Raw genomic sequence first — 57,671 nt, forward strand, 5'->3', positions numbered from 1 at the left:
CCCCCCCCCCCCCCCCCCCCCCCCCCCCCCCCCCCCCCCCCCCCCCCCCCCCTCTTTTAGATGTGTATAAGAGACAGAACCTCGCCATAACCGTTAATCAAACCCGCACTAGGTTGACCAATTAGGGTAATGTTCAGGTTTCTTTTGAGGTCGACAGCGTTCATCACGGCCGATGAGAAAGTCGTTTTGCCAATCAGTACAAAAAACTTGTTCTTTTGGTTAAGATAGCTCTGCTTGATTTGCTCGGTAAACGGCTCTAGAATGCCCGAATTGCCGCCACTGTTATAGCGTAGATCGAGTACAATTTTCTCGGGCTTGTGCTCATTGATGCTGGCAAACAGCTCGTCGTTGAACTTGGCAAAAGGATAGTTCGGCATTTCCCTGCACTGGCTGTAGTTGAAATACAGGATTTTTTTATCGGCGCTATACTCAAACCAGTAGTTGCCGGCTTTCTTTTTGGAAAGCAGGCTTTGGCCAGACCTTACCAAAGGCAGTTTTGCAGCATTGTTGCCGGCTACCGAAGCAAGGCTTATCTTTGTTGTTTGCTCTTTGTTTGTGCTAAAAACGAAGATGGCTTTAGAAACGTCGTCAATAAGGCCCAAGCCTTTCAACAATACGGGGTTATTAAGGTGATGTACCAAATGATCATTGAAATAAGAAGGATTTTCGTGGAGGATGATTTCCTTAAAGCGGGTAACCACTTCGCTTACCGGATGACCGTTTATGCTCTCCAACTTGCTGTTTAACAAGGAGGAATGGGCCGAATCGATGCCGGTTACAAAAAGGCCTTCCTTAAAAACTTCGAATTGGATAGGCAGGGTCTTGGTAAAATCAACCTCTATAAAAGTATGTTCATCGCCTATGGATACGGTCAGTTTAAAAAGCTCGGCTATAAAGCGGTCCCAGTCAAGCGAGTTAGACCTCATTAAAATCTGGTCGACTTTGTTTTCGAACTGGGCGCGGTCTATTTTGGCAAATAGGTTGGTATGCTTTTCTGGAAGTGTTTTTTTTAGGAATTCGAGGTCTTGTACAAAATCTTCTTTGCTAAGCGATTGCGCCCAGCTGCCAAAGCTGCACAAGGCGAAAAATAGGATAGGGAGTATTGTTCTTTTCATGTTTAGGTTTTCCAAAAGACAAGGCTTTTGTGGAAACGTTGCACCCAATCGCAGCAAATTAGAATTTATACTTGCCCATTTTTCCGTCTATCGTTAAATATGCCGGCAATGCAGCCGAGCCATACCAGTTGAACAGTTCGGCATCCAGTAGCTTGGCTTTTACTGCCGGGTCTGTAGCCAGCATTTCCTTGGCTTCGTCGAGCGATTTGGTGTTGAGGATAAAAATGCCCCTATAGCTCTTGTCGTTCTTGCCCAAAGGTCCGGCAACAATGAGCTTGTTCTGTTGCACCAGCTTGCCCATATTGGCCATGTGTCCGGCAAAGAGGCTATCGGTTTTGGCTTTGGTTTCGGTAGTATTGCTCCCTGTTTTAAGGATCACCAATACGTACATCTTCATGCCATAATCGTCGGCACCATATTCTTTGGCAAGTTTTTCATCGTATTTCGGATTGGCCTTTTTTTCCTGGGCACCCACGTAGATGCAAGCGCAAAGCAGCAGGGTAGACAACAGTAATTTTTTCATGATAATTTAAATTTTAAGCTGAAATGATTAATGGAGCTAGTCTAGATCCTTTTCCCGCATCCACTTGACCAGCTCGGCTTTTAGTGCTTCGCCCATTTTTTTCTGATTGGCCGGATCCTGCAAAAAAGCCTTGCTCACCCCATTGTCGCCAATTTCCAGTAAAACCCGGTATTTGGCGGTATTGATGTTTTCGTCGAGACTATAAAATGCTTTTTTGCCTGTAGCTTTGCAGGTGTAATCGTTTCTTCCGGTCGAGCTATCGAAAAGAACGCCTCGGTTTTCCAGGTCGGTGGCCTTGCTGATGGCGGCGATCAATCGTGCAGCCAATTCCTTGTTTTCAGCTTCCTGGGCATCGCCTTCATGTATATAGCCCCAAATAGCATGGCGCTTGGTGCCACCGTTATTGTGTACAGCGATAAATACGGTGGGCTTCAATTTATTCGATTCCTGCAATTCGTAGGCATAGCCCGATATTTTGCCATCGATAATAGCCGAAGTATGTTCAATTACGGTATTGCTGCCTACATCGGGATGGTGCAGGCCTTCCTGGTGCAGGCTCCAAACCTTGTGTTCGTTTAAGGTTGGCTTGCTGGCCATGGCGCCCTCTATGATGCCGTTACAGGTGGCGGCTTCGCTAAAATCGGTTCCGGTGTCGGTTTGGTGCGAGGGTTGCCACACCACAACCGTTTTGGGCTTAAGCGGTACGTGGCCAACACTGGTGCAAAGGGCTAAGCCCAAAGTGGCTAGCAATAACTTGTTCATAAAAGGGCGATTTGGTGAAAACTAAAGATAGCAAATCTTCAGATAGGCTGGCAAAGAAAAAGCCCAATCGTTTTGACTGGGCTTTTTTATGGTTTTCTTTAGTGGTTAGCAGTTTACAATCACGCAATCGAACAGCTAACCTCGGTTAGTTTTTCATCATCTTCAAGAAAGTAGCCAGTTTGGCTTTCATTTGCCTTCTGTCTACAATAAAATCCAAAAATCCGTGCTCTAATACAAATTCGGAGGTTTGGAAACCTTTAGGCAGGTCTTTTTTAATGGTTTCTTTGATAACGCGCGGTCCGGCAAAGCCGATCAAAGCGCCAGGTTCGGCAATGTTAATGTCGCCCAGCATGGCATAAGACGCCGTCACACCACCGGTAGTCGGATCGGTAAGCAAAGAAATGTATGGAATTTTAGCTTGGCTCAACAAAGCCAGTTTAGCCGAAGTTTTAGCCATCTGCATCAAAGAAAAGGCGGCTTCCATCATTCGTGCACCGCCCGACTTCGAAATCATCAGGAAAGGCACCTTGTGTTTAAGGCTGTAGTCGATAGAGCGCGCAATTTTTTCACCTACTACCGATCCCATCGAACCGCCGATAAAAGCGAAGTCCATACAGGCAATCATGATTTCTTCGCCATCAATTTTGCCGTGTGCAGCCCTGATGGCATCTTTTAAGCCTGTTTTGGCCGTAGTTTCGACAATTCTTTCTGTATACGGCTTGCTATCGACAAAGTGAAGCGGATCGCCCGAAGTTAAGTTGCCGAAAAGTTCGGTAAACTCGTTATTGTCAAAAAGAACCTGGAAATATTCTTTAGAACCTATTCTGAGGTGGTAGTCGCAGTAGTGGCAAACGTACTTGTTTTCTATCAAGTCTGCGCTGTGGAGTGCTTTTTTACAGTTCGGACACTTGTTCCACAAGCCGTCTGGCGCTTCTTTTTTTTCTTCTGTTGAGGTACTGATCCCCTTTTTTTCTCTCTTAAACCAAGCCATGTTACTTTTAAAAAATGCGAGTACAAAGAAACAAAAAAATATTTTAAGCGGTAGTTTTAATTTCGCCTAAATATAATTTGCGCAGACAGCCCCAAACGCTTAAGGCTAAATCGATTTTAAAAAGGCGGAGCCAAGATTTTTGTTTTCAAATTAAAATAGTGCTTTCAAATATAATTGTATATTAGCCGATGATATTGTAAAAAGTACACTAAGTTGATTGTTGAATACAGTTCAGCTTTAAGCGGTATTTTTTAAAATTTTTGCTAAATTCGAAAATCAACAAAACAAATATAAAATGAGTTTAAAAGGCTATAAAGGCGTAATTTACGGAGCAGCCGTTCAGGAGTTGTTTGAACAGGCTAAAAAACATCAATTTGCATTGCCAGCGGTAAACGTTACGGGTACCAATACCATCAATGCGGTAATGGAAACGGCAAAAGCGGTAAATTCGCCGGTAATGATCCAGCTTTCTAATGGTGGCGCGCAATTTTATGCGGGCAAAACCCTAAACAACGATAACTTGAATGCTTGCGTGCTGGGTGCGGTTTCTGCGGCCAAACACGTGCATTTATTGGCCGAGCACTATGGCGTAGCGGTTATTTTGCATACCGACCATGCGGCTAAAAAATTGTTGCCTTGGATTGACGGCCTTTTAGACCATGGAGAGAAATTCTTTGCCGAAACCGGCAAGCCTTTGTTCTCGTCGCACATGTTGGACCTTTCTGAAGAGCCGATTGAAGAAAACATGGAAATCTGCACCAAGTACCTGGAGCGCATGAGCAAAATGGGCATGACCATCGAAATCGAGCTGGGCGTTACCGGTGGCGAGGAAGATGGCGTAGACAACAGTGATGTAGACAGTTCTAAACTATATACCCAGCCGTCTGAAGTGGCTTATGCCTACGAAGAACTGAGCAAAGTAAGCGACAGGTTTACCATTGCGGCCGCTTTTGGAAACGTACACGGCGTTTATAAACCAGGAAACGTAAAGCTGCAACCGATTATCCTGAAGAATTCGCAGGATTATGTAAGAGAAAAATTCGGTTTGACTGCCGAAAAACCTGTTAACTTCGTATTCCATGGTGGTTCTGGTTCTTCTCAGGAAGAAATCAGGGAAGCTATTTCGTACGGTGCCATCAAAATGAACATCGATACCGATATGCAATGGGCATTTTGGGAGGGCATTTTAGCTTATTACAAAAAGAACGAAGCCTATCTGCAAGGCCAGATCGGCAACCCAGAGGGCGAAGATAAGCCGAATAAAAAATACTACGATCCACGCGTTTGGTTGCGCAAAGGCGAAGAAGAGTTTGTAAAACGACTCACCGTTGCCTTCGAAGATTTGAACTGTATCAACGTACACGAAAAGTTGTAAGCGGCAAACATTTCGCAAGCTAAAAATGTTTAAAGAAAGCGTAACAGTAGAATTACTCGTTGCGCTTTTTTTATGCCCGTATTTATTCGCAAATTAGTATAATAAAACACCCGTTATGAAAAGTAGAAAAAAGAAAGGTAATCTGTTCGAAGATTTTGCCAATGCCGCTACCCGTTTTACCGGCAGCTCTTATGCTTTTTTGGCCGCCACGGCCATTGTGGTTTTATGGGCGGTATCGGGACCAATTTTCGATTATTCCGAAACCTGGCAACTCGTCATCAATACCGGAACCACGATCATTACTTTCTTGATGGTATTCCTGATCCAGAAATCGCAGAACAAAGACAGCAAGGCCATCCAGCTGAAGCTGAACGAGCTGATTGCGGCACACGAGCAGGCCAGTAACCGCATGGTTGATATCGAAGACCTGACCGAAAAGGAACTCGACCAGTTGCATAAGTTCTATGTAACCTTGTCTAAACTGGCCAAAAAGGAAAGCGATATCCATTGTTCGCACTCCATAGATCGGGCTGAAGAGATCAACGAGCAAAAAGCAAAGCACATTTTAAAAACCGCAAAGAAACAATAAAATGGACACACTTCAAGTACACAAGGCTACCACCAAAGAAGAACTGGAAAAAGTTTTCGCCATCCGTAAGATCGTTTTTGTACACGAACAGGGCTGTCCGCCAGAACTGGAATGGGAAAACGAAGATGTATCGACCCATTTTTTGGCTTTATCAGACCATCGGCCTTGTGGAGCTTGTCGCTGGCGCAAAACCGATAAAGGCTATAAGCTGGAGCGTTTTGCGGTGCTGAAAGAGTTTAGGGGCCAAGGCGTTGGCCGGGCCCTGATTGCCACTGCGCTCGACGATTTGCCACCCGATGCCAATTACATTTACCTCAACTCGCAACTGGATGCCATGAGCCTTTATGCCAAGTTTGGCTTTGTAGCTGAAGGCGAACAGTTTGAGGAAGCTGGGATACAGCATTTCAGGATGGTGAAGAAGGTTTAGTTTGAAGCATCACGTGTTTCATCATTTTTTACCTTGTTAAGGTAGGTTAATGCCCACTTTCTTTTGGTTTTGTCGGCCAACGAAGCCTTTAATGTCTTGTAATAGGCGTTGATATAAAGAAGATCGTTGTTGGCAACATAGTAGGATAGGACTTGTGCCTTGCTGATTTTGGATTGATCGTATTGACCTTCTAGCATCCTTGATTTTTCGTTCCAATTATACTGCACCATGGTTGAATCGTCGGTAATTTTTGGACTATAGTCTATTTGCGAAATATCAGCAAACTGGTTGTAATAAGCCATTTTAATGGTCAAAGGCTTTGTTTTTTGGATGGTCGATTCCAGCCATAATACACGGAATCCCCAATAGCCCTGCATATTTCCATTTTCAAGTTCGTTTAAAACCGGAATGAGCTTTCCATCGTCATATTTGTAAAAGAAAAAATTATTCCACCATATACCCGAGCCCGATACAAAACCTTTTACATAATATACCACCGTCTTTCCATCGGTATCTTTGTAGTGCTTCAGTTCAAGCCCGTATCGATTATAGCCGTTGTGTTTGGAAATGACCTTGTTTCCTTCAAAAAAATATAAATAAGCATGCTCGCAATGCCCCGGATCGCCAATACAAATCGCGAACTCATCCACTCCTTTTTTATTTTTTCCGAAGGGGAAGTACAAAATTGGCGTATTGCCTTTCTTATAGGTAAGCATTACGCTTGCCGTTCGGCAAGAGGTATCGATTTGAGGGTCTTTAAAGATGGCCTTTGCTTGGTCGACGTTAATGAAGCCTTTTTTAAGGGTATGTCGAAGTGTTTTTAAGTCCTGTGCAGTAATAACAAGATCTAGCTGTGGCTGATTTCTAAAAACCGAATCGGCACCAAAAGCGATTTTATCGGCAAGCGGTTGCGTAGCCAAATGGCCTATGCTGTCTAAATAGGCTTCAAGTTGCTGTCCGCTGTATTGGATATCTTTTTGAGTTGATTTACTAGGTTTTGAGTTTTTAACAGGATGTGGCCCGTTTTGATTACTTGTGGTTTTCTGGCCGTTATTGCAACTCAATAGAACCAAAAAAGAGGCGAGGTAAATCAGTGTTTTCAATGGGTTAAGCTATGCATAAATATAATTAAATGCATCAGGAAAATAACAAGCAATTAATGGAATATTTTGCCCGAATAAGCCATAGCTTCTACCCATTTTTCTAGATCGAGAGCCAGATATTCGCCTTTCGATTGCAGATAAGCAATCAAGTCTTCGGTGGCCATGTTGCCCGTCAGATCGTCGGTAGCCATGGGGCAGCCTCCAAAGCCTTTTAGGGCACTGTCAAAACGCTTGCAGCCAACTTCGTAAGCCGCTTCGATCTTTTCTAATCGGGTTTGTGGCGTACTGTGCAAATGGATGCCGATTTCGGTTTGCGGAAAACTGTTTATCAATGCCGGCAAAAGGGCTCTGATCTTTTCAGGTGAAGAAACCCCGGTGGTGTCTGCCAGTGCCAGGATTTTTACGCCCCGGTTCACCAGCTCATAGGCCCAATGCTGTACAATTTCGGTATTCCACTCGTCGCCATAAGGATTGCCAAATCCCATAGAAAGGTAAACCACTGCCGTTTTGTTGTGTTGGTCGCATAAATTGAGCATTTCTTCAACCGTATGCAACGACTGGGCAATGCTCGAGTTCGTATTGCGCTGCTGGAAGGTCTCAGACACCGAAAAGGGAAAACCGAGGTAGGTAATGGCCTGATGTTGAACGGCCTCTGCTACGCCCCTTAAATTGGCTACAATGGCCAGCAGTTTAGATTTGGTACGAGCCATATCCAGCAAACCGAGCACTTCTTGGGTATCGCGCAATTGTGGAATGGCCTTTGGCGAAACAAAGCTGCCAAAATCGATGGTATCAAAGCCTACCTGCAACAAAAGATTGATGTATTGGGCTTTAATTGCGGTGGGAATAAAATCGTGCAGGCCTTGCATGGCATCGCGTGGACATTCTACGAGTTTCATGGGTTAAGGGTTATCAAGTTGAAAGGTTATCAAGTTGGGATTCGGGTTGCAATTAATGCTGCTTTTTCAGTTGACGGTTAAGCAATAAGCTAATTTTTCTTGTCTTCTGCTTCAAGTTTGTCGGCTTTTACAAATGGCCTGATAATTAATCGCGTGCCTCTGTCGTAGCTAAAGTAGCTCCAAACCCAGTTTACAAAAACCACCAGTTTGTTTCTGAAGCCAACGAGGGTCATCAGGTGGACAAACATCCAGGTAAACCAGGCAAAAACGCCCTGAAAACGAATTTTGTTGATGTCGACCACGGCACGGTTACGGCCCACGGTAGCCATCGCACCTTTGTCAAAGTACTTAAAGTCTTCGGTAGGTTCGTTGTTGATGAGGTGGATCAGGTTTTTGGCCAATTGTTTGCCTTGCTGAATGGCTGCAGGCGCAACTCCTGGGTGTCCGTTAGGGGTTTCATCGGTAATCATGGCCGCTACATCGCCAATGGCATAAATGTTCTGGTAGCCCTCTACGCGGTTAATCTTGTCGACTTTTAACCGATTGCCACGTACAATTTTCTCGGTATTGAGGCCATCGAGCACCACACCCTTTACACCGGCGCTCCAAATTACGGTAGAGGAGGCAATGGTGCGGCCATCAACAAAAGAAAGCACCTTGCCATCGTAGGCCTGTACGCGGGTTTCGGTGTATACGGTTACACCCAGCTCTTCGAGAAAAGCCTTGGCTTTTTGCTGGGCCTGTACAGACATGGCGCCTAAAAGTTCTGGCGAGCCTTCGACCAGGTAAATGTTCACCTTGTGGATATCCAGCTCGGGATAATCGTTTTTTAAGACATGCTTTTTAAGCTCGGCAATGGCACCAGCGGTTTCAACACCGGTTGGGCCGCCGCCAACCACCACAAAGTTTAAAAGCTCGGCTTCTTGTTCGGGCGTTTTGGCAATGAGCGAAGCCTCGAGGTTCTGCAAAATCAGGCTGCGCAGGTTTAAGGCTTCGGGAATAGACTTCATTGGCATGGCATTGTGCTCTATTTCGGCCTGGCCAAAGAAATTGCTGGTAGAACCTGTGGCAATTACCAAATGGTCGTATTTGATTTCGCCAATCGTAGTTAAGAGGGTATTGCTTTCGGGAATGACCTTTTCTACTTCGGTTACCCTAAAAGTGAGGTTTTTTTGTCCCTTGAATATTTTTCGGATCGGGAAGGCAATCGAATCGGCCTCCAGGCCACCGGTAGCAACCTGATAGAGCAGGGGCTGAAAAGTGTGGTAGTTGTGCCTATCGAGTATAGTCACTTCTACGTTTTTTTTACGGAGTTTCTTGGCCAGCTCTATGCCGCCAAAACCGCCGCCAACAATAACTATTTTCTGCTTTTCGTTGTTCATATCTGATAAACCCATGAGCTTCGCATTTAGTTTAGCAAATATAGAAGATACTTTAGCATTGTTGCTTAAACCAGTTTAAGAACAGGGCGTTTATGGTAATTTGATTGTAACAAAAAAGGCCCCGAAATTTTCGGGGCCTCTTGAATATATTTTTCAACCTATTTTTTCTTTTCGTCTTTCGACAAGTCGATTACGATAGGGGTTGAGATACACAATGAAGAGTAAGTACCGATGATACGTCCGATTAACAAGGCAAAGATAAAGCCACGGATGCTATCGCCACCAAAGATGAAGATCACCATCAATACGAAGAATACCGTTAATGAGGTTAGGATGGTACGGCTCAAGGTGCTGTTCAATGCAAAGTTGATCAAGTTATTGCGTTCTTCGCCATATACATCGGCTTTGCCGGTTTCGCCCAATTTCTCGCGGATACGGTCGAATACGACCACGGTTTCTGTCATGGTATAACCCATTACCGTTAAAATGGCGGCAATGAAATCCTGTCCAATTTCTAATGGGAAAGGCAACACGCCATCTAAAATGGTGTAGAACGAAAGTACCAACAATACGTCGTGGAACAAGGCGATAACCGCACCCAAACCATATTGCCATTTTTTGAAACGTACCAAGATGTAGATAAACATCACGATACAAGAGAACAAGATTGCACCGTATGCACCATAAATGATGTCGCTGGCAATAGTAGGGGTTACTTTTTGCGAGCTTTCGATGCTATATTTCGCGCCTAGTTCGTCTAACCCTTTTCTCAAAGCGGTTTCAACTACTTTATCGGCATTCTGGTCTTGGTCGTTGATATGGAAAGGCGTAGTAATTTTTAACGAGTTATCCGTTCCGGCTGTCTTTACCAAGGCTTCTTCGCCATCGAAATTAGCCGAAAGCTTTTTGGCTACATCTTCGGTGTTCATGGCTTTGTCGAACTTCACCATGTAGGTTCTGCCGCCTTTAAAATCAACACCCAGGTGCAGGCCGCCATTTTTTACATAGAAACCGATACCGGCCAAAATGATAAGCGACGAAATCACATAATAAAGCTTTCTACGGCCAACAAAGTTGAAGGCAATGTTTTTGAATGCGTTTCTGGTTACGCTGTTATCGAAAGAAATTGACGATTTTTTGTTCAGCAAACCTTCAAAAATTACGCGGGAGATTGCTACTGCAGCGAATAATGAAGTTACGATACCCACCATTAAGGTTACGGCAAAACCACGAACCGGTCCAGTACCGAAAATGGCCAGGATAAATCCAAGGATAAACAAGGTAACGTTCGAGTCGATGATAGACGACATGGCGTGCTTAAAGCCTTCTCTAATGGCTACGGCAGTGCTCTTGCCATGCGCCAGCTCTTCACGTACACGCTCGAAGATCAAGATGTTCGCATCTACCGATAAACCGATGGTTAATACGATACCAGCAATACCTGGAAGGGTTAATACCGCATGGAAGGCGGCCAATATACCCATGATAAAGAACAAGTTGATGACCAAGGCCAAGTTGGCTACCCAACCTGCTTTGTTGTAGTACATGGCCATAAAGGCTAAGATTACAATAAAGGCAATGATGAATGAAGCCAGACCACTGTTGATTGCTTGTTGACCCAATGATGGACCTACCACGAAATCTGAAACGATTTTGGCAGGAGCAGGCAATTTACCGGCCTTTAAAATGTTGGCCAAGTCTTTGGTGTCTTCTTGCGTAAAGCTTCCAGAGATAGAAGAAACGCCGTTAGGGATTTCGTTCTGTACGGTAGGCGCTGAATATACGGTATTGTCTAATACAATGGCAATGGCTTTTTTGTTGTTTGGATCGGCTGCGGCATCGGCAGTGATCTTTTTCCATTTGGTAGCACCTTCAGAAGTCATGAACATGGTTACCTCTGGTCTGTTTTGCTGATCGAAATCGGCACGGGCGTTGGCAATCGCATCGCCACCCAAATCAGGTTTTCCGTCTAAAGAAGTTACTTTGATGGCATAAAGTTCGAATAGTTTGGTGCCAGTTCTAGGCTTGGCACTCCACATGAACTTCATATTGCCAGGAATAATCGGCTTTACTTCGGCTTTGGCAAAGAAGGCATTTACTTTGGCCGTGTCTTTTTGCATGGCAATACCTACTACGGCTCCAGGAATCAACGACATCTGACCAGCTTCGTTAGGCGCAATTGCAGGTTGCAATAGGGCAAACAAAGGGTTCTTTTTGGCTTCGTTAAGGACTTTGGTTGCTTTAGAAGTATCAGCAGTGTTGCCTTTAGTGGTTAAACCAGCCAATTTACCGCCTTTTTTGGTGGTATCGCCAGCAACTGCAGGCGTAGTGGCTACGGTATCTTTAACGCCAGCAGCCAAGGTTTTGTTGATGTTGTCCAAAACGCCATAAGTTTCATCGTTTTGGTAAACTTGCCAGAACTGCAATTCGGCCGAGCCTTGCAATAGCTTGCGTACACGCTCTTTGTCTTGGATGCCCGGCATCTCGATGAAGATACGGTTTGAGCCTTCCTGCTTCTGCATGTTCGGACTTACCACGCCAAAACCATCAATACGGCTACGCAAGATAATGAACGAACGGTCGATGGCACTGTTGGCTTCTTTAGACAAGTAGTTTTTTACTTCAGAATTGCTCGAGTTGCTTTTTAAAACGGTCGAATTATCTTGGTTGGCAAAGAAATCGGCCAATTTTCCGTTAGGTACAAGTTTTTCGTATTCGTTAACAAACAAAGAGATGAAATCTTTTCCACCAGTGTTCATTTGTTGCTGTGCATTTTTCAATGCCTCGTTAAAGTTGGCATCGGTAGGATTGCCCGCTAAAGATTTGGTCAGCTCTGCCAACGAAATCTCCATGGTCACGTTCATACCACCTTTCAAGTCGAGGCCAAGGTTGATTTCCTTGCTTTTTACTTGTTGATAGGTTAGGCCTAAACCGGGATAAACCGGAACGGTAGCCATCGAATCTAAATAGGCTTTCTCCTTAACGGCATCGCCTTTGGCATACTCTTTGGCTTTTTTCTCTACATTATAAGTAACTAGATTAAACGAAAGTGAATACAGACAGACAATACCCAATAGTATTGCCATAAATTTAATAAAACCTTTACCTTGCATTTGTTTGACTTTTGTATATAATTTTTTCTATAGTATGCTGTTTTTAAACAAGTCGGCAAATCTAATTATTTTTTTAAATAATAGGACTTCTTATTGTAATTTTATTAAGGAAGCTTGGCTATAGGCGTTGCAACGTTGAAAAAGTATAGCCTAAGGCGTTTTTTTCGTCGGGCGCGTAGCTTTCTTTCTCGGTTTCAACCCATTCGTTGGTATTGATTTCGGGGAAAAAGGCATCGGCCTCAAAAGATTGGTGCACCGTAGTCAGGTAAATTTTTTGTGTCAAAGGCAAAGCCGTTTTATAGATTTCGGCACCGCCAATTAGAAATACTTCGTTTTCGGCTTTGCACAGGGCAATGGCTTCGGTCAGGCTGTTTACCACTTCTACACCCTCCAGCGACAAGCCCTTTTGGCGGGTAATTACAATGTTGCGCCTGTTGGGCAAGGGCTTGCCGATCGAATCGTAGGTTTTGCGGCCCATAATAACGGTATGCCCCGAAGTAATTTGTTTAAAATGTTTGAGGTCGGCCGGCAAATGCCACAGCAACTGGTTGTTTTTGCCGATGGCATGGTTTTCGGCAATGGCTACAACGATTGATATAATCATTAGTTTATTTAGAGGTTGACTGATTGGTATAATTTAGTTATACACACAAAGGTAGGGCTACAAATGAGTTGGCAAAAACTTATTTCCCAACATGCCAATTTAACTTTAATCGATAGTCTGAGATTTACCTTTGTCAAAGGGCCAGTCCTTTCTCCTTAGATGAGAAAGGACCAAAGAATCAAGGCTTCAAATCTTTGTTGCAATAGCTAAACCTACGCCTGATGATGCAAGGCCAAGCCGTGTTTATGGTGGTGCTTATATGTTGGCCATACACCACTTTTGCGCCCTTGCTTGTTATTGCAAGATGAAAGTGAGTGCAATGCTTCGGTTTGCTCTCGCTTCCAAAGTTTTGTAGGCCAAATAACATTAGCCATTCCCCTCCCTTTTGGAGGGGTGCCTGAAAGGCGGGGTGGTTAAAACTTAGAATAACTCTTGCTAAAAGTTACCTAGACCGCCACAACGCCTTTAATATGTGGATGCGGATCGTAGTCTTTTAAGGTAAAGTCTTCGTATTTGAAATCGAAAATGTTTTTAACGGCTGGGTTGATTTCCATGGTTGGCAGTGGTCTAGGATCTCTGCTTAGTTGCAACTTGGCCTGCTCAATATGATTGTTGTATAAGTGGGCATCGCCGAGGGTATGGATAAAATCGCCGTACTGCAGGCCACATACCTGAGCCACCATCATGGTTAATAGGGCATAGGAAGCAATGTTGAAAGGCACGCCCAAGAAAATATCGGCGCTGCGCTGGTACAGTTGGCAACTCAGCTTGCCTTCGGCCACATAAAACTGAAAAAAGGCATGGCAAGGCGGCAAAGCCATGTTTTCTACTTCAGCCACGTTCCACGCCGATACAATGATCCTGCGCGAATCGGGGTTGTTTTTAATCATGTTCACGATCTGGCTGATTTGGTCGGTCTTTTCGCCGTTGGGCTTAGGCCACGAGCGCCATTGCGAGCCATAAACCGGACCCAAATTGCCTGCCTCATCGGCCCATTCGTCCCATATCCTTACACCGTTGTCTTTAAGGTATTTGATGTTGGTATCGCCACTCAAAAACCAGATGAGTTCGTGAATGATAGATTTGAGGTGCAGCTTTTTGGTGGTTACCATCGGAAAGCCCTCTTGAAGGTTAAAGCGCATCTGATAGCCGAAAACGCTAATGGTGCCCGTGCCTGTACGGTCGTGCTTTTGCGTGCCGTGGTCGAGCACGTGCTGCATCAAATCTAAATACTGTTTCATAAGCTACAAAGTTAAGCAATTTAAGAGCCTTTGTGCCTGAGGTTTTTTTAAACATTGGGCCGTTTTTCCAATTCGCGAAAAAATAAATTAGCTTTGGCTGTTAAATAACCATGATTATGCTTAAAAATGTAGTGCTTTCTTTTGTGGGCTTGTTGTTGGCTTCGGGTGTTTTTGCACAATCGCCAAAAGCATTGCAGCTATCTGATGCCGCCTTGGCGCTCACCAAGCAAAAAGTGGTTTACGATCCGGCTTATTTTAAAATTCCTTATCCCAATGGCGATGTGCCTGCCGGAAAAGGCGTATGCACGGATGTGGTTATTAGGGCTTACCGTACTTTGGGCACCGACCTGCAAAAGGAGGTACACGAGGATATGAAGCGCAATTTTAAGCTTTATCCCAAAAATTGGGGCCGTAAGCAACCCGATCCGAATATCGATCATCGCAGGGTATACAACCTGATGGTGTTTTTTGCCAGAAAAGGCACAAAACTGGATTTGAGCAAAAAAACGGAAGACTACAAGCCTGGCGACCTGGTATGCTGGAACCTGAGTGGCAATATTTCGCATATCGGATTGGTGGTCAATAAAAAATCGGCCGATAACAAAAGATACCTCGTTGTACACAATATTGGCAACGGACAGGAGCTCTCCGACTGCTTGTTTTCTTGGAAAATCATTGGTCATTACCGGTATAAAATCTAGGTGGATAAGAATCGTTATTTTTGCCAGGCAACCATTAATCTCAAATCGTCAATTTAAATGCTCGCTTTTGCCAATGCCAAAATCAATTTAGGACTGTTGCTTGCCGAAAAGAGAAGCGATGGCTACCATAACCTGCAAACCGTTTTTTATCCGGTTAAGCTGTATGATTCGGTAGAACTGGTGGATGCCGCAACAACTTTTTGTACGGTTAAGGGAATTGACATACCCGGTGACGCACAAGATAACCTTTGTGTGAAGGCTTTTAAGCAACTACAGGCCGATTTCGGCTTGCCTAACCAACAAATCGTGTTGCTGAAGCACATACCTGTTGGTGCAGGCCTCGGTGGTGGTTCGGCCGATGCGGCTTTCCTGATCAAGCTGGCGAACGAAAAGTTTAAACTGGGCTTAAGTACTGCAAAAATGGAGGGTTATGCGCGCGCCTTGGGCGCCGATTGTGCTTTCTTTATTGCGAATAAGCCGGTTTATGCCACTGAAAAGGGCGATTGCTTCGAGGCGCTCGAAATGGATCTTTCCAAGTATTTTATAGTGCTGGTTAAACCGCCGGTACATGTTTCTACCGCCGAAGCCTACCGCAACGCAAGCGTAAAGCAGCCTGCGGTTTCGCTCAAAGAATTGATAAATTTGCCTATAAGCCAGTGGAAAGAGAAGATATTTAACGGTTTTGAGGCCACTGTTTTTGCGCAGTATCCGCAAATTGACGAAATAAAAACAAAGCTTTACGCCGCAGGTGCTACATTTGCGCTGATGAGCGGCAGCGGTTCATCGGTTTTCGCAATTTTTAAACAACCGGTTTCCCTGCCCGAACTTGAAAAAGAGAATCTGGTGTTTTATGACATTTGATAGAAGTGGAAGGTAGAAAGTTGAAAGTTGAAAGTGAGAGAAGTGATGAAAACTGCCAACTGGTAACTGAAAACTAACACCGGCAACTAAATAAACAATATGGAAATTAATCTCAGCCGCAAAAGCGGGAAATTCAATTTTGAAGCCGTCAACGAAAGCGGATTTACAGTGCAATTAGATGCCAAGCCAGCCATAGGTGGCGAAGGCAAGGGTTTTAGACCCATGGAAACCCTTTTGGTTGGATTGGGTGGTTGCAGCGGTATCGACATCGTCAATGTGCTGACCAAACAAAAAGAGCCTTTAAACGACATTAAAATCAATATCAAGGCCACGCGTAAAGACGAAGAAATGCCCCCGATTTTTGATGTCATCAATATTCATTTCGACCTTTATGGCCATTTAAGCGTGGCCAAGGTAGAAAGAGCCATCCAAATGACTTTTGATAAATACTGTTCGGTTTCCAATATCCTGGGCCGTTCGGCAACCATTAATTTTACCTACGCCATTAAATAAAGCCGCGGCATCGCTATCCGCAATACTCATTACCCAATACTCACTACCCCATGATGAAAAACGAAAATTTTGAAACCATAGCCATCCGTACCCAAACCGAAAGAAGCAGCCACAAAGAGCATTCGGCGCCCATTTACCTCACATCGAGCTATAAATTTGACGACGCCGAAGAAATGCGCGCGCTTTTTGCCAACGAAAAAGAAGGCAACGTTTACAGCCGCTATTCGAACCCGAATACTTCAGAGTTTATCGAAAAGATGTGCCTTTTGGAAGGTGCCGAAGACGGTTTTGCCACCGCCACAGGCATGGCAGCCATTTTTACAACTTTTGGTGCCTTTTTGAAAAATGGCGACCACATTGTTTCGAGCCGCTCGGTTTTTGGGTCGACGCATCAGTTGCTAACCAATGTTTTCTCTAAATGGGGCGTTACCTTCGATTATGCCGATTTGGACAAGCCTGAAGATTGGGAAGCCCTGATCAAGCCCAATACCAAGATGATTTTTGTGGAGACCCCATCCAATCCGGGCATCGACATCATCGACTTGGAGTTTTTGGGTGCACTAGCCAAAAAACACAATGTATTATTGGTGGTTGATAACTGTTTTGCAACACCTTACTTGCAGCAGCCTATCAAATGGGGTGCACATATTTCCATCCATTCGGCTACCAAATACATCGACGGACAGGGTCGCGTGTTGGGTGGCATTATCTTGGGCAGCAAAGCGCTTGTGGCAGAAATTGTTGCCTTTGCCCGTCACAGTGGCCCATCGTTGTCGCCTTTTAACGCCTGGATCTTGTCAAAAAGTTTAGAAACACTTGCGGTTCGTATGGATCGCCATTGCGAAAATGCCTTGAAAGTGGCCGAATATTTAGAAAAGCACCCGCAAATCAAATTGGTAAAATATCCGTTCCTGCCATCGCATCCGCAATACGGAATTGCCAAAAAACAGATGAAACAGGGTGGGGGCATTGTAACCATCGTGGTAAAGGGTGGCGTAGCGGGCGCGCGCAAATTTATGGACGGCTTGAAAATGTTTTCGATTTCGGCCAACTTGGCCGACACCCGGTCTATCGCTACGCATCCGGCTACCAGCACACATAGCAAGCTTACCGAAGAAGAGCGTAACATCGTGGGCATTGAGCAAGGCTCTATCCGCCTTTCGATAGGATTGGAGCATATTGACGATATCCTGGCCGATATTGAACAGGCTTTGGCTTAGTTCGGGTTAACGATTTCGACAAAAACGTTGTGCCGGGTTTCGATCCGGCATTTTTTATTTCATGATTTGCCTTCGGCCATATTTTGGATTGTCGATTACGGTCAACTTTGGTGTTTTGCCTTTAGACTTTTAGCTTTGCTCGTATGAACGACTGCGAATTTATCATTTCAGCACTCCAATCGCTGTCAGAGCCGGCATATCGTCAAAAAATGTTGCGTTTTGGTATCGATAATTCCAAAGCTTTGGGCGTAAGCGTGCCCAAGGTGAGGGCATTGGCCAAGCAAATCGGCAAAAACCAGGCCTTGTCGCTCGAGCTTTGGGGAACCGGAATTCATGAAGCAAGAATTTTAGCGACCATCATTGGCGAACCCAAATTGGTAACTGAGCAACAGATAGACTGCTGGGCAAACGATTTTGCCTCTTGGGATGTATGTGACCAGGCCTGTGGCAATCTGTTCGTTAAAACCCCTTATTTCAAGCCGAAGATTTTCGAGTACAGCAGGGCTGAAAAGGAATTTGTGAAACGCACGGGCTTTGTGCTCATGGCGGCGGCGGCCGTACGCCTCAAAAAAGAACCTGACGAAACTTTTCTGGAGTTTTTTCCAGTCATTGAACGGGAGGCCTGGGACAACCGAAATTTTGTGAAAAAAGCCATCAACTGGGCGCTGAGGCAAATCGGCAAGCGCAATGCTTTGTTGTGTGAGCAGGCCATCGTTACCGCCGAAAATATCCTTGCCCAACAAAACAAAAAAGCTAACTGGGTTGCGCTTGATGCCCTGAGAGAGTTAAGAAGTAAGGGGCCTAAGGGAGGTTTGGAGTTTTAAAGTTTAAAGTTGAAAGTTTAAAGTGGTGAGTTGGGGGTTAAAGGGGGGCATCGCCTTTAAATTTCAAATAGGTAAGCCCATCCTTAAACATCAACCATTGGCCAAAAGAATCAGGAAATATAATCCCTGTCCTCGTCGCTCAGGGTTGATTTGTGCTCCACAGGTTGGTGCTTTTCTATTTCCGTATCGTAGCTGGTGAGGGTTTTCTTCGGCCTTCCGGCAATAAAGCCCAAAATAAAGCCAATCAGGATGCAAACGCCAATCACGATGAGCTTGGAGATGTACACCTCTTTTCCGATGATGAAATCGAATGGAACAGCATCCCTGTTGATGAGCAAAAATGTGGTTAGCAAGGCGGTAACAACGATGATGAAGATGGTTTTTGCTTTCATAAGTTTAAAAACTGTAGTTGAATATTAGTTCTAAGATAGGGTTTTGGTGGTAAACTTTGTTCACAAATACGGCCCTTACCCCCAAATCTATAACAGGCTGGTAGCGCAAAAGGTTTAGGCTGCTGCGCAATTCGAGCCCAAAAGTCTTGGGCTGTGTCAGATTAGTTTCGGTACCGATGTTTTCGTAATGGCTAAAGAAACCGCCCCTCAGATTGCGGATATAGGCAAAAGGCCCAATTTCGGCATCTGGAAAAGCAATCGGAAAACGGTAGCTAAGCAACAAAGTATTTTTCAGTTCGCTCCTGGCACTGATCTGTCCGTAGCCATAAACCGTTGCAATTTCGTTATTGCCCTTCAATATGCCGCTGCTTTGCTGGTAATTGAAGCTGGCTACCAAAGAATGGTTTTTCATAATCCCAGGAAAGTAAAGCGCACTTTCAAAAGCAATCAGGTCGCCGTTAAGGTGCGGGTCGAAAGGTTGGTTGTAGTAACTGATTGTAACCGATTGGGCCCATTTAGGCGCTACGTTGCGCTCGGCAGTCCGTATGCTGTGGACGAATCCGAAGCGGTAGCTCATCGGAAAATCAAGCGTTTTGCTGAAAATGGCAGCTTCCTGTGGCGCAAAATTCCTTTGTGTATAGCTTGTTCCTACCTCTCCCAAAAAACTGTAATTGTGATTGTAGGCGTTTATGCTTAACGGTACACTGGCCTTCAGTTCGAGCCTGTTTTCCCGCCAATTGGCTTCCCGTAGCTGTCCGGCAAGGCGATAATAGGCCAAGCGTGGACGGTTCCTGAAAGTGGCGCTCAGTACCGGGTAAAGGCTTTTGTAGGTCAGCCCGGCGTTGTATTCCAGTTTCCTCAGGTCGCTGTGGTAGCTCACGCCACCAAAAAAATCAACGGTATTGAGCAGGTCGTTCGATTTGAGTGCAATGCCCACCCTGTCGTCATCATCAACCGTTGGACTGATGCTGTGGAATGAAAAAGCATGAGCCAGCGGGCTGTAGCTGGCAGAGGTATAAGCGCTGTCTGGAATTTGCCTGAACACATCGCCAATATTTTCCTGTTTTTCGGCAGCTTCGCCAAAATATACAAAATGGTTGGGCTGCACCTCTTTGGGTTCGATTGGAGCCGTTGCAACCTCGTAACCCGTCAGTTGGTAGTTGTTGAAAAAAATCGATTGGCCATCGTTGCTCGGGCTCGGATTAAAAGCGCCGTATTTTGCTGACGTTAGCGCCACGATTTTTTTGTCGGCAGGCGTAACCTCGTAAATATTGTCAAGTCCGCTTAAATGGGCGTTAAATGCGATTTTATCGCCAATAAATATCGGCCTGCTCAGCTGCTGATTCATTTCTTTAACCAATTGCACGGTTTCGCCCTTTTCGTTGGCCAGCCAAAGCGACTTTCCTTTTTCGCTTACGCCAACCCAGGTCCATTGCGACCCATCGGCATTGAGGGCCGGCGTTTGCAAGATCAGGTTTTCGGGGTTGCTGTAGGTCTTCGTTATTTGGCCATTGATCAGGTCGATGGTCACCAGGTTGAAGTTGTTGCTCAGGTCGGCCTGCACAGCCAGCAATTTTTTTCCATCGCCCGAAAGCGTTGGCGAAAACAGCCTCGTCCTGAAAGTAAGCTGGCGCCTGGTCTTGGTCGAAAAGTCGTAAAGGCAAATCACGCTGTAGTTGCGCTGCTTGTAGCGGGGGTCGTACCTGATCTCATCCCAAACCAGCAGCTGGTTGGCATAGCTGAACCAGGGTTGTTCCTGATAACCAATTTTGAAAAGTTTTTCCTCGCTCTGGTCGGGGTTCAAAACCACAAAACCAGGAACCTCGTCCTTACTTTGTTTGAGGGTTAAAAGTTGTCCATTGGGCAAGGCGGTTGGCATGTAATAATTGGTGGCGATTTTCGCTGGCCGGTTCAGGCTTTTATAATCGCTGTGCAGGGTTTGCTCGTCTTGTCTTTGCCAATCTTTTTTCAGCTGCTCCAAAACATGCGCATAAAATTTTTGGGTGTTATAGCCCGTGTATTTTTTAAGGCTCTGCGAAAAAGGGTAGAGGCGAAGTGGTCGGTGGTGGATGTCGGCAAGCAAGCTGTCTACTATTCCTTTTCCAAATTCTTTGCGCAGCTGCGAAGTGAGCAGGTAGCCCAATTGGTAGTAGCCTGGGGTCTGGTCTTTGTTCGATCCGAAGTAGGCTTTCGAGTAAGAAAAATTTTGCCCGCTGAGCAGCGAAGTTCTGAAAGGCATGACCCATGAAGGCTGCCTGCCGCGACCCGCATGGGTAAGCGAAGTTTCGGTGCTCACCGCGTCGCCTTCGAAGAACCAGGTGGGGATGCTTGCACCCAAATAGGCGAAGTAGATTTCTTCCGGAAAGGGGTGGGCCTGGCCTCCGGTTATTTTGTCGAATTGGGCCACATGCCTAAGCTCGTGAACGGCCAAATTATTAAGCCAATCCTGACTGTCAAATTGCTGAGGTGGAGTGGTGTTGAATTGCGACTTTTTTGGAGCCAGTTGAACAAAGCCATTTGCGATGGTTCCCCGGTTCTGAAGCACGATGGGGATACTCATTTTTTGTCGGTCTAAATCACGACCAACATAAGGGTAGATGTAGGTGATGGTATTGGCCATTCTTTGGGCTTCTTTTTCGAGTTCGCTCGGATAGATGAGCCGGAAACCATTGCTGTTAATTTGGCGCCATTTTACACTAAGTGGATTTTGTTCGCTGTCGAAAATCTGTGAAAAAGCATGAAGTGAAATAAAGCTTAATGTAATTATTGTTAATGTGCTGATTTTAAGTTTGTTTAATTGTTTATTAAGCTTCATTATGATTTTGTGCTAAAATTTTTAGTTTTCTGAGGTTTTGCTGAGGTCTTTTATCTTAAATTTTAATTCAACTTAAATTTCTTAAATTATTGATTTATAAATTTTTATGATAAATATTTAAATCAAGTATTTGTGGTGAATTTTATATTATTTTGTGCTGTTTGGGATGTTTTTTAACAGCCTTAAGGAAATCAGATAACGTTTTTAAACTTGCTATTAAGGTACACTTATTCCTTCGGATTTTAAGCGATTTTTTTTGTTAATTTTTTAAACATGTATACGTTTCTTCACACTCCTACCCTAGGGCTGAGTTGCTGAAACAGATTGAAAATGGCTTAAAAATGAAGCCTATTTTTGTCAGTAAACGCAGAGTTTTTAGGGTGGTTTTTAAGTTGAAAACACCTTGTCCGAACACTTCCGTTCTTAGCTTTTTTTGGATGGTTAAATGGGCTTTTCACTGACAAAAATAGAATGCTTTAAACTTGTTTTTAGGTGTCGAAAATTAAATGCGTTTTGGGTTCTTTAACTCGATTTTTTCAAGTGCGTTTTGAGGAGCAAAGGTCGGGTTGGCTTTGTTAGGCATGTTGGTTTTTCGTGGCAAGTTAGTCGCTTTGCAAAGGCAAAAATGGAACGGAAATTGGGGTTTGCACTTTGACTTGTTAAGGTCAAAAATTAGCATGACCTGATACAGAGTTGTTGTCGTTTGCGCTTCAAAAATTGGTGTCTTGGCTGGGTAAAAGTCGGGCAGAAAATAGTCTTTTAGATGCTCTTTAGGGAGTGGGGTTTAGCGAATAAAACGTCGGTATAACGATTGATTTTTGGGCAAGCAGTGGCTTTGGGCGGACGGAAAATAGGGCAAATATAAGCGCTCTCTGCAACGTTTTTTGATCGAAATAAAGGCTGTTTTACGGGTCAAAAACCGCGAATTTCTATGGAAAAAAGCAGTTGTTTTGATGAGAAAATGATAAAAAATGGCTTGTAAAGTGGTGATTTTGAGTAAAAATTGGCCTTATATCGGCTTTTCCTGCCGATATTCTGACGGAAATAATTCTTTTTTCGAATAAAGCTGGGGCGGAATCGAGGCTTTAAAAGGGCTTTTTAAGCCGGATTAAAGTAGAAATGCCACGAAATCTTATGGCTTTTCTGCCTAGAACTTTGGTTTTTCGGGGAGAAAATGGAGGGAAATCAGGCCTTGTTGCGACGGTTTTTATAGATGGGATAGATAAAAACCGCGGCTAAAATAAGTAACGAACCGAGGTAAAAACCGCCGGTCATCTGCTCTTTCTGACCGAACAAAATAAAGGCTAAAACGATGCCATAAACGGGTTCCAAATTGGTAATCAAAGCCACCCTGAATGCCGATAAAGTTCGCATCACCGAGACCCCTGCAACGTAGGCCAAAGCTGTGCAAACCGTGCCAAGAATTAGCAAATAAAACCAGTCGCTTAAGCTTAGATTGAAGGTCTCTGTAAGCAGGCTTTTGTCGAATAAACGGTAAATACTGATCCAGAAAAAGGCGCCGGCAAGCTCATAAAATCCAATAATGCTGGGGTTGTTTTTCTGTACCAAAGTAGAGTTAATGGTAGAAAAAAAGCTGGCGGCAACTGCCGATAGCAAGCCGAAAATAATGCCTGTGGTGTACTTGGTTTCGAATTTAAAGATGAGATAAATGCCCAAAATAATGAGTAATCCCACCAGAATATCGCCTTTGGAAATGGCATGTTTTTTTATCAGAGGCTCTAAAATGGCGATGAAAAGCGTAACGGATGAGAGGCAAATAAGGCTTACCGAAACGTTGGCTACCTTAATGGAATGGAAGAAGAATATCCAGTGCGTAGCTACAATACTGCCCGTGAAAAAGAATTTGAGAAACTGGGTACGCGTTACCCTGATATTGGTTTTGCTGAATTTAAAATAGGCAAATAGCGTAATTGAGGCAATCAATACCCTGTACCATACCATTTGCACGGCACTGATGGAAATTAATGCGCCCAGAATACCTGTAAAGCCCCAAACAAAAACGGTAAGGTGTAAAATTAAGAGGTTTCGGTTGTCGTGATTAAGTGTTTTAAGGCTGGGTTTCATCTTATTTTGGTGCTTTTCGCAGCAAATATAAGCCTAGTAAGCCAAAAAAGAGCGTAGGCAAAATCGTTGCAGCCAAAGGAGGCAAGCCACCCTTAGTCGAAAACATCTTAGCAAACTGCGTCAAAACGATATAGGCAAAGCTCAGGATAATGCCGATTCCGAGTGGCAACCCCACGCCACCACGTACTTTTCTGGAAGATAAAGCTACGCCGATTAATGTGAGTACAAAGGCCGACAGGGGTTGCAGCCAACGCTTGTACTGTTCAAAGAGCAGGTCGCTCATAATGCCAGAGCCCCTTATTCTTTCTTTTTTGATCTTGTCTGAAAGCTCTTTGTTGCTCATGCTTTCGAATACATTCTGGTAAGCCGAAAAATCGTTAGGCCTCATATCCAGAACCGTATCTTTCTGCTTGTTGAAGGCATAAACCATCGTTTCTTTAAGGCCGTCAATGTTCCTGATGGTGTAGCTGCTCAGTTTCCAGGTTCTTTTTACCGAATCCCAGGTAATCTGCTCAGCCATCAGTTTTTTCTTCAAGACGTCGCCTTTGAATTTATCTAGCGAGAAACGGTAGCCAATATTGGTTTTATTGTCGAAATTATCGATGAAGATATAGGTATTGCTATCCACTTTCATGTGGATATTGGTTTTGATATAGGGGTCGTTTTTGTTTACCACCTCATTTTCGAACTTGTTTTTGATCCTGTTGGTATAGGGCAATACATAGAGATTAGACAACAGGTTGAGCGAGAAAATAATGAAGGCCGAGATAAAGTAAGGTCTTAAAAAACGGTTAAAGCTTACGCCGCCACTTAGAATAGGCACGATTTCGGTCTGGTCGGCCATTTTAGCCGTAAAGAAAATGACTGCAATAAAATTGATCAATGGCGAGAGCATGTTCACATAAAACGGTATAGAACCGGCATAGTATTGCGAAATGGTTTGCCAGATGCTCATGTTGTTCTCCAAAAAATCGTCGAGTTTTTCCGAAAGATCAAAGATGACAATGATCACCACAAAGATAACCAGGGTGTAAACAAAGGTACCCAGGTACTTGCCAATGATATAGCCGTCGATAATTTTAATGCGCTGCCTGATGAAGTTCATTACAATTTATTCCCTAATATACTCACCATTTTATTCTTCCAAGCGTAAAACTCGCCCGAAATGATTTTTTCTCTGGCTTCTTTAACCAGCCAGAGGTAGAAATGCAGGTTATGCAAAGTGGCAATCTGTGCACCCAACATCTCTTTCGAGTGCATCAAGTGCCTTAAATAGGCTTTGGTATAGACTTGGTCGGCCAGTAAATCGCTTTCGGCATCGATTGGAGAAAAATCGCTTTCCCATTTCTTGTTGCCGATGTTGATGATGCCGTTTCGGGTAAACAACATGCCGTTTCGGGCATTTCTGGTGGGCATAACGCAGTCGAACATGTCAACGCCAAGCGCAATGTTTTCCAATATATTAATAGGAGTACCCACGCCCATCAGGTAGCGTGGTTTGTCTGTGGGCAGGATGTCGCAAACCACCTCGGTCATGGCATACATTTCTTCGGCAGGTTCGCCTACCGATAAACCGCCAATGGCATTGCCCTCGCGACCCATTGAGGCAATAAATTCGGCCGATTTCACCCTTAGATCCTTATAAACCGAACCCTGAACGATAGGGAAAAGCGTTTGCTCGTAGCCATATTTGGGTTCGGTAGTGTCTACACGCTCGCAACAGCGTTTAAGCCACCTGTGGGTCATGTTGAGCGAATTGGCCGCGTACTTGTAATCGCAGGGATAAGGGGTGCATTCGTCAAAAGCCATAATGATGTCGGCGCCTATGGTTCTTTGGATGTCCATGGCGTATTCTGGTGTAAACAAGTGCTTAGAGCCGTCAATGTGCGAACGGAAAGTAACGCCTTCCTCCTTGATTTTGCGCACTTTGCTCAGCGAATACACCTGGTAGCCGCCGCTGTCGGTTAAAATAGGCTTGTCCCAGCCAATGAACTTGTGCAGTCCACCGGCAGGTTCTAAAACTTCCAGTCCGGGTCTTAGGTACAAATGATAGGTATTGCCCAAGATGATTTGGGCTTTGATCTCTTCTTTGAGTTCTTTTTGGTGCACTGCTTTTACTGTTCCGGCAGTGCCTACAGGCATAAAAATAGGGGTTTGTATTTCGCCGTGGGCAGTGGTAATTACGCCTGCCCTGGCTTTGGATGACGGGTCTTTGGCCTGTAAATCAAATTTCATGCTGTTCTGTGTTTTGTTGGCCACGATGGTTTTCATGGCATGGTATTCCGCTTCAAAAATCCGACAAAAATAGCAAGAATATTCCTTTTTATGGTCATTGCGCCGTGGTGTTTTGAGGCTGAGCTAGAAACAACGTTCAAAACCTTTAATAATTATGCGTTTTTTGAACATGGCTTTATTTTTTATCAACATCAAGCTGGTTTTACAGATTAAAAATGAGAGATTTGCTAGCTTTCAGAAATACCATCGTGGAATTAGATATATTAGAGATTAGCCTGCTCGGCTCTTTTGTTTTTTGTTTTTTGGTCCAGCTCTATTTTAGCTTGTTTGTGCATGCCAAACTGGCCAGTTATAAAATAGCAGAGATACCTGAGCACGCAGTTAATCCCATCAGCGTTATTATATGTGCCCGTAACGAAATCCAGAACCTGGAAAAATATCTTACCAGCATTCTAAATCAGGACTATCCGCAATTTGAGGTGGTTGTAGTCAACGACCGCTCGTGGGATGGGACCGGCGATTTTTTAGAGCGATTAGCCAAGCAACATAGCCATTTAAAGGTGGTAACCGTGGCCGAAGGCGAGAAATTTATTGCCGGAAAAAAGTTTGCCGTTACCATGGGCATCAAGGCTGCCAGCTATGAGTGGTTGGTATTTACCGATGCCGATTGCGAACCTGCTTCGGCCCATTGGCTAATGGGCATGCAACAACCTGCCGATCATAACATCGATATTTTGCTGGGCTATTCGCCTTATTTTAAGAAACGAAGCCTGTTGAACTGTCTGATCAGGTTTGAAACTTTTTTTACGGCGGTTAACTATCTTGCCTTTGCCCTCAAAGGTATGCCTTATATGGGGGTTGGCCGAAATATGGCCTACAAAAAATCGCTTTTCTTTAAAAACAAAGGCTTTGCAGCGCACATGCACATCCCCTCTGGCGATGATGACCTGTTCGTAAATGCCCATGCCCATGCGCATAATACGGCTATCCAAATTCATAAAGAGACACAGGTTTGGAGCGAACCTAAAACTTCTTTTTTCGATTACCTGCGTCAAAAAAAGAGACATGTAGGTGCTGGCAAGTTTTATAAGCCAAAACATAAGTTCGTTTTATCGCTGCAGATTGCCGTACAGTTTTTGTTCTATATATTAGGTATTGTGTTGCTTTGCCTTCCGGCTACGCTTTATTTGGGCATCGGTATTTTTGCCTTGAGCATCCTGATCAGAAGCTTTGTTTACCCACGCCTGCTAAAACGCCTCAATTATGGCGAATTGAGCTGGTGGTTCCCGCTGCTAGACCTCATCTTGTTTGTTTTTCTGGTGCTTAATGCCTTTCTGTCTATATTTGTGAAAAAAGTAAAGTGGAAATAAATCGCTGATCATGTCTGATATTAAACCAACCATCGTTTTTAAGTATTTTAAGGAGCTTACCGAAAAGCAGCGTGCCCAGTTTGAGCAGCTGTACGATTTATACAGTTTCTGGAATGCGCAAATCAATGTCATTTCGAGGAAAGACATCGACGAGTTGTACGAGCGCCATATCCTGCATTCGCTGGGCATTGCCAAGTTCTGTACCTTTAAAGCAGGCGAGAAAGTATTAGACGTAGGTACGGGAGGTGGTTTTCCAGGTATTCCCTTAGCCATTTTGTTTCCAGAAACACAGTTCCATTTGGTTGATTCGATTGGAAAAAAAATCAAGGTTGTGAGCGAAGTAGCGGCCGCATTGGGGCTCAGCAATGTGAAGGCTAGCCATTTAAGGGCCGAGCAGGTAACTGATCAATATAATTTTGTGGTATCGAGAGCAGTAACGCGTTTGATCGATTTTTACCCCTGGATACGTGGCAAATTTGCCAAAGAAAATATCAATGCCATCCAAAATGGCATTCTTTACCTCAAAGGTGGCGATTTGACCGAAGAAATCAAGGAATCTAAGCTGAAGGCAGAATTGCATCCGCTTTCTGCTTATTTTGAAGAGGATTTTTTTGAAACCAAGTATGTAGTTTATATCCCCCAATAAGGTTCTTGAAACCGAATTTCTGTTGGCGATTGTTCTCCGTTGGCTTTTCTATTTCCTGGATTGCTTTTTGCAGGCTTGCTTTTTGCAGGCTTGCTTAAAAAGCATGGCTCGTAGGCCAACAATCCATCTTGCGCTACGCACAAGATGGAATTGTACTAAAACTATGTTTGTTTGGTTAAGGCTGTTTGTTGGTTGGAAGCAATTCTAAGGCAATGGTTTGCCTTGCTTCTTTTTTGGATTCTTTTATACTAGGCTTCAGCTTAAGTTTCAGCTTTTGTTGTTCTGTTCCCGGATAGAGGTCTTTGTTGTTCTTTAAACTTTCTTGAGGTTTTGTTACCGCGATTGAATAACGGACTTTCGAATCTGATCTCAGGCTGGTTGATGGCTGCTCAGTGCCCACTGCTGCGATTTGGTTTTCTTTTGCCGATTTGATATATAGCTGTTCTTTGGCATTGTTGGGCTCTGCACTGGCAATGCTTACACTTGGTAAGGCAGCCACTTTGGCCTTTAAATCTGCTTCGTCATTGTTTCCTTTTTTATCCTTTCTTATTATGGGCGGCGGAAATTTTACTTGGTCTTTCTTGGTTTTTTTTGCACCCGGTGGTGGCGGTTCAATGGCGGGTGCATTTTTGTCGCGCCTTACTATGGGTGGCGGAAACTTAACCGTTTTTACACCTGGCGGTGGCGGCTCCACAGCAGGAGCATCAAGTCGGGTTTTGTAGGTCTTACCGGAAGGTGGCGGAAATTTGGCCTGACCTTTTTTGGTTTTTTTAATGTTGTCTGGCTTAACTTCCTGTACTTTGATGTTTTCTGCTTTCACAGGCTGTTTTTTGACATTCTCCACTTTGGGTTCCTGTTGTACTAAAGCTTCGATAGTTTTATTTTTCTCCGGAAATAAATCTACGTAGCCATAGTCTTTGGTAAATGCCATCGTCGAGGTGCAAAGCATTGCGCCGCCCAAGGGTAGGGCCAACAACAGCTTGAGCCTGGCCCAATGGGCTGTTCTTTTTTTGTTTAACATGTTAATTCTCCTTTTTAATATTGATTGATTGAAAATTTGGTGTGTAAGTTTTTGGGGCACAATGCCAAAGGAATTCTCGATCAGGAACATCACATAATCGTGTTTCTGCTCACTGGTAGAGGCACTGCGTTCGTCTGCGATATATTCGTGCAGCAGCTTGATGTCTTTTTTGATGAAATAGATAATAGGATTAAACCAGCAAACGACCTGCATGAGTTCAAAAAATAATACATCGATACTGTGTTTTTGCTTAATGTGCACAAGCTCATGTTTTAATACAACCTGTTTTTCGGCCAAGTGGGGGTGGATAAAAAGTAAGTTGAAGAAGGAAAAAGCTTCTGTTTCTTGTTGCAGTTCTACCAAGGTGAAATCTTCGTTCTGGTATTTTTTGGCGCCTTGCCAAAGGCTAATGATTTTTGCAATGGAGAGGAAGAGCTTAATTGCAAATGCCAGCGCAACCACCACGTAGACGAGGTACAGGTAATCGCTAAGACCGGGGGCTTGATGTGCAACAGGCAAACCTGAATAAACAGCCTGTTCAACTATTTCTGGCCTAGGCTTAAGGTAGCCTATTTGCAGAACGGGCAAAGCAAATGCCGCAAGGCTGCTCAGCAACAGGTAATAGCGGTTGCTATTATAAAATGTCTGGTTCTGTAGCAACAAACGATAAAAACCGTAGAAGATGAGCAAGTAGAGGTTTGCCTCTAGCAAATAGTACAACCAATCCATTATTTGTCGTTTTTAAGTTTTTCGGCCAATGCAATCAGCTCGTCTAGTTCGTTCATGTCCATGTTCTTTTCCTTCACCAAAAAAGAAACGAGGCTCTGGTAGTTGTTTTCGAAATAGTTGTTCATCACTTTGTCGAAGGCGAAATGCTTGTATTGCGCCTCGCTGATGAGCGGAAAGTAGATGTGTGTATTGCCTATGGCCTTGTGCGAAATAAAGCCCTTGGTTTCTAAAACCCTGATTACCGTTGATACCGTATTGTAAGCTGGTTTTGGCGGATCCATCTTGTCGATTACATCTTTTACAATGCCTTCTTTCATTTCCCACAAAATCAGCATCACCTGTTCTTCGGCTTTTGTTAACTCTCTCATTCTATTGTTTGCTTATTACTTAATTTAAATTTACCACTATTTTTATAGTTGACAAACTATTTTTATAGTTTAGTTGTAAACAATTGATTTTCAGTTTAATAAAATTAATTCTTAAATCTAAATTTATTGATTATTTTAGTTTTAATGAGTTTAACGCATCAAATTGCACTAAGCCTGATTAAAGGTGTAGGCCCTATGCTGGCCAAAAATCTGCTGTTTCATTTTGGCAGTGCCGAAGCCGTATTTGTTGCCTCGAAGCAGGAAATGAAAAAGGTAGAAGGCATAGGAGAGAAGACGGCTAATGCAATTTTGGCTACCAATGCCTTGGCTGTTGCCGAGAAACAGCTCGGTTTTATCCAAAAGCACGGTATCAAAGTATTGTTTTATGGCGATAAGGCTTATCCTAAACGCTTGCGGCAATGTTATGATGCGCCCTTGTTGCTTTATTATAAAGGCCATGCCGATTTAAATCATCATCGCATCGTAAGCGTGGTGGGTACGCGCAATGCTACTGCCTACGGCAAACAGCTGTGCAAGCAGCTAATTGGCGCTTTATTGCCTTATGATGTAATCGTAGTAAGCGGCTTGGCTTTGGGCATCGACGCAGTGGCGCATCAAGAAAGCCTTGCGCAAGGCCTGCCAACGGTGGGGGTGCTGGCGCATGGCCTCGACCGTATCTATCCGGCTGTTCATAGGGAACTGACCCAAAAAATGGCTCGACAGGGTGGTTTATTGACAGAGTTTTTGCCGGGTACCAATCCCGACCGGGAGAATTTTCCGAAACGGAACCGCATCATTGCCGGGATGAGCGATGTAACCATTGTGGTGGAGGCCTCAATTAAAGGAGGCGCCCTGATTACGGCCGAATTGGCCAATTCGTACAACAGGGATGTTTATGCCTTTCCGGGAAGAACAAGCGACGAATTTTCAGAAGGCTGCAATTTTTTGATCAAAACCAATCGGGCAGGGCTGATCAACCACCCGCGCGACTTGATTTATTACTTGGGCTGGGATGATGAGCCAGTGGCCAAGAAAGAAATCCAAACGCAAATGCCCATCCAACTGAATAAGGAAGAGCAGGTCATTGTAGACTTGTTGCGCGAAGAGCCAATGAGCACCGACGAGCTTGCTATCCAATCGGATACGCCCCAAAGTAAGCTGGCCATGACGCTGCTTACACTCGAAATGCAAGGAATCCTGATTTCGCTACCAGGCAAAATTTACAAGTTGGCCTAATTTTATAGTATAATTGTCTACTAATTTTGTAGATTATGGAATAAAATTTCTTAAAAAGGCTGATTGAAAAATAATGTTCCAAATAAATATTAGTTTATAAAATACTAATCGTCAATGCGTAATTTTGCGACATGTGGTATAACAATATTTTAGAGACCATCGGCAATACGCCTTTGGTTAAATTGAACAGCATTACAAAAGAAATACCGGCAACTGTATTGGCTAAAATCGAGACGACCAATCCTGGCAATTCGATTAAAGACCGTATGGCGGTAAAAATGATAGAAGATGCAGAAAAATCGGGCAAACTGAAACCTGGAGGTACCATTATCGAAGGTACTTCGGGCAATACAGGCATGGGCCTGGCTATGGCAGCCATTATCAAAGGCTATAAATGTATTTTTACTACTACCGACAAGCAATCAAAGGAAAAGGTTGACGCTTTGCGTGCCTTTGGGGCCGAAGTCATTGTTTGTCCAACCAATGTTGATCCCGAAGATCCACGTTCTTACTATTCGGTTTCATCACGCTTAGAACGTGAAGTGCCTAATTCGTGGAAACCCAACCAATACGACAATCTTTCTAATAGCCAAGCGCATTACGAGCAAACCGGTCCTGAAATTTGGGCACAAACCGAAGGCAAGATCACCCATTTGGTGGTTGGTGTGGGTACCGGGGGCACCATTTCGGGTACCGGAAAATACCTGAAAGAGAAAAACCCTAAAATAAAGGTTTGGGGCATAGATACTTATGGTTCGGTGTTCAAAAAATATAAGGAAACCGGCATTTTAGACAAAAACGAAATCTATCCTTACATTACCGAAGGCATTGGCGAAGATTTTTTGCCACAGAATGTAAATTTTGATGTAATTGATGCCTTTGAAAAGGTTACTGACAAAGATGCTGCGCTAATGACCCGCGAAATCGCACGTCGGGAGGGTATTTTTGCAGGCAACTCTGCAGGTGCAGCCATTGCCGGACTGCTGCAGCTTAAAGATTCGCTGAAACCAGAAGATGTGGTCGTGGTTATTTTCCACGATCATGGCAGCCGCTATATGGGCAAAATGTACAACGAAGACTGGTTGCGCGAACGTGGTTTCCTGAAAGACGAAAAACTTACGGCCCGCTCTATTTTGGCTAAGCGCTCTAACCAAGAGGTCGTTACACTAGATTGCGAGAAAACGATTATCGAAGCCATCAACATCATGAAGACTTTGAGTATTTCGCAACTTCCGGTTACGCAGCAAGGCATGGTAATTGGCAAGGTAACGGAGAGTAATGTGCTGGAATCGCTACTGGAAAATCCATCGCTAAGGTCGAGCCCGGTGAAGGAAATCATGACGGCTTCTTTGCCTTTTGTAGACCTGAATACGTCGATAGACAAAATTTCGGCTATGATCAATAAAGACAACAGCGCTGTTTTGGTTGAAGACGAGCAAGGCAAATTCGAAATCATTACCCAATACGATATCATCGAAGCTATTTCAGGTTAATTATCCCGTAAATAGTTTACTTATGAAATAAAAAAGCCCCGGATGTAAATTCGGGGCTTTCTTTTCTTTATGGATTTTTTATGATCAATGGCTTGGGCCCGAGCCCTCAACACGCTTGATTTGTGCGCCAAGGGCACGCAAGCGGATATCAATGTCTTGGTAGCCACGCTCAATTTGCTCGATATTGTAGATGGTCGAAGTTCCTTCGGCAGACAAGGCGGCAATAAGCAGGGAAACGCCGGCCCGGATATCGGGAGAGGTCATGCTGATGCCCCTTAGTTTGTATTTTTTGTCGATACCGTTTACTGTGGCGCGGTGCGGGTCGCAAAGAATGATCTGCGCGCCCATGTCAATTAGTTTATCAACGAAGAACAGCCGGCTTTCGAACATTTTTTGGTGAATCAATACCGAACCGCGTGCCTGGGTAGCCACAACGAGCACAATGCTCAGTAAATCAGGTGTAAAACCTGGCCAAGGTGCATCGGCAATGGTTAAAATCGACCCATCGATAAAAGTATCGATTTCGTAATGTTTCTGCGAAGGGATGTAAATATCGTCGCCATGGCGCTCTAATTTGATGCCCAGTTTTTTGAAAACTTCAGGAATAACGCCCAGTTCGTCGTAGCACACGTTTTTGATGGTGATTTCAGACTCGGTCATGGCCGCTAAACCAATAAAAGAACCGATTTCGATCATATCGGGCAACATGCGGTGTTCGGTGCCACCTAATTTCGTTACCCCTTCAATGGTGAGCAAATTAGAGCCGATGCCCGAAATTTTGGCGCCCATGCGGTTCAGCATTTTGCAGAGCTGCTGCAAATAGGGTTCGCAAGCTGCGTTATAAATGGTAGTAGTGCCTTTAGCCAATACCGCTGCCATTACAATGTTGGCCGTTCCGGTTACCGAAGCCTCGTCTAAGAGGATATAAGCTCCTTTTAAATTGGTGGCATCTACATTGAAGAATGCTTTTTTAGAGTCGTACACAAATTTGGCTCCCAATTTCTCGAAGCCTAAAAAGTGGGTGTCCAATCGGCGACGGCCGATTTTATCGCCGCCTGGCTTAGGGATGGCCGCTTTGCCAAAACGGGCCAAAAGCGGGCCAACAATCATGATTGAGCCACGCAAGCCCCCGCCCTTTGCCTTGAAAACGTCAGACTGGAAGAAATCCAGGTTGATGTTTTTGGCCTCGAAGGTATAAGTATCTTTGTTTAAACGTTCTACAATTACGCCTAGATCGCCCAAAAGTTCAATCAGTTTGTTTACATCCTTGATGTCGGGAATATTACTGATAGTTACCTTTTGGTCGGTTAACAAAACGGCAGATAAAATCTGAAGCGCCTCGTTCTTAGCTCCCTGCGGAGTGATTTCGCCTTTTAATTTCTTACCACCTATAATTTCGAATGCATTCATCTTTCTAGTTTTTCTTATCTGGATTTCAGAAAACAGGTTTGGCATTTGTATTGCCTGCCCAATTCTGCCTTTAACGTTAGTGTCTTTGTTTAGCGTTGTTGTTGCGACCTTTGTTGTTACGGTTTTTGTTGTTGCGGTTGCGGTTATTGTTGTTGTTGTTGTTCGATCGGTTGGCCTGTGGCTTAAATTCTACCTTATTCAGGTTTACGTTTTCTTCTAAAGCCAAAGCCCCGCCCGAAAGGTCTTTCAGGTTTTTCAGGATGGTTTCGTCGGCCACATTGTCTTTATTCCATTGTACATAGGCCATTTTCATGAAATTAGCGATGCCTTGTACCATGGCTGATTTGCGCTCTGGATTTTCCTCTTCCATTGCTTTGGCAATCAGTTTTTCCACTGTTTTACCGTAGTGTTTATAGGCAATTTTTTGTTGCGGATAGCCGATATGTGCGGGCTTAAACTGCGTATCTTCTGGCGTGGGTTTAGGATATGGGCTGTCCACATCGATTTTATAATCAGAAATGATGTGCAAATGATCCCATAGTTTATGCTTAAAGTCGGCCACATCACGCAAGTGCGGATTTAAAAAGCCCATCAGGTCGATGACGGCCTGTGCATATTTATTGCGCTCCTCTTTGGTAGGCAAATCGATAATGTACTTAACCATGTTTTGTACATTACGGCCATATTCTGCTAAAATGAGGTCGCTACGGGTGGTGTTATAATCGAAATTCATTGTTGTTTTTTTAGCGCTGGCTCTTTAGTATGAGCTATTTGGCACTTTATTGATGTAAATGATGGACAAAGATAGTTCTTATTTCACAATTCGCAATTTAGCAAATTTTAGCAATAATTGTTTGTTGCCCAAACCTTGAAAAAATACGGTTGCCTTTACGTCGGGTAAAGTGCCTTCTAGGTTCACGATTTTGCCAAAGCCGAACTTTTCGTGTTCTACGTCCATGCCGTTTTGGAATTCGTTGGCAGCGTTTGGCGTAAAACCTGCCGTTGGCACGTGTGCCTTTGGCAACATAGCCGTGGTTTTTGGCCTGATTACCGTAGTGCTTTGGCTTGGTTTTGGTGTAAATTCGCGTTGTTGGGTCCAGGCTTTGCGTTCGTTGTCGAAACTGTTTTCGCCGAAGCTACTCTTAGCCGGTTTCACAATTTCCAGCTCCAAATATGAAGGATTGATTTCGTTGATGAAACGGCTCGGCTCGCAAGAGGTTAGCGTACCCCAACGGTAACGCGAAGTGGCGTAGGTAATGGTCAGTTTCTTTTCGGCACGCGTAATGGCCACATAAAATAGCCTGCGTTCTTCTTCCAGGTCAGTTCTTGAGGTTAGCGACATTTGCGAAGGGAAGAGGTTTTCTTCCAAGCCCACAATATATACGTTTTTAAACTCTAAACCCTTGGCCGAGTGGATGGTCATTAACGAAACGGTATCCTTGTCTTTGTCGTCTTGGCGGTCGTCGTTGGTTAGTAAGGCGATATCCTGCATAAAAATGGCCAGGCTTCTGTCTTCGATGTCTTCGCGCTCGGCAAACTCCTTGATACCGTTCAGTAATTCCTGGATGTTTTCGTAGCGGCTACGGCCCTCCACGCTGTCGTCGTTATGCAATTCTTTTAAAATGCCCGAATGTTGGGCAATGTAAAGCGCGGTTTCGTAGGCATCGAGTTTTTTCGACTCGGCGGCGAAACTTTGGATCATGGTTGCAAAATCGCTCAGCTGGCCAGGTACGCGACCGTCTAAATACTGATGAGGGTTGCAAATCACCTGCCACATGCTGATGTCGTGCTGACCGGCGGCTGCAGAGATTTTCTCTAAAGTGGTATCGCCCAAGCCACGGCGAGGGTAATTAATGACCCTTTTGATGGCTTCTTCGTCGGCCGGGTTAAAGGTAAGGCGAAAATAGGCAATCAAATCCTTAACCTCTTTGCGTTGGTAGAAAGAAAGGCCACCATATATTTTATAAGGCACATTGAGTTTGCGCAAGGCTTCCTCCATAGCCCTGCTTTGGGCATTGGTACGGTATAAAATGGCGAAGTCCTTATACTCCAATCCTTTAGAAGTGCGGTCTTGCACAATGGATTCGGCTACGAGCTTGCCTTCCTCATTGTCGGTAAAAGCCCTCGATACCTTAATCCTGTCGCCTTTTTCATTGTCGGAGAAAACGTTTTTCTCCAACTGGTTTTTGTTGTTGGCGATGATGCTGTTGGCGGCTTCCACGATATTTTGGGTAGAGCGGTAGTTCTGCTCCAGTTTATAAACCTTTAAATCGGGATAATCGCGCTCAAAATTGAGGATATTCTGGATGTTGGCGCCACGGAAAGCATAGATACTTTGCGCATCGTCGCCCACTACGCAAATATTCTGGTGGGCAGCGGCCAGTTTCCTCACAATGGTATATTGCGAAAAGTTGGTATCCTGATACTCGTCTACCATCAAATATTTGAATTTGTGCTGGTATTTGTTTAAAACATCGGGATGATCTTTGAGCAGAATGTTGGTTTTGAACAACAAATCGTCGAAATCCATGGCACCAGCCTTGTAGCAGCGTTTGGCATAGGTTTCGTAGATCTGACCGAGCAAGGGGCGTTTGTTGCCACTATCTTCAGCCTGGATCTGGCTATTTTCCTGATATTCGGTATACGAAACCAGGTTGTTTTTGGCCGATGAAATGCGGTTGTACACGATATTGGCAGCATAAAGCTTATCATCGAGCTGCATTTCTTTCAAAATGGTTCGGATCAGGCTTTTGCTGTCGTCGGTATCGTAAATGGTAAAATTAGAAGGATAGCCTATTTTTTCGGCTTCCACGCGCAAAATCTTGGCAAATACCGAGTGGAAAGTACCCATCCAAATGTTTTTGGCCTCGCTGCCTACTACCTTGCTGATCCGCTCACGCATGTCCTTGCTGGCTTTGTTGGTAAAGGTAAGCACCAGAATATTGAAGGCATCGGTACCTTGTTGAATAAGATGGGCTACCCTATAGGTAATCACACGGGTTTTGCCCGAGCCTGCGCCCGCCACAATCATCACTGGTCCCTGGGTGTTTTCTACTGCTGCTCTTTGCTGTGGGTTTAATCCTGCTAAGTAATCCAAATCGGCTCCTGTTTTTAAAGCCCAAAAATAGCAAATTATGAGCGCTTATGAAAAGGTGTTGGTAAGTTAAACGTAAACACTTGCTTTTGATAACACTTGCGAAGTTTTTAAAACTTCGCAAGTGTTACTGCGCTAAATTTCACAAGTATATCGACTAAAAATGGGCGTGTATGCCAAAGGTTGGCGTAAAATTTTCTAAAGCCAGGCGGAGGTTGTTGGTTTTGGGGTAATTATAGCTCGAATTGGCATCGTAATAATTTTGATGGAAGAAGCTTACTACCGGAAAAGAAAACTCGATGCCCAGTTTGTTGTTGAAAAAATAGGCTACACCTGGGCTTAGACTTGCGCCAATTCCTTTCAAACGGCCACTGTTCCTGATCAGGTAGCCATCGTCGTCGATTAATTTGGTGCTGATGACCTGAAAAGTGAGGTTGGCCTGTCCGAAAATCTTCCAATGCTCTTTGATATCGAAATACTTTCGGGCAAAGGCGGCGATGCCGAAGTTGAATTCCTGGGGGCCAGATGCATCTTCGTAGTAACCTCCTTCTTCATCCCATCGGGTGTAGTCTACGCCATGCAGCTTAGAGAGACTCAACGGAAATTCGACACCCAGGGCAAAGTTTTTGTAAAGGAAATAGCCGATTCTGGGGGTAACGGTAAAATTGTTCAAGGCGCTGCTTTCGCCTTTTGTTTTTGATGTGCCAAAGCTCAGGCTGCCTCCGGCTAGGCCCTGACCTCTGTCTGTTTGGGCTCGCGTACCACATGCAAGGGTACATAGCAAAGCCATGAAGATCAATTTTGGTTTCATTTGGTTGTGTGTTGTGTGTAACCAATTATAGCAAATTTTAGGCCTAAAAACAAAAAAGGCCGAGCATTTGCCCGGCCTTTAAAAATATGGAAGAAATATTAATAACCTTTGGCACTTTGTGCGGCCTTCAGGTTAGGGTTTTTATCCAATGCGCGTTGTGGATAAGGCATCCATACAAATTTGGCTTGCCAAACACGGGTTTGTACCGGACTATTGGTAATATCGTAAGTGGTTTTCATTACGTTTTGGGCAATGTTCCAGCGTCTGATATCCCAAAAGCGCTGACCTTCGGCGGCCAGTTCGATCCTGCGTTCGTTGCGGATCAATGTTCTGAGCTTATCCTTGTCGTTATACACAGCCTGGTTCACTGCAGGCATGCCGGCACGGTCGCGGATATCGTCTAAGGCCGCATAAATAGTAGCATCTGGTCCGCTTAATTCGTTCTTTGCCTCGGCATAAGAAAGCAGGATTTCGGCATACCTGATGATGGCAAAATCTTGTTCGCCATCCCAATCGTTGGCAATGTAAGCCGGATCTACCAGTTTTTTGAAATTATAGCCGGTTACGCTGTTGTTGCCGCCCCCTTTGCCCCAAGCAAACTTATAGCCATTGTTGAAGCGCCCCCAAGGTGCACCTGGAAACAATACGCTGGCATATAAGCGGGTATCCCTGTTTTTGAATTCGTCGGCATAGGCCGCATTAGGTGTACCATTGTTGTAGTTGGTAGCCCTGGCAGCAGCGCTTGGCGGGGTAAAGGTATTTCCTGTTTTGTCCCAATAGGCATTGATCAGTTCTTGGGTAGGCGTGATAGAGCTCCAGCCACCCAAGTCGCTTGGAGGGAAAAGGGTTCTTAGGCCATTGCCATAGTCGTAGGAAGAATTGGTAATGTTTTGCGAAACCAGGATGACTTCTTTGCTGGTTAGCTCGTTGGCTGCCCAAAACTGCTGTTCGTAACTGGCCAAGCCTTTGTAGAATTTGTCTTTCTCGGCATCGTTGGCAAAAGTTACATAAGGACTGAAATCGTCTTTCAAGTCATCCGTAGTGAGCGTGGTTTTTCTGTACAAGGCATAACCTGCACCCATTACTTTTTGGGCGCTGACTACTGCATCGGCCCATTTTTGATAATGCAATTGGATTCTTGTTAACAGCGCCCAGGCTGCGCCACTGGTAATCCTGCCGGTTTCGGTGGTCGCGCTGCCTGCATAGCTTGCCGGTAGATCAACCAATGCGCTTTGGATTTCGGCAATGGCAAAATTAATAACATCGGCTTCTGGAGTTGGTGCTATTGCAGTTTCCTGTGGATCGGTATACGAAGTCTTTAGCAAGGGTACAGGGCCGAATGTTTTGGCCAATTCAAAATAGGTAAAAGCCCTTAACACCCTGGCTTCGGCAATGAAGCGTTTTTTCAGGGCGTCGCTCATGGGCGCCTTGTTGATGTTGTCTAAAAAGTAGTTGTACCTGCGGATATAGGTGTAACGGCTGTTATAGCCTTGGTCGAGGGTAGCATCGATATTACCTGCTGCAATAGGGGTGGCATTGCTTTCCCAAGGGTATTGGGCATAGGCATTATCTGAAGCGCCGTCGTCATAGGCATAATTGTAGGCATTGCTTAAGTAGCCGTAGCATCCGTTTAGGGCTAATTGTGCATCTTTTTGGGATTTCCAGAAAGAACTGCTCGACAACTGATCTTGTGGCACAAAATCGATGGCCGACTTCTTGCACCCGCTCAACGAGTAGGTGGCAAGCGTAATCATTGATATATAAAATATTTTTTTCATGGCTATTACAGAGTTAGATTGATACCAAACGAATAAGTTTTTAGTGAAGGGTACGACGCGCGAGACGATGGTGCCTCTGGGTCAAAATCCTTCAGCCTTTTATCGCCGCGGATGGTGAACGGATTGTTGCTTGAAGCGTAAACCCTTAAGCCACCGATTTTAAGCTTGCCGGTTATGCTTTTTGGCAGGCTGTAGCCCAGGGTAATGCTCTTGATCCTGAAATAATCGGCATTGAACAGCCAAAAATCAGATTGCTTCAGGTTTTGGGTATTATCGGCAGAGATGAGTACTCTTGGATAAGCTGCGTTAGGATTTGGATTTTCCTTGGTCCAACGGTCTAATACATAAGATTTTACGCCAGCGCTGTTGAAAAACGCCTGCGAAGCTTCGGCTTCTAGGTAAACTTTGACGTCGTTTACGCCTTGGCCAAGCAATGAAAAATCGAAGCCTTTGTAGTTAGCCGATAAGTTGATGCCGTAAATGAAGTAAGGAACATCGTTGCCTACGATTACGCGGTCGTCGCCATCTATCTTGCCATCGCCGTTTTGATCCACATATTTGATGTCGCCAGCCTTGGTGCCGGTCGATTGGAAAGCATGTTGTGCTACTTCGGCGTCGCTGGCAAACAAGCCATCCGATTTCCACATGTAAAACGAACCAATGCCATAACCCACGCGGTTAATGTAGTAGCCACTTGGAGGAGTTTCGTTTACACCACCCAAATCCACAATCTTGTTCCAGATTTTGCTCACATTGCCACCAACAGTATAGCTGAAATCATTGATTTTTCCATTGTAATTAAGCGAGAGTTCGAAGCCTCTGTTTCTAACCTTGCCCAGGTTGATGGAAGGGGCCTGGCCGCTACTTAAACCCGCTTCGTCAGGAATGCTTGGGTTTTGCAACAGGATATCCTTGGTTAGGCGGTCAAATACATCGGCCTGAAGCGATAGCGAGTTGAAAAGCGTTAGGTCTACACCGATGTTGGTGGTATTTACTTTTTCCCAGCTCAACAAAGGATTGTACAATTTGGCCGGAAAGACGCCATCTTGCTTGCTTTCGTCTAAAATTGAGCCCGTTCCGGTCGTTAAGCCGTCGTAAAAATCGTAAGAACCTACGTTGTTTACGTTACCCGACTTGCCCCACGATGCACGCAGCTTCAATTCGGTAATGGATTTGATGTCCTTCATGAAATCTTCCTGCGAGATACGCCAAGCGCCCAGAAATGAAGGATAGGTACCCCAACGATGACCTGGTGCAAACTGCGAAGAAGCATCGGCCCTAATGGTTGATTCGAAGATGTATTTGTTATTGTAGGTATAGTTTAACCTGCCAAAATAAGATTCGAAGGCACGCTGGTCTATGCCGCCAGAAGCTGTCGTGTTCAACGGATCAGACGAACCGCCGTTAATGGCGTTCAAATCGTTGTTTACAAAATTCTTGCGGATGGTTCTGATGGTTCGGTTGTTGGTGTTTTCGTACGAACTACCAGCCAAAATCTTGAAATAATGCTTGTCTATCGTTTTCTCGTAGGTTACCGTAGCCTGTGCCAATAAACGGCCAATGTTTTGCCACGATTCATCGAGCTGGTTGGTGGTAACCGCTGTACTTGCAATCGGAACCCCTGTAAAATAGTTAGGGATAGGGTTCATGGTGCTGGTAAAGCTACTGTTTAACGAATTGTAAAAGTTGTAAGAGAATAGGCCCGAAATGTCGAGGCCTTTGATTGGAGTATAAGTTCCTGTTAAGTTGCCGATAAAGCGATTGGTATAATAAGAACTTCTGCCACCTTCTGCTAATTTACGTACGGTATTTCCGGTAGCCAAGGTAGCGTCGATCAGGCCGCCATTTACGCTGCCCCAATTGCCATTGCTTTGTTTGTTTACCAGTAAAGGCACTTGTCTTGATAGCGACACGAAGTCGATGTTGCCTTTATCGTTATTAAATCCATCCCTGATGTAGGAAATATTGGTTCCTACTTTGAATTTTTCGCTCACCTGTGCATCGATGTTGGTCCTTAGCGAATAACGTTTCAAGTCTTTGCCCGGAATCAACGAATTTTGATCGAAATAGGCGCCCCCCAGGTAATACCTGATTTTGTCGCCCCCCGAAATATTGATGGCATGTTCCATCATCGGGGCGGTTTTTCTTAAGGTTAAGGCATACCAGTCGTTGTCTGGATAGAGGTCGGGGTTAGCATGATTTTGGATCTGCGTTAAGGCCGTTTGCGAGAAAACCGGGGTTTTGCCTGCATTGGCGGCGGCCTCGTTGCGCAAAATGGCATAATCGTAAGAACCTACAAAATCGGGCAAGTAGGTGGCCGATTGGGTGCCATAATAGGCATTGTAGTTGATCCTCATGGCGCCATTGCCTTTTTTGGTGGTTACCAAGATTACGCCATAGGCTGCCCTTGAGCCATAGATAGCGGCGGCGGCATCCTTAAGCAGGGAAATGTTCTCTACGTCATTGGTGTTGATGCGGGCAAAATCGCCAGCCGAAACAATTACGCCATCCACTACATAAAGCGGCTCGGAAGTGCCCAGGTTGCCGCGCCCCCTGATGTTGACAGAGCCCAGGTCGCTGCCTACGTCGCCAGGTGCCGATTTGATGGCTACCCCAGGTACAGCGCCCTGCAAAGCATTGGTTAGGGAAGTAACTGGCCTGTTGATGATGTTTTTGGTGTTTACGGTGGCAACCGATCCTGCCAAACTCACCTTCTTTTGTGCACCGTAGCCCACTACTACCACTTCGTTTAAGTCGTTGGTTGAGCCTTGTAATACAACATTGATTTCGGTTTTGTCGCCTATGGCAATATCTTGGGTAATAAAGCCGATAAACGAGAACGTCAGGGTAGAATTGGTGGGCACGCTGATGAAATACTTGCCGTTTGGATCGGTGCTTACACCGGTCAAGCTTCCTTTGATCTGGACACTTGCGCCGGGTATCGGCAATCCATCCTTGTCTTTTACTGTACCGCTTACCTTAACCTGTGCGTAGGTTAGGAGCGAGAAAATAACGAGCAGGCCCGTTAAAATCATCTTTTTTGATAGATTTTTTTTCATTGGAATAAGTTTAGGTTAGTAAGGCTGCTTGAGCGCAAAAGCCCTTGGAGGATTAAGGTATAACCTAAATTTTGGATTGAAACGAGCCAAGCCTACGCAAACGATTGAGTAAGCCTAAAGCCAATAGTCCTAATTTTTAATTAAGAACAGCTTAGTGAACGAATATTAGCAGAAATAAAATTTTTATTAGCGTGACTATATTTTTAGTTGTTTTTATTGGCTAAATCGTTTTTTTTAATTTTACGCAAACGATTGCAGTTGGTTAAAAGCAAAGCAGGCTTAGCTTTACATCCATTCTTCGCTGCCACTTTCCAACTGGTAAAGCCAGTAATTAACCAGCTGTTTGATTTCGGTGTAGTTGCCGTATTTAAAACGGATCATACCGGCTGCGGTATGCAGGTGCAAGTGGCCAACATCAACGCTTTTATGCCATGGAAACTGAAATGTGGTGATAGACTGTATTTTGTGCGAAAAAATGATTTCATTCGAAATGTCCCAGATCCCCTTTTGTTTGACGATGAAATCTTCGCTAACGCTTAAACGGTGCTTGGTGTAACTGATATAGATCATTAAAATTCCCAGTACAAAATAGGCAATGGCTAGCGGATAAAAAGACCAAAGTTGCCGAATATGCGAAGCCAATAACAGGTAAATGCCCACAGGTATGACGAGGTTAAAGAAAATGGGCAGGTTTAAAAACCTGAAATTTGGAATAAATACCTGTCCTTGAGGCGGCGTTTTTCCAAGGATAAGCTGCAACAATGCATCTTTTTCGGCAACGTTGCAGCCCGGAACTTCCAAGTTGGATTTGTGTAGCTCCTTTTCGCTTTGTTCCTTGCCGGCATGCGCCTGCCTGAGGGTCAGGTTCATGAAATTGAGCTTTTGTTGAAAGTAGTTTTGGCTATAGGCGGTAATCTGCACCTTTTTGGGACTAAGTAAAGTATGGTTGCGCGAAAAAAGGCCAGAAGCCATAAGCAAGGAACCGTTTTGTTTGCTGATCTGAAAATCGAAATACTTTACAAAAGTGCGGATAATGTTGGTGGCCAACAGGATAAAGAGTACCAAAACAATCAGCAAGCTTACCGAAAAAGCTGTAATGCCTTTTTCTAGCACGCTCTCAACCTGCCCGTTGTCGGTATCGAAAGCCTTGAGCAATTCTTTGATATTATGGAAAGCCGCAAAGGCAAAACCAATCAGCAAGGCCAGGCTACGGCCATAATTAGAAGTTAGGCCAACTTTGAATAGCGTGCCGGCACTTATTTTAAGCAGGGGCAATACAGGTGCAGGAGCTACAGGGTTTTCTGTTTCATGAGCTTGGAGATTGGGCTTGTGGTTAAGCAACTTTTCCTTTAAACGATAAGCACTCTGTTCGTCAATAGCCTTCAGGCTTACCTCTTTGCCATCTGTTCCTGCCGTATCAATGTGCAGGCTGTAAATGCCGATTACTTTTTGCAACAAAGACTGGTTAATGTTAACCTGCTGTATTTTGTCAAGCTGTATAGTCAGTTGGATTCGCTTAAAAATACCCTTGTTAATCACGAATTCCTGCTTGGCTTCATCTAAAAAAAAGGTAAATCTTCGATAGTTGAGGTAGCCAAGCAAGAGCGAAACCAGCAATATGGCACCAACTATAATTACAAAAACCATCATTTGCTTGTAATCGGTTTTATAGATCATCAGCAAAATTGGTATGATAAAAGCCCTGATGAGCTCTTGCAGCATATTGCCGGTCATGATGATGATGCCCGTTACCGATTGTCGCTGTGGCTGGCTAAAATCCTGGTTCATTGCGCTTCGATTGCGGGGTTTTCTATTAAATCGAGGCGTTTAACCAACGCTTCTTTAATCACCCTGGCTTTTGCTATGGGTATGCCTGCAATGTGCATGTGGCCACTTTGTCCACCGGCGGTAAACAGCTGCAAGGTGGCCAATCCGTACATTCTCGAAAAAAGGCCTTCTTCCAAAGCCACATGTTGTATGCGGTTTAAGGGGATAATCGTAGTGGTTTCGGCAATGATGCCACTTTTATACATGATGTCTTTTTCGCGCAGGGCAAAGCCTCTCTTTTTAAAGCTGGCGCGGTAAAGCACAAACAGCAAAATCCAAACTAAAAGATAGGCAATACCCATAGGTACAAGGTAGGGGCGTATTTCTTGGTTAAGGAAGAAAAGCATGGCCAAGGCACCGCTTAGCAGCAGCAAACAAATCAGCAGGTTAATCAGGATCACCCGCCAATAGCTGGCATGTGGTGCATTCAACTTGGTTTCTTCGTATTTGGGCAGTTGATCTAAGTCGATCGTTTCGTTTGCGAAATGGAGCATTGCAACAGCTTAATGATGTTTGTTTGGCTAATATAGCAATGAAAATGAAGAATAAAATGCCTAACGCACAACGATCATCTTTTTGGTAGCCGAATACTGGCCCGATGAGGATACGATTTTGTAGATGTAAATGCCGGGAGAAAGATAGTGCAGGTCTAGCTGTACGGTATGCTTGCCCGTGTTGAGATATTCATTCAATACAGTTTGCACTACTTTGCCTTGCAGGTTGTAAATCTTGAATTCTATTTTGTCTGAAGCCGGCATTACAATGTCAACCGAAGTCAGGTCCCTGCCAGGGTTGGGATAGTTTTGCGTAACCACGAACTGCAAAAAGCGTTCGGCAATAATTTTGTTGATGGTGTCAAAAAGTACAAAGCTGATCAGCCTGTTGCCCCTGGCGTTAGGGTGGATGGCATCCTGGTACAAGGTAAAATCGCGGCGTATCACGGCATTGATGTCGGCCAGATAGATGTTATACTCCTTAACCAGCTTTTTGTAAATGTCGTTGATGAGCCTTACCTGTACGTTTGCCCTTCTCAAACGAGCATCTTGGCGATCGTCGAAGTTTTGCAATGTACAAACAATGGGCACCAGGTTCTGGTTCAGCGACTTGACGATAAAAGTACGCATGTTAGCCTCGGTTTCGGCTATTTTTTGTTTGCCTGCCTCAATGTCCAAGGCATCGTTGGCCCCCATTAAAATAACGATAAAGCCTGTTTTGCCAAAAATGGCATTGTCTATTCTCAACAGGCCTTTGCCAGTGGTTTCGCCCGCAACACCGTATTTCTGTACGTTGATGGTTTTGCCGGTATAGCAGTTTAAAAAATTAGTGGTAAGGTACGATTGAAAGTCCAGGCCGTTTACGCCTGCTACCGTGCTTGCGCCAAAGGTCACCACATTTACGCTGTCTTTAGCATAATATTTGGCAGATTCCGGACAGCTGGCTCCAGTAATCTGGGCAGTTGAACGGAAACAAAAACCTAATAAAATTGCAAAGCATAGCGCTAATGCCCGAAATCTCATCCCTTTTAAATTATTATAGCGCAAAAATAAAGCTATTCGGCCACAAATATATAATTATTACAAATGCGATTTATAAGCTTGATTTACTTTTAGTTAAAGTTGGCAATTAAGCCCGATGGCAATTGTTTTTTAGCAGGCTTTGGCAAAAAGCATATATTTGTTTAAAAATATAAATGATATGCAAGAAATCAAGAATTATGTTGAGGCGAATAAGCAACGCTTTTTAGACGAGCTTTTCGAATTATTGCGTTTTCCATCGGTAAGTGCTGATCCAAAATATAAAGGCGATGTTTTAAAAACGGCCGATTTTGTGGCGCAGAAGCTAAGAGATGCCGGTGCCGATAAAGTAGAAATCTGCGAAACTGCCGGCTATCCGATCGTGTATGGCGAAAAAATAATCGACGCCAGCTTGCCAACGGTACTGATTTATGGCCACTACGACGTGCAGCCACCTGATCCGCTCGAGCTGTGGCATACGCCTCCTTTTGAGCCTACGGTTCGCGATGGCAAAATCTATGCCCGCGGTGCCTGCGACGATAAAGGACAATTCTACATGCACGTCAAAGCATTTGAACTGATGATGCAAACCAATACTTTGGCCTGCAACGTTAAATTCATGATTGAAGGCGAAGAAGAAGTAGGGTCGGCCAACCTGGGTATTTTTGTAAAAGCAAATGCAGAGCGCCTAAAGGCCGATGTGGTGCTGATTTCTGATACCTCGATGATCAGCATGGAAAATCCATCGATCGAAACCGGCCTGCGCGGCTTGGCTTACATGGAAGTAGAAGTAATTGGGCCGAACCGCGACCTGCACTCTGGTGTTTATGGTGGCGCAGTGGCCAATCCGGCTACCATTTTATGCAAAATGATTGCTTCGTTGCACGATGAGAACAACCATATCACCATTCCTGCATTTTACGATAAAGTAGTTGAACTGAGCGATGAGGAAAAGAAAGCCCTCAATTCGGCACCATTTGATTTAGACGAATACAAAAAAGACCTGGATATCAAGGCCGACTGGGGCGAAAAAGGCTATTCGGCATTGGAACGTACCGGAACCCGCCCAACCTTAGAAGTAAACGGCATTTGGAGCGGCTATATTGGCGAAGGTGCCAAAACCGTATTGCCAAGCAAGGCCAATGCTAAAATTTCAATGCGCTTGGTGCCTAACCAAAACTCCGACGAAATCAGCGAGATCTTTACCAAGCATTTCGAAAGCATTGCGCCAGATTATGTAAAGGTTAGGGTTACTGCGCACCATGGCGGCGAGCCGGTGGTTACCCCAACCGATAGCGTGGCTTACCGTGCGGCCGAGAAAGCCATTGAAGACAGCTTTGGCAAAAAGCCAATTCCGACCCGTGGCGGTGGCAGTATTCCAATTGTGGCTTTGTTTGAAGATGTTTTGGGCATTAAATCGGTATTGTTCGGCTTTGGCCTGGACAGCGATGCCTTGCACTCGCCAAACGAAAAATACGATATTTTCAACTATTATAAAGGCATAGAAACCCTGCCTTTGTTTCATAAGTACTACGCCGAATTAAGCAAATAATCGGCAAACCGTGATGGGGCTAACAGCTTCTGTAAAACGGTTCAAATTAACCAGAAACCTCATTTAAATGGTATACGATTTAAGTGAGGTTTCGTATTTTTAGTCCATGCCTCCAGTCAAAAGAAAAACCCTAAGGAAACCGCAACGGAAGAAGCAAAAAGGATGGTCGATCTACCTTAAATTTGCCGTTGTGGGCTTATTGCTTATTCTTTTGTCGCCGTTTTATTATGGCTACATCCTCAAATTTGCCAGTGCCACTTGGTATGGATTGCGCCATCCAGGCGAGGACAAAAACTACCGTACCTACGAAAGTTTCAATATCAAAATCCCTAAAAAATATAGGATCCACGGCATTGATGTGTCGTATTACCAAGGACGTATCGATTGGCAAAAGGTAAAAAACATGGAAGAAGACGGCGTAAGGGTTTCCTTTGCCTTTATCAAAGCTACCGAGGGTTTGTTAGGTGTAGACCCCTGTTTTCAGCGCAACTGGCGAGAAGCTCCCAAAGCTGGCCTAAAAGTAGGCGCCTACCATTTTTTCAGGCCCAAAAAATCGGGTTTATGGCAGGCTAATTTCTTTTTGCAGACGGTAAGCATCGAAAAAGGCGATCTGCCCCCGGTTGTCGATATCGAAAGCCTCGATGGCGTATCTCCTGCACAGATGCGCAAGGAACTGAACGCATTTATCATTCAAATAGAAGACCGTACCAAGGTAAAACCCATTATTTATACGGGCTTGAAATTCTATCAAGAGCATTTGCAGGGCTATTATAAAGACTATCCGTTTTGGGTAGCGCATTACCACCAGCCTAAGCTTAAGCTCAATGAAAAGGACTGGAAGTTTTGGCAACACTCAGATCAAGCGCGAATCAACGGGATTAACCATGTAGTTGATTTCAATGCCTTTAACGGTGATAGTTTGGCTTTTGACCGATTGCTGAAAAAATAGCGATAGCTTGTTAGGGATGGGCAATAACAACTAAATCGTCCATTTTTCGCAGGTATCTAGAAATTGCTGGTCGGCATCAGCGCCGATACCTATGCTTTCTGGCACATCGAGCATAAAGCCGTCGTAGGTGAGCCCGCCAGTTACCGGGTCTACCAAATGTCCCAATAGGCAGGTATCGAGGTCGAAAAAGACTACGTTAGGACTAGCCAAGGCAAAATGTAGGTTGGCCGTAAGTGCAATACGGCTTTCGAGCATGCTGCCAATCATACATTTTACCCCTTTTTGCAGGGCTTCTTCATGTATTTTTTGAGCTTCTAAAATACCGCCAGATTTGGCAAATTTAATATTCAGGTATTCGCAGGCCTGCGCGTTGATCAGTTTGCGTGCGTCGTGATGGTTATAGCAGCTTTCGTCGGCCATGATTTTAATCGGCGAGTTAAGGTTCAGCTCGGGCAGTCGGTCGTCGTACCAGGTGCGCATGGGCTGTTCGCAAAATTCTATGTTTTGCGTCTCGAGTTCGCCCAAGGCCAGCAAGGCATCATCAAAGCTCCAGCCCTGGTTGGCGTCCAGGCGCAGTACCATTTCTGGGCCAACCGCAGCCCTGATCTGTTTAACACGTTCAATATCGTCATGCACTTTTTTCCCCAATTTGATTTTGAGGATCTGACAGCCATTTTTTTGGTGCTTCAACGCCATCAGCGACATTTTTTCGGGCGTATCGATCCCAATCGTCATGTCGGTTTCTATCGCACGTTTGTGCCCGCCCAAAAATTTGTATAGGGGCAAACCTGCATTTTTGGCCGCAATATCAAACAAAGCCATATCGAATGCACTTTTAATAGTTGCATTATGGTCGGCATAAGCCAACAGGTCTTGCATGCGTTCCGGTATTTCGAGCGGATTCTTGTCTTTCCAAATCAGCGCAAAATCTTTGGCCATGGCGATGCAGGTATCCTGGGTTTCGCCCACAATCATCGGAAAAGCCGAACATTCGCCAATGCCATAGATGCCCGAATCGGTGTAGATTTTAACCAATACATTCTGTGCAAAGTGCATGGTGCCTGTAGCAATGACAAAAGGCTCCATCGGTATGCTGAAACGGTAGATTTCGGTGTGGGTGATTTTCATTTTTTTAGATACTGGACAATAGCTTTACGATTTGGGAACTAATGTAAAAAACAAAAATTAAATAGAAACAGGTTTGTAGATAATTGATAGATTTACACCTTAATTGTGACAATCGACCATTGTGTCAGGTCTCCAATCTATCATCTCATATCTCAAATCTATCGTCTCATATCTCAAATCTATTGCCTCACAGCTATGAACAAAGAACCCAATAGCCTCATCAACGCTTCTTCGCCTTATTTGTTGCAGCATGCCTACAATCCGGTACAATGGTACGAGTGGGGGCCAGCAGCCTTGGCCAAAGCCCAGGCAGAAAACAAGCTCATTTTGGTAAGCATTGGCTACTCGGCCTGCCATTGGTGCCATGTTATGGAACACGAAAGTTTTGAAAGCCATGAGGTGGCCGAGGTGATGAACCAGCATTTTGTGTGCATTAAGGTAGATCGCGAGGAAAGACCCGATATAGACCAAATTTACATGCTGGCCGTACAATTGATGAACGGCAACGGGGGCTGGCCCTTAAATGCCATTTGCCTGCCCGATCAGCGCCCCATTTACGGAGGTACGTATTTTAGAAAGCCAGATTGGATCAATATCCTGCTCAATTTAGCCGCTTTGTGGAAAGACGAACCCCAAAAGGCCACCAACTATGCCCAGCGATTGACCGATGGTATTCAACAAGCCGAACAGATTATTCCTTTCCAGGGCGAAACCGATTTCTCGCCAATCCAACTTGCCGAAATTATAGAACCCTGGAAGCGCCATTTCGATATTACCGAAGGCGGCTACAACCGTGCACCCAAATTTCCTTTGCCCAACAATTGGAGTTTTCTGTTGCGCTATGCCTTTTTGGCGCCCGACGAAGCGGTTTTTACGGCAGTTTGCACTACCCTGGAAGCGATGGCGATGGGTGGCATTTACGATCAGATAGGTGGCGGTTTTGCCCGTTATTCGGTTGACGACAAATGGCATGTGCCCCATTTCGAAAAAATGCTTTACGATAATGCCCAGCTCATTGGGTTATATGCAGAAGCCTATCAATGCCTCAAGTTTCAGCCCTTTGCACAAGTGGTTGTTGATACGATTGATTGGGTCTTTAGCGAGATGAGCGCGCCAAACGGCCTGTTTTATTCGGCCTTAGATGCGGATAGCGAAGGGGTAGAAGGCAAATTTTATGTCTGGGACAAAGAAACCTTTGATAAGGTAGTTGGCGAAGAAGATGCGGTGTTATTGGCCGAATATTTCAATGTTACCGCCGAAGGAAACTGGGAAGAGGAAGAAACGAATATTCTAAGAAGAACAATTAACGACGAGGAGATCCTCGCCAAATACGAAATAGATGCAGCAACGCTTTATGATAAAGTTGCTTTGGCCAAAGCCAAATTACTTGATGAAAGAGGCAAACGCGTAAGACCAGGCTTAGACGATAAGTGTTTAACAGCTTGGAACGCCATGATGATCAAGGCTTTGGCCGAAACTTCCCAAATATTAGCTTATGAATTGTATTATGAACGCGCCAAAAAGGCCGCAACTTTTATCCTGAGCGAAATGGTGGCGCCAGATGGCGGCCTATACCGCAACTACAAGAACGGAAAGTCCAGCATTTCGGGCTTTTTAGATGATTATGCCTTGATGATCGAAGCATTAATTGCCCTTTACGAAGCTGATTTTAACGAAGATTGGCTAAGCAAAGCCAAAGCATTAACCGATTATGTATTGGCCAATTTTGCAGACCCCACAAACGATATGTTCTTTTATACAGCAGGCAATGGCGAAGCACTGATTGCGCGCAAGCATGAGGTTATGGACAACGTGATTGCATCTTCTAATTCGGTCATGGCCCAAAACCTGCAAAAACTGGGACTGCTTTATGATGAGCAAAGCTACAGCGAAAAAGCATCGGCTATGTTAGCTGCGGTGTTGCCGAGGATCAAGGCTTATGGTTCGGCATACTCCAACTGGTGCATCCAACTGCTCAATGAGGTTTATGGTATCAACGAAATCGCCTTGGCGGGTACAGCTACCGAAAACGTGAAAAAAGAATTCAACGAGCGGTATATTCCCAATAAAATGATGCTGGGGGGGACAAAAAGTAGCCTCCCTCTGTTGGAAGGTAAGCTTAGCGAAGAAACGAAAATATACGTTTGCCGAAACAAAACCTGCCAGTTGCCAGTAGGTACGGTTGCCGAAGCCTTAAAATTGATCAATTAATTTTTGAGATAGGGAAAGAGTTGCCAAGATCGTGAAAATAGGTGTTTTAGAGAGGCCAGAATAATTTTTAAGCCAAAGCTAGAAGCCATCGCTCTTGTTCTCTGTTTGGTTGAGCTCGTTGATCCGTGCTTTAATGCTGGTTATGATTTCATCCTTTCCGGTGTTCTTGGGTTTCATAATCGCTTTCATTTCTGCCCTGAATTGCTTTGCGGTGAGGCCCTCTGTTTCAGCGACAAATTTCCTCACAAAAACGCTTTCGCTGGTAGCCACTATATTGATATAAACGGCCCTCATCATGATAATTGCCATTATCACAAAGACAAATAACATTTTACCGCTGCTCGTAGCGCTAAATGTTTGGATGATGGCAAATGCACAAAACATGATCGAATAGATCCTGGTAAACCAAATGGCATACTTCCAGTCGGGCGTTATGGCTATTTTGCGGATCAGGGCTACCGATATAAAAACCAGTGGATAGTTGGCTACAAAAATTGCGATAAAGCCTACAAGTACAAATAATGTCCAGTACAGCGATTCGCCAATAGCCGGTTGATAGGCTTCTATTTTATCAAATAGCCAAAAAGTAAGCTTGATGAGGAGGTAAAACTCTATGGTGACGAATATAAACATCATCAACGAATACAGCAGGTTTCTAAATGCGTTCATCTTTTGGCTTGGTTTTTTCTTCGGTTAAGCGTTATCGAATCAGGATGATCGGCTAAGATAAATAGATTTTGGTGTTGTTTTTCTTGTTGTTCCCATTCTTGTTGCTTTTGCGGCAACAATTAAGGATGGTTTTTTGTTACCCTAATAATTAACCTATATTTGCCGAAATAAAACTTGCCAACTGCCTGTATTTCGGTTGCCGGCAGTAGAATTTATAAATTAAAACAGAACAGAATGAATATCAATTCAAACACCGTAGTGTCTATCACTTATGAGTTGCACACTACTACACCAGAAGGTCAGCAAGTTTTTGTTGAAAAAGCAAACGAAGAGAACCCTTTAGTGTTCTTGTTTGGCGTAGGCATGATGCTGCCAAAATTTGAAGAGCATTTGCAGGGCTTAAAAGCTGGCGATGAATACGGCTTCGAGCTTTCTCCGGCAGAAGGTTATGGCGAAATCGATCCAGCGGCCCACGTTGACCTGCCTATCGATATGTTTAAGGAAGCCGGAGGCGATTTGCCAAATGTTGGCGATGTAATTCCGTTGCAAGACAACCAAGGCAACCATTTCCGTGCAGGTGTAACCGGTGTACACGAAGAATATATTTCGGTTGATTTGAACCACCCAATGGCTGGCAAAAACCTTATTTTTTCAGGAAAGATTTTAACCGTTCGCGAGGCAACCGCCGAAGAATTGAGCCACGGTCATGCACACGGTGCCGATGGCCACTCAGGCCACTAGGGGTTTGGCCTAATTAACAAAAAAGGCGCTGAAATCATTTCAGCGCCTTTTTTATGGGGTTTTTTCAGTTGCGCTTATCGGCCTTGCCACATTTGTCGCAAATGCCATAAGCAATTAAGCTGATGGTATTGGCTGTAAAACCATCAGGAATGTTGATGGCGGGCACTTTGGTTTCTAGGCAATAGATTTTGTGGCAATGGGTACAATTGAAATGCAAATGTTCGTCGTGGTGATGGTGTGCGGTGCAGGCCGACGAGCAGATGGCATAATTGGCCGTACCGTTAAAATCGATAATGCGGTGCAGGATGCCTTTGTCTTCGTAAGTGTTGAGAATACGATATAAGGTTACCCGGTCTATTTCCTTGCCCAACTTCTTTTCCAAATCAGGTTGCGAAATAGCCGCTTTGTCGGCCGCGATCTCTTCGAGTACACGTACCCGCTGACGCGTGTTTTTGAGCTGGTTTTCCCTTAAAATATCTACAGGATTTCTCTTTTGCATGATTATAGTGCTTTGCCTGCCATTAAACTTATCGGCGGACTGTCCATGGCATTGGCCGTGCTTAATTTCAAGGTTCCTTTAATTTTTACCGTCTGGTAGGTAAATTTGATGGGTTCGGTCAGTTCAACCATCACCATAATTGGCACGCCGTTTTTGCCGCAAAAGAAACATTGGTTAATGGGTAGCGTAGAGAGCATGAACTTAGTTTGTTTCATGCCGTCTTTGATCGGCACAATATAGCCCTCCAATTCGAAAGGCTTGTTGGCATGTTTTTTAATTTCATTGCCAAAAATGGCATACATCTCGGTGTCTTTAACGGTTTTAAAGTCAACGCTGCCTATAATATCCCAGTTTTCTGACATGATCTGATCGCTAGGGTCGTGTTGCGCCTTGGCTGCAAATCCGAAGCCTGTTAATAATAAAAGAATGATGCTTAGTTTTTTCATCTGTGGTTTTAGTTTTTGGCAAGTATTTTAGAAATATTAGAACGGTAAGCTTGTAAAGCCGGTATGATAGATGCAAATATACCGATAGCCAGCCCAGCAAGCAAGAGGTAAGCCTCGGATGGGATAAAAACCAGTCCGCTGAGCTTGGCCTGGCTGCTTTCTTGATAATGTGCAATCAATTCCAGTGCCAGGTGCCCCAAACCCATGCCAACGATGGTTCCTATAATGGTCAAGATAAGTCCTTCGAGGATAACAATAACAAACAGTTTGGTTCGTGAAGCCCCCAAAGTACGCATAATGGCCAGGTCGTAGCTTCTTTCTTTAAGCGAGTTGTAAAGATTCACAAATACGCTGATGGCGGCAATGAGCATAATGAGGATCGCAAACCACTGCAGGGTATCAACGCCCACACCAATCAGAGAGAAAAGGCGCGTACTTTCCATAGCCGGTGAGGCCGATTGCAAATTGGTGGCCTGGTTTACCATTCGCGGAAACATGACCACCGACATTGGCGAGCGGTATTGGATCAGCAACGAAGTGATTTCCTGACCCTGGATTTCGCTTGTTGGGTTAGGGGTTGGCGCATCGTGGTGTTCGTGTGCCCCCGCTTTTTCGGGTTCTTCGTGCATTTTCCAAACACTGGCAATATTGGTCAAAATCAAGTTGTCGGTTACGTTGCCTTGCGGAGCCAAAATACCCACTACCTTATAGGCGTGGTCTTTGTGCACATCGGAGTTGCCGGTTAAGCCATGCGCACCGAAAAAAGTATCGCCTACCTTTAAGTTTTGGTTTTTGGCCACCGTGGCTCCAATGGTCGCTTCTAAATCGGCTTTCCAGAATTTTCCGTCCTGTACCTTTAATTGATACAGACTGATAAAATTGGTATCGGTTCCCACGATGCGCACCCCATTATAGTTGTCGCCTAGGGCCAGGGGCGTAGCGCGCTTAACAAAAGGATTATGCGCCAGCTCGTTGGCCTCTTTGAGCGGAATGTTTCCGGTTGGGAAGTCGATGTAGTAGATGCTGCTTAAAATGAGCTGCAAAGGACTGCCTTTGGCTCCAACCACAAGGTCTATATCTTTCGAGTTGTTGTTCAGCTTTTCTTCAATTTGGGTCGAAGCCAACAGCAAAATGGTTAAGATGCCTGTACCAAAGGCAATGAGCAAAATATTTAAGGCCGATGAAAGCGGTTTAGCTGCTAAACTCTTCCAACTTATTCTAAAAGGGCTCATGTCAGGTCGTAAGTGTGTGTAAAGGCATCTTTTACTCGTTTATCGTGGGTAGCTACAACCAGGGTGGCTTGGTTTAAGCCCGATTGTTGCAGCAGCAATTCAAGCACCGCTTCGGCATTCTTGTCGTCGAGGCTCGAAGTAGGCTCGTCGGCAATTAACAGGGCAGGTTTATTGATAACGGCCCTGGCAATAGAAATACGTTGCAGCTGTCCTTGGCTCAGCTCGTTGGGGTAAGCATTTTTTTTGTGCAGCATATCCAACGATTTCAGCACCTCGTCTAAGCGTTCGTGGTTTTCGGGCAGTTTGGCAAAACTTTGGGCCAACAATAGGTTTTCGGCAATGGTTAAGCTTTTGATGAGGTGTGGCCTTTGAAAAATAATACCGATCTGCCTGCCCCTAAAACGGTCGAGTGCCTTTGGCGAAAGCTGGTAAATGGAAGTATCGCCGATGCGTACTTCGCCGGCAGTAGGTTTTAAAATACCTGTTAAAATATGCAAAAGCGTGGTTTTTCCACTGCCAGATTGGCCCAGCAACAGCCATTGTTCGCCATTGTTGATCTGCCAGTCCTTAAAACGGAGCTGCTGGTTGCTATTGTAGCTATGTGCTACAGCTTGGATTGAAATCATTGAATAAGCAAAAAAGCCATTGAGCCTTCTGTTTACAAAAATAGTATATGCAATTAAATTGCATTAAAAATTGTGTAAAGGATTTGCTACCGCCTGCATAAAAAAAATCCCACCGGGTTTTAATCCGATGGGAGGTATGGCTTTTAAGCCTAATTGCTTATTTGTACATTTCTTCGCGCTGTTTGGTTACATCGCTGTTGTTGATGTATTCGTCGTAAGTCATCAGTTTATCGATGATGCCCTTAGGCGTAATTTCGATGATGCGATTGGCAACCGATTCGGTCAGGGCGTGGTCGCGCGAAGTGAACAGCATAGTGCCCTTAAAATCGTTCATGCCATTATTTAAGGCCGTAATCGACTCGAGGTCCAAGTGGTTGGTTGGCTCGTCGAACATCAGGAAATTGGCTTGTTGCAACATCATCCTCGAGAACATGCAACGCATTTTTTCGCCTCCAGAAAGTACTTTTACGTTTTTAAGCACTTCTTCGCCCGAGAACAGCATACGGCCAAGGAAGCTTCTCACAAACTGTTCGTCGGCATCGGTACCCGAATATTCGCGCAGCCAATCCACCAGGTTTTCGTTCTTGCCTTCAAAATAGGTTGAATTGTCATTCGGGATATCAGCGGTGCTGATGGTTACGCCAAACTTGAATTCGCCGGTAAAATCTTTATCATGGCCAGCCAAAATATCGTAAAAAGCAGTGGTGGCCAAACTGTTTTGCGATAAAACGGCAATTTTATCACCTTTGTTTACCATAAAGCTGATGTTTTTGAACATCACTTCGCCATTGGCCGTTTTGCCCAGGTTCTCTACCTGCAAAATCTGATCGCCAGCCTCGCGGCCTGCATTGTTGAACATGATGGCCGGATATTTTCGGCTCGAAGCCTTGATTTCCGAGATATCGATCTTATCCAATGCTTTTTTACGTGAGGTAGCCTGTTTAGATTTAGAGGCATTGGCACTAAAGCGCTGGATAAATTCCTGTAGCTCTTTTACTTTCTCTTCCAGTTTTTTGTTCTGGTCGCTGCGTTGTTTCAGGGCCAATTGGCTCGATTCGTACCAGAAAGTATAGTTTCCTGTATAAATGCTCATCTTGCCAAAGTCAATATCAACGATGTGCGTACAAACGGCATCCAAAAAGTGCCTATCGTGGGAAACCACCAAAACAATGTTCTGGTAGTCGGCCAAGAAGTTCTCTAGCCAGGCAATAGTATCGATGTCCAAATCGTTGGTAGGCTCATCGAGCAACAGGATATCCGGATTTCCGAACAGAGCCTGGGCCAAAAGCACGCGTACTTTTTGGTTACCATCCAATTCCTTCAGCAATTTGTAATGGTGTTCTTCTTTTATGCCCAAGTTGCTCAACAGGGTAGCGGCATTGCTTTCCATGTTCCAGCCGTCTTTTTCGGCAAACAGATTTTCCAGCTCGCCGGCACGCTCGCCATCTTTCTCCGTGAAATCTTCTTTCAGGTAAATGGCGTCTTTTTCCTT

The 57,671-nt window shown here is 44.6% G+C and carries 49 protein-coding genes (1 of these 49 running past the window's edge); 16 read left to right on the forward strand and 33 right to left on the reverse strand.

From position 1 onward, the window contains the following. Positions 1 to 56: 56 nt before the first annotated feature. From JHD69_RS06485 to accD, 4 genes are all read right to left on the reverse strand, one after another. Positions 57 to 1,115, reverse strand: a complete 1,059-nt coding sequence (locus JHD69_RS06485; RefSeq protein ID WP_199138524.1) for a hypothetical protein — start codon at positions 1,113 to 1,115, stop codon at positions 57 to 59. 58 nt (positions 1,116 to 1,173) lie between these two features. Then, complete coding sequence (locus JHD69_RS06490; protein WP_199138526.1) at positions 1,174 to 1,638, reverse strand: YciI family protein; 465 nt, start codon at positions 1,636 to 1,638, stop codon at positions 1,174 to 1,176. Positions 1,639 to 1,674: 36 nt separating this feature from the next. Beyond that, positions 1,675 to 2,400, reverse strand: coding sequence for an N-acetylmuramoyl-L-alanine amidase (locus JHD69_RS06495; RefSeq protein ID WP_199138528.1), 726 nt, complete (start codon positions 2,398 to 2,400; stop codon positions 1,675 to 1,677). A 145-nt stretch (positions 2,401 to 2,545) separates the two neighbouring features. Next, positions 2,546 to 3,391, reverse strand: a complete 846-nt coding sequence (gene accD / locus JHD69_RS06500) for an acetyl-CoA carboxylase, carboxyltransferase subunit beta (protein WP_199138530.1) — start codon at positions 3,389 to 3,391, stop codon at positions 2,546 to 2,548. A gap of 295 nt (positions 3,392 to 3,686) precedes the next feature. Between accD and fbaA the strand changes: the two genes are divergently transcribed. The 3 genes from fbaA to JHD69_RS06515 all read left to right on the forward strand — a co-directional run bounded on the left by fbaA (position 3,687) and on the right by JHD69_RS06515 (position 5,782). Further along, entirely contained in the window at positions 3,687 to 4,766 is a 1,080-nt protein-coding gene (gene fbaA / locus JHD69_RS06505) for a class II fructose-bisphosphate aldolase (protein WP_199138532.1), read from the forward strand. Between the two features lie 115 nt (positions 4,767 to 4,881). After that, positions 4,882 to 5,355, forward strand: coding sequence for a low affinity iron permease family protein (locus JHD69_RS06510; protein WP_199138534.1), 474 nt, complete (start codon positions 4,882 to 4,884; stop codon positions 5,353 to 5,355). Position 5,356: 1 nt separating this feature from the next. Next, on the forward strand, positions 5,357 to 5,782 hold the full coding sequence (locus JHD69_RS06515; RefSeq protein ID WP_199138536.1) for a GNAT family N-acetyltransferase: 426 nt from the start codon (positions 5,357 to 5,359) through the stop codon (positions 5,780 to 5,782). Here JHD69_RS06515 and JHD69_RS06520 read toward each other — a convergent pair. The 6 genes from JHD69_RS06520 to JHD69_RS06545 form a co-directional block, all read right to left on the reverse strand. Then, positions 5,779 to 6,885, reverse strand: a complete 1,107-nt coding sequence (locus JHD69_RS06520) for a hypothetical protein (protein WP_199138539.1) — start codon at positions 6,883 to 6,885, stop codon at positions 5,779 to 5,781. The genes JHD69_RS06515 and JHD69_RS06520 overlap by 4 nt on opposite strands. A gap of 53 nt (positions 6,886 to 6,938) precedes the next feature. Then, positions 6,939 to 7,784: a hydroxymethylglutaryl-CoA lyase gene (locus JHD69_RS06525; RefSeq protein WP_199138541.1), complete on the reverse strand. Its 846-nt coding sequence runs from the start codon at positions 7,782 to 7,784 to the stop codon at positions 6,939 to 6,941. 89 nt (positions 7,785 to 7,873) lie between these two features. Further along, complete coding sequence (locus JHD69_RS06530) at positions 7,874 to 9,181, reverse strand: NAD(P)/FAD-dependent oxidoreductase (protein WP_199138543.1); 1,308 nt, start codon at positions 9,179 to 9,181, stop codon at positions 7,874 to 7,876. A 143-nt stretch (positions 9,182 to 9,324) separates the two neighbouring features. Next, the gene (secDF, locus tag JHD69_RS06535; protein WP_199138545.1) at positions 9,325 to 12,279 is read right to left on the reverse strand and encodes a protein translocase subunit SecDF; all 2,955 of its coding nucleotides are present in this window, start codon (positions 12,277 to 12,279) and stop codon (positions 9,325 to 9,327) included. Positions 12,280 to 12,397: 118 nt separating this feature from the next. Continuing rightward, positions 12,398 to 12,883: a dihydrofolate reductase gene (locus tag JHD69_RS06540; RefSeq protein WP_199138547.1), complete on the reverse strand. Its 486-nt coding sequence runs from the start codon at positions 12,881 to 12,883 to the stop codon at positions 12,398 to 12,400. A 446-nt stretch (positions 12,884 to 13,329) separates the two neighbouring features. Then, positions 13,330 to 14,124 (reverse strand): thymidylate synthase, encoded by a 795-nt coding sequence (locus JHD69_RS06545; protein ID WP_199138549.1) that lies wholly within the window; start codon positions 14,122 to 14,124, stop codon positions 13,330 to 13,332. Positions 14,125 to 14,240: 116 nt separating this feature from the next. Between JHD69_RS06545 and JHD69_RS06550 the strand changes: the two genes are divergently transcribed. The 5 genes from JHD69_RS06550 (at position 14,241) to JHD69_RS06570 (ending at position 18,243) form a co-directional block, all read left to right on the forward strand. After that, positions 14,241 to 14,825, forward strand: coding sequence for a DUF1287 domain-containing protein (locus tag JHD69_RS06550; RefSeq protein ID WP_199138551.1), 585 nt, complete (start codon positions 14,241 to 14,243; stop codon positions 14,823 to 14,825). Between the two features lie 57 nt (positions 14,826 to 14,882). After that, complete coding sequence (ispE, locus tag JHD69_RS06555; RefSeq protein WP_199138553.1) at positions 14,883 to 15,686, forward strand: 4-(cytidine 5'-diphospho)-2-C-methyl-D-erythritol kinase; 804 nt, start codon at positions 14,883 to 14,885, stop codon at positions 15,684 to 15,686. Between the two features lie 99 nt (positions 15,687 to 15,785). After that, on the forward strand, positions 15,786 to 16,199 hold the full coding sequence (locus JHD69_RS06560; RefSeq protein WP_199138555.1) for an OsmC family protein: 414 nt from the start codon (positions 15,786 to 15,788) through the stop codon (positions 16,197 to 16,199). Positions 16,200 to 16,252: 53 nt separating this feature from the next. Further along, entirely contained in the window at positions 16,253 to 17,419 is a 1,167-nt protein-coding gene (locus tag JHD69_RS06565; RefSeq protein WP_199138637.1) for a trans-sulfuration enzyme family protein, read from the forward strand. A 143-nt stretch (positions 17,420 to 17,562) separates the two neighbouring features. Beyond that, positions 17,563 to 18,243 carry a DNA alkylation repair protein gene (locus JHD69_RS06570; protein WP_199138558.1) on the forward strand — a complete coding sequence of 227 codons (681 nt, stop codon included), beginning with the start codon at positions 17,563 to 17,565 and terminating at the stop codon, positions 18,241 to 18,243. Between the two features lie 110 nt (positions 18,244 to 18,353). Here JHD69_RS06570 and JHD69_RS06575 read toward each other — a convergent pair whose 3' ends face one another. From JHD69_RS06575 to tgt, 5 genes are all read right to left on the reverse strand, one after another. Further along, entirely contained in the window at positions 18,354 to 18,635 is a 282-nt protein-coding gene (locus tag JHD69_RS06575; protein ID WP_199138560.1) for a hypothetical protein, read from the reverse strand. A 4-nt stretch (positions 18,636 to 18,639) separates the two neighbouring features. Next, positions 18,640 to 21,450: a TolB family protein gene (locus JHD69_RS06580; RefSeq protein WP_199138562.1), complete on the reverse strand. Its 2,811-nt coding sequence runs from the start codon at positions 21,448 to 21,450 to the stop codon at positions 18,640 to 18,642. Between the two features lie 1,185 nt (positions 21,451 to 22,635). Further along, positions 22,636 to 23,535, reverse strand: a complete 900-nt coding sequence (locus JHD69_RS06585) for a DMT family transporter (protein WP_199138565.1) — start codon at positions 23,533 to 23,535, stop codon at positions 22,636 to 22,638. Position 23,536: 1 nt separating this feature from the next. Continuing rightward, the gene (locus JHD69_RS06590) at positions 23,537 to 24,640 is read right to left on the reverse strand and encodes an LptF/LptG family permease (protein ID WP_199138566.1); all 1,104 of its coding nucleotides are present in this window, start codon (positions 24,638 to 24,640) and stop codon (positions 23,537 to 23,539) included. Beyond that, a complete protein-coding gene (tgt, locus tag JHD69_RS06595; protein ID WP_199138569.1) occupies positions 24,640 to 25,770 on the reverse strand; it encodes a tRNA guanosine(34) transglycosylase Tgt in 1,131 nt (376 codons plus the stop codon). Before tgt ends, JHD69_RS06590 begins: the two co-directional genes overlap by 1 nt. A gap of 215 nt (positions 25,771 to 25,985) precedes the next feature. Here tgt and JHD69_RS06600 point away from each other — a divergent pair, with 215 nt between their 5' ends. Beyond that, a complete protein-coding gene (locus tag JHD69_RS06600) occupies positions 25,986 to 27,140 on the forward strand; it encodes a glycosyltransferase (RefSeq protein WP_199138571.1) in 1,155 nt (384 codons plus the stop codon). 10 nt (positions 27,141 to 27,150) lie between these two features. Further along, positions 27,151 to 27,786, forward strand: a complete 636-nt coding sequence (rsmG, locus tag JHD69_RS06605; RefSeq protein WP_199138573.1) for a 16S rRNA (guanine(527)-N(7))-methyltransferase RsmG — start codon at positions 27,151 to 27,153, stop codon at positions 27,784 to 27,786. Positions 27,787 to 27,961: 175 nt separating this feature from the next. Here rsmG and JHD69_RS06610 read toward each other — a convergent pair whose 3' ends face one another. Together JHD69_RS06610 and JHD69_RS06615 are read right to left on the reverse strand one after the other, a co-directional pair. Then, entirely contained in the window at positions 27,962 to 29,536 is a 1,575-nt protein-coding gene (locus tag JHD69_RS06610; protein ID WP_199138575.1) for a M56 family metallopeptidase, read from the reverse strand. Further along, positions 29,536 to 29,904, reverse strand: coding sequence for a BlaI/MecI/CopY family transcriptional regulator (locus tag JHD69_RS06615; protein WP_199138577.1), 369 nt, complete (start codon positions 29,902 to 29,904; stop codon positions 29,536 to 29,538). The genes JHD69_RS06610 and JHD69_RS06615 overlap by 1 nt, the downstream gene beginning before the upstream one ends. A 144-nt stretch (positions 29,905 to 30,048) precedes the next feature. Between JHD69_RS06615 and dprA the strand changes: the two genes are divergently transcribed. Beyond that, positions 30,049 to 31,140, forward strand: a complete 1,092-nt coding sequence (gene dprA / locus JHD69_RS06620; protein ID WP_199138586.1) for a DNA-processing protein DprA — start codon at positions 30,049 to 30,051, stop codon at positions 31,138 to 31,140. Between the two features lie 131 nt (positions 31,141 to 31,271). Continuing rightward, positions 31,272 to 32,633 carry a pyridoxal-phosphate dependent enzyme gene (locus tag JHD69_RS06625; protein WP_199138588.1) on the forward strand — a complete coding sequence of 454 codons (1,362 nt, stop codon included), beginning with the start codon at positions 31,272 to 31,274 and terminating at the stop codon, positions 32,631 to 32,633. 84 nt (positions 32,634 to 32,717) lie between these two features. Here JHD69_RS06625 and murA read toward each other — a convergent pair whose 3' ends face one another. From murA to JHD69_RS06670, 9 genes are all read right to left on the reverse strand, one after another. Next, positions 32,718 to 34,043, reverse strand: coding sequence for a UDP-N-acetylglucosamine 1-carboxyvinyltransferase (gene murA / locus JHD69_RS06630; protein ID WP_199138590.1), 1,326 nt, complete (start codon positions 34,041 to 34,043; stop codon positions 32,718 to 32,720). A 76-nt stretch (positions 34,044 to 34,119) separates the two neighbouring features. Continuing rightward, the gene (locus JHD69_RS06635; protein WP_199138592.1) at positions 34,120 to 34,776 is read right to left on the reverse strand and encodes a DUF4290 domain-containing protein; all 657 of its coding nucleotides are present in this window, start codon (positions 34,774 to 34,776) and stop codon (positions 34,120 to 34,122) included. Between the two features lie 78 nt (positions 34,777 to 34,854). Beyond that, positions 34,855 to 37,140 carry an ATP-dependent helicase gene (locus JHD69_RS06640; protein WP_199138594.1) on the reverse strand — a complete coding sequence of 762 codons (2,286 nt, stop codon included), beginning with the start codon at positions 37,138 to 37,140 and terminating at the stop codon, positions 34,855 to 34,857. Between the two features lie 154 nt (positions 37,141 to 37,294). Beyond that, the gene (locus JHD69_RS06645; RefSeq protein WP_199138595.1) at positions 37,295 to 37,948 is read right to left on the reverse strand and encodes an outer membrane beta-barrel protein; all 654 of its coding nucleotides are present in this window, start codon (positions 37,946 to 37,948) and stop codon (positions 37,295 to 37,297) included. Positions 37,949 to 38,046: 98 nt separating this feature from the next. Next, positions 38,047 to 39,726: a RagB/SusD family nutrient uptake outer membrane protein gene (locus JHD69_RS06650; protein ID WP_199138596.1), complete on the reverse strand. Its 1,680-nt coding sequence runs from the start codon at positions 39,724 to 39,726 to the stop codon at positions 38,047 to 38,049. A 5-nt stretch (positions 39,727 to 39,731) separates the two neighbouring features. Further along, on the reverse strand, positions 39,732 to 42,785 hold the full coding sequence (locus tag JHD69_RS06655) for a SusC/RagA family TonB-linked outer membrane protein (protein WP_199138597.1): 3,054 nt from the start codon (positions 42,783 to 42,785) through the stop codon (positions 39,732 to 39,734). 285 nt (positions 42,786 to 43,070) lie between these two features. Beyond that, the gene (locus JHD69_RS06660; RefSeq protein ID WP_199138603.1) at positions 43,071 to 44,573 is read right to left on the reverse strand and encodes a PH domain-containing protein; all 1,503 of its coding nucleotides are present in this window, start codon (positions 44,571 to 44,573) and stop codon (positions 43,071 to 43,073) included. Further along, complete coding sequence (locus JHD69_RS06665; protein WP_199138605.1) at positions 44,570 to 45,106, reverse strand: PH domain-containing protein; 537 nt, start codon at positions 45,104 to 45,106, stop codon at positions 44,570 to 44,572. The genes JHD69_RS06660 and JHD69_RS06665 overlap by 4 nt, the downstream gene beginning before the upstream one ends. Positions 45,107 to 45,166: 60 nt before the next feature. Then, on the reverse strand, positions 45,167 to 46,129 hold the full coding sequence (locus tag JHD69_RS06670; RefSeq protein WP_199138607.1) for an SGNH/GDSL hydrolase family protein: 963 nt from the start codon (positions 46,127 to 46,129) through the stop codon (positions 45,167 to 45,169). Between the two features lie 178 nt (positions 46,130 to 46,307). Between JHD69_RS06670 and JHD69_RS06675 the strand changes: the two genes are divergently transcribed. Together JHD69_RS06675 and JHD69_RS06680 are read left to right on the forward strand one after the other, a co-directional pair. Next, entirely contained in the window at positions 46,308 to 47,678 is a 1,371-nt protein-coding gene (locus tag JHD69_RS06675) for a dipeptidase (protein ID WP_199138609.1), read from the forward strand. A 106-nt stretch (positions 47,679 to 47,784) separates the two neighbouring features. Continuing rightward, on the forward strand, positions 47,785 to 48,627 hold the full coding sequence (locus JHD69_RS06680) for a glycoside hydrolase family 25 protein (protein ID WP_199138611.1): 843 nt from the start codon (positions 47,785 to 47,787) through the stop codon (positions 48,625 to 48,627). Between the two features lie 30 nt (positions 48,628 to 48,657). Here the strand turns inward: JHD69_RS06680 and JHD69_RS06685 are convergent, their stop codons facing one another. Next, positions 48,658 to 49,755: a mandelate racemase/muconate lactonizing enzyme family protein gene (locus JHD69_RS06685; RefSeq protein WP_199138613.1), complete on the reverse strand. Its 1,098-nt coding sequence runs from the start codon at positions 49,753 to 49,755 to the stop codon at positions 48,658 to 48,660. Positions 49,756 to 49,950: 195 nt separating this feature from the next. On the opposite strand from JHD69_RS06685, the gene JHD69_RS06690 reads away from it, so the two are divergent. Continuing rightward, entirely contained in the window at positions 49,951 to 51,966 is a 2,016-nt protein-coding gene (locus JHD69_RS06690) for a thioredoxin domain-containing protein (RefSeq protein WP_199138615.1), read from the forward strand. A 78-nt stretch (positions 51,967 to 52,044) separates the two neighbouring features. Here the strand turns inward: JHD69_RS06690 and JHD69_RS06695 are convergent, their stop codons facing one another. Beyond that, on the reverse strand, positions 52,045 to 52,635 hold the full coding sequence (locus JHD69_RS06695; RefSeq protein ID WP_199138617.1) for a hypothetical protein: 591 nt from the start codon (positions 52,633 to 52,635) through the stop codon (positions 52,045 to 52,047). Between the two features lie 234 nt (positions 52,636 to 52,869). Here JHD69_RS06695 and JHD69_RS06700 point away from each other — a divergent pair, with 234 nt between their 5' ends. Continuing rightward, the gene (locus JHD69_RS06700; protein WP_199138619.1) at positions 52,870 to 53,376 is read left to right on the forward strand and encodes an FKBP-type peptidyl-prolyl cis-trans isomerase; all 507 of its coding nucleotides are present in this window, start codon (positions 52,870 to 52,872) and stop codon (positions 53,374 to 53,376) included. Between the two features lie 64 nt (positions 53,377 to 53,440). On the opposite strand, the gene JHD69_RS06705 is transcribed toward JHD69_RS06700, so the two are convergent. The 5 genes from JHD69_RS06705 to JHD69_RS06725 form a co-directional block, all read right to left on the reverse strand. After that, the gene (locus tag JHD69_RS06705; protein ID WP_199138621.1) at positions 53,441 to 53,875 is read right to left on the reverse strand and encodes a Fur family transcriptional regulator; all 435 of its coding nucleotides are present in this window, start codon (positions 53,873 to 53,875) and stop codon (positions 53,441 to 53,443) included. A 2-nt stretch (positions 53,876 to 53,877) separates the two neighbouring features. After that, positions 53,878 to 54,321 (reverse strand): hypothetical protein, encoded by a 444-nt coding sequence (locus tag JHD69_RS06710; RefSeq protein WP_199138623.1) that lies wholly within the window; start codon positions 54,319 to 54,321, stop codon positions 53,878 to 53,880. Positions 54,322 to 54,329: 8 nt separating this feature from the next. Next, positions 54,330 to 55,553 (reverse strand): ABC transporter permease, encoded by a 1,224-nt coding sequence (locus JHD69_RS06715; RefSeq protein WP_199138626.1) that lies wholly within the window; start codon positions 55,551 to 55,553, stop codon positions 54,330 to 54,332. Beyond that, complete coding sequence (locus JHD69_RS06720; RefSeq protein WP_199138628.1) at positions 55,550 to 56,179, reverse strand: ABC transporter ATP-binding protein; 630 nt, start codon at positions 56,177 to 56,179, stop codon at positions 55,550 to 55,552. Before JHD69_RS06720 ends, JHD69_RS06715 begins: the two co-directional genes overlap by 4 nt. 157 nt (positions 56,180 to 56,336) lie before the next feature. Beyond that, positions 56,337 to 57,671: the 3' portion of an ABC-F family ATP-binding cassette domain-containing protein gene (locus tag JHD69_RS06725; protein WP_199138635.1), read on the reverse strand. The gene runs 288 nt beyond the window's last position; 1,335 of the gene's 1,623 nt are visible here — the last part of the coding sequence; its start codon lies beyond the right edge, outside the window; the stop codon is at positions 56,337 to 56,339.

The organism is Pedobacter sp. ASV12 (assembly GCF_016429155.1).
GTDB lineage: Bacteria > Bacteroidota > Bacteroidia > Sphingobacteriales > Sphingobacteriaceae > Pedobacter.

Bases quoted from the DNA above. Each gene is read 5' to 3' on its own strand.
- JHD69_RS06485 (WP_199138524.1), bottom strand. From the start codon at position 1,115: ATGAAAAGAACAATACTCCCTATCCTATTTTTCGCCTTGTGCAGCTTT.
- JHD69_RS06490 (WP_199138526.1), bottom strand. From the start codon at position 1,638: ATGAAAAAATTACTGTTGTCTACCCTGCTGCTTTGCGCTTGCATCTAC.
- JHD69_RS06495 (WP_199138528.1), bottom strand. From the start codon at position 2,400: ATGAACAAGTTATTGCTAGCCACTTTGGGCTTAGCCCTTTGCACCAGT.
- accD (WP_199138530.1), bottom strand. From the start codon at position 3,391: ATGGCTTGGTTTAAGAGAGAAAAAAAGGGGATCAGTACCTCAACAGAA.
- fbaA (WP_199138532.1), top strand. From the start codon at position 3,687: ATGAGTTTAAAAGGCTATAAAGGCGTAATTTACGGAGCAGCCGTTCAG.
- JHD69_RS06510 (WP_199138534.1), top strand. From the start codon at position 4,882: ATGAAAAGTAGAAAAAAGAAAGGTAATCTGTTCGAAGATTTTGCCAAT.
- JHD69_RS06515 (WP_199138536.1), top strand. From the start codon at position 5,357: ATGGACACACTTCAAGTACACAAGGCTACCACCAAAGAAGAACTGGAA.
- JHD69_RS06525 (WP_199138541.1), bottom strand. From the start codon at position 7,784: ATGAAACTCGTAGAATGTCCACGCGATGCCATGCAAGGCCTGCACGAT.
- JHD69_RS06530 (WP_199138543.1), bottom strand. From the start codon at position 9,181: ATGGGTTTATCAGATATGAACAACGAAAAGCAGAAAATAGTTATTGTT.
- secDF (WP_199138545.1), bottom strand. From the start codon at position 12,279: ATGCAAGGTAAAGGTTTTATTAAATTTATGGCAATACTATTGGGTATT.
- JHD69_RS06540 (WP_199138547.1), bottom strand. From the start codon at position 12,883: ATGATTATATCAATCGTTGTAGCCATTGCCGAAAACCATGCCATCGGC.
- JHD69_RS06545 (WP_199138549.1), bottom strand. From the start codon at position 14,124: ATGAAACAGTATTTAGATTTGATGCAGCACGTGCTCGACCACGGCACG.
- JHD69_RS06550 (WP_199138551.1), top strand. From the start codon at position 14,241: ATGCTTAAAAATGTAGTGCTTTCTTTTGTGGGCTTGTTGTTGGCTTCG.
- ispE (WP_199138553.1), top strand. From the start codon at position 14,883: ATGCTCGCTTTTGCCAATGCCAAAATCAATTTAGGACTGTTGCTTGCC.
- JHD69_RS06560 (WP_199138555.1), top strand. From the start codon at position 15,786: ATGGAAATTAATCTCAGCCGCAAAAGCGGGAAATTCAATTTTGAAGCC.
- JHD69_RS06565 (WP_199138637.1), top strand. From the start codon at position 16,253: ATGAAAAACGAAAATTTTGAAACCATAGCCATCCGTACCCAAACCGAA.
- JHD69_RS06570 (WP_199138558.1), top strand. From the start codon at position 17,563: ATGAACGACTGCGAATTTATCATTTCAGCACTCCAATCGCTGTCAGAG.
- JHD69_RS06575 (WP_199138560.1), bottom strand. From the start codon at position 18,635: ATGAAAGCAAAAACCATCTTCATCATCGTTGTTACCGCCTTGCTAACC.
- JHD69_RS06580 (WP_199138562.1), bottom strand. From the start codon at position 21,450: ATGAAGCTTAATAAACAATTAAACAAACTTAAAATCAGCACATTAACA.
- JHD69_RS06585 (WP_199138565.1), bottom strand. From the start codon at position 23,535: ATGAAACCCAGCCTTAAAACACTTAATCACGACAACCGAAACCTCTTA.
- JHD69_RS06590 (WP_199138566.1), bottom strand. From the start codon at position 24,640: ATGAACTTCATCAGGCAGCGCATTAAAATTATCGACGGCTATATCATT.
- tgt (WP_199138569.1), bottom strand. From the start codon at position 25,770: ATGAAATTTGATTTACAGGCCAAAGACCCGTCATCCAAAGCCAGGGCA.
- JHD69_RS06600 (WP_199138571.1), top strand. From the start codon at position 25,986: ATGAGAGATTTGCTAGCTTTCAGAAATACCATCGTGGAATTAGATATA.
- rsmG (WP_199138573.1), top strand. From the start codon at position 27,151: ATGTCTGATATTAAACCAACCATCGTTTTTAAGTATTTTAAGGAGCTT.
- JHD69_RS06610 (WP_199138575.1), bottom strand. From the start codon at position 29,536: ATGGATTGGTTGTACTATTTGCTAGAGGCAAACCTCTACTTGCTCATC.
- JHD69_RS06615 (WP_199138577.1), bottom strand. From the start codon at position 29,904: ATGAGAGAGTTAACAAAAGCCGAAGAACAGGTGATGCTGATTTTGTGG.
- dprA (WP_199138586.1), top strand. From the start codon at position 30,049: ATGAGTTTAACGCATCAAATTGCACTAAGCCTGATTAAAGGTGTAGGC.
- JHD69_RS06625 (WP_199138588.1), top strand. From the start codon at position 31,272: ATGTGGTATAACAATATTTTAGAGACCATCGGCAATACGCCTTTGGTT.
- murA (WP_199138590.1), bottom strand. From the start codon at position 34,043: ATGAATGCATTCGAAATTATAGGTGGTAAGAAATTAAAAGGCGAAATC.
- JHD69_RS06635 (WP_199138592.1), bottom strand. From the start codon at position 34,776: ATGAATTTCGATTATAACACCACCCGTAGCGACCTCATTTTAGCAGAA.
- JHD69_RS06645 (WP_199138595.1), bottom strand. From the start codon at position 37,948: ATGAAACCAAAATTGATCTTCATGGCTTTGCTATGTACCCTTGCATGT.
- JHD69_RS06650 (WP_199138596.1), bottom strand. From the start codon at position 39,726: ATGAAAAAAATATTTTATATATCAATGATTACGCTTGCCACCTACTCG.
- JHD69_RS06655 (WP_199138597.1), bottom strand. From the start codon at position 42,785: ATGAAAAAAAATCTATCAAAAAAGATGATTTTAACGGGCCTGCTCGTT.
- JHD69_RS06660 (WP_199138603.1), bottom strand. From the start codon at position 44,573: ATGAACCAGGATTTTAGCCAGCCACAGCGACAATCGGTAACGGGCATC.
- JHD69_RS06665 (WP_199138605.1), bottom strand. From the start codon at position 45,106: ATGCTCCATTTCGCAAACGAAACGATCGACTTAGATCAACTGCCCAAA.
- JHD69_RS06670 (WP_199138607.1), bottom strand. From the start codon at position 46,129: ATGAGATTTCGGGCATTAGCGCTATGCTTTGCAATTTTATTAGGTTTT.
- JHD69_RS06675 (WP_199138609.1), top strand. From the start codon at position 46,308: ATGCAAGAAATCAAGAATTATGTTGAGGCGAATAAGCAACGCTTTTTA.
- JHD69_RS06680 (WP_199138611.1), top strand. From the start codon at position 47,785: ATGCCTCCAGTCAAAAGAAAAACCCTAAGGAAACCGCAACGGAAGAAG.
- JHD69_RS06685 (WP_199138613.1), bottom strand. From the start codon at position 49,755: ATGAAAATCACCCACACCGAAATCTACCGTTTCAGCATACCGATGGAG.
- JHD69_RS06690 (WP_199138615.1), top strand. From the start codon at position 49,951: ATGAACAAAGAACCCAATAGCCTCATCAACGCTTCTTCGCCTTATTTG.
- JHD69_RS06695 (WP_199138617.1), bottom strand. From the start codon at position 52,635: ATGAACGCATTTAGAAACCTGCTGTATTCGTTGATGATGTTTATATTC.
- JHD69_RS06700 (WP_199138619.1), top strand. From the start codon at position 52,870: ATGAATATCAATTCAAACACCGTAGTGTCTATCACTTATGAGTTGCAC.
- JHD69_RS06705 (WP_199138621.1), bottom strand. From the start codon at position 53,875: ATGCAAAAGAGAAATCCTGTAGATATTTTAAGGGAAAACCAGCTCAAA.
- JHD69_RS06710 (WP_199138623.1), bottom strand. From the start codon at position 54,321: ATGAAAAAACTAAGCATCATTCTTTTATTATTAACAGGCTTCGGATTT.
- JHD69_RS06715 (WP_199138626.1), bottom strand. From the start codon at position 55,553: ATGAGCCCTTTTAGAATAAGTTGGAAGAGTTTAGCAGCTAAACCGCTT.
- JHD69_RS06720 (WP_199138628.1), bottom strand. From the start codon at position 56,179: ATGATTTCAATCCAAGCTGTAGCACATAGCTACAATAGCAACCAGCAG.